Origin of the sequence: Vibrio amylolyticus (assembly GCF_023145695.1) — a bacterium.
Taxonomy (GTDB): Bacteria; Pseudomonadota; Gammaproteobacteria; order Enterobacterales; family Vibrionaceae; genus Vibrio; species Vibrio amylolyticus.
This window is the reverse complement of the sequence record NZ_JAJHVV010000009.1, coordinates 115,344-173,014: the sequence shown is the minus strand read 5'-3', so window position 1 is coordinate 173,014 and position 57,671 is coordinate 115,344. Positions and strand designations below refer to the sequence as shown.

Annotated in this window: 50 protein-coding genes and 2 pseudogenes (2 of these 52 cut by a window edge); 22 read left to right on the top strand and 30 right to left on the bottom strand. The window is 42.9% G+C overall.

Translation table 11 applies throughout. The features are described from left to right. Positions 1 to 84, top strand: partial view of an Lrp/AsnC family transcriptional regulator gene (locus KP803_RS15430; RefSeq protein WP_248009744.1) — the end only. The gene continues 399 nt to the left of window position 1, outside the view; 84 of the gene's 483 nt are visible here — the last part of the coding sequence; its start codon lies off the left edge, out of view; the stop codon is at positions 82 to 84. 108 nt (positions 85 to 192) lie between these two features. On the opposite strand, the gene KP803_RS15425 is transcribed toward KP803_RS15430, so the two are convergent. Then, a complete protein-coding gene (locus KP803_RS15425) occupies positions 193 to 2,769 on the bottom strand; it encodes a glycosyl hydrolase family 18 protein (protein ID WP_248009743.1) in 2,577 nt (858 codons plus the stop codon). A gap of 365 nt (positions 2,770 to 3,134) precedes the next feature. Further along, on the bottom strand, positions 3,135 to 4,034 hold the full coding sequence (locus tag KP803_RS15420) for a LysR family transcriptional regulator (RefSeq protein ID WP_248009742.1): 900 nt from the start codon (positions 4,032 to 4,034) through the stop codon (positions 3,135 to 3,137). A gap of 126 nt (positions 4,035 to 4,160) precedes the next feature. Here KP803_RS15420 and KP803_RS15415 point away from each other — a divergent pair, with 126 nt between their 5' ends. The 3 genes from KP803_RS15415 (at position 4,161) to KP803_RS15405 (ending at position 8,523) form a co-directional block, all read left to right on the top strand. Continuing rightward, on the top strand, positions 4,161 to 5,054 hold the full coding sequence (locus KP803_RS15415) for a pirin family protein (protein WP_248009741.1): 894 nt from the start codon (positions 4,161 to 4,163) through the stop codon (positions 5,052 to 5,054). A gap of 165 nt (positions 5,055 to 5,219) precedes the next feature. Continuing rightward, entirely contained in the window at positions 5,220 to 6,776 is a 1,557-nt protein-coding gene (locus KP803_RS15410; RefSeq protein WP_248009740.1) for a glutamate synthase-related protein, read from the top strand. A gap of 214 nt (positions 6,777 to 6,990) precedes the next feature. Then, entirely contained in the window at positions 6,991 to 8,523 is a 1,533-nt protein-coding gene (locus tag KP803_RS15405; RefSeq protein ID WP_248009739.1) for a sensor histidine kinase, read from the top strand. A gap of 101 nt (positions 8,524 to 8,624) precedes the next feature. Here the strand turns inward: KP803_RS15405 and KP803_RS15400 are convergent, their stop codons facing one another. The 8 genes and pseudogenes from KP803_RS15400 to KP803_RS15360 form a co-directional block, all read right to left on the bottom strand. Beyond that, positions 8,625 to 9,599: a TAXI family TRAP transporter solute-binding subunit gene (locus KP803_RS15400; protein WP_248009738.1), complete on the bottom strand. Its 975-nt coding sequence runs from the start codon at positions 9,597 to 9,599 to the stop codon at positions 8,625 to 8,627. A gap of 20 nt (positions 9,600 to 9,619) precedes the next feature. Continuing rightward, positions 9,620 to 10,465 (bottom strand): beta-keto acid cleavage family enzyme, encoded by an 846-nt coding sequence (locus KP803_RS15395; protein WP_248009737.1) that lies wholly within the window; start codon positions 10,463 to 10,465, stop codon positions 9,620 to 9,622. 5 nt (positions 10,466 to 10,470) lie between these two features. Further along, the gene (locus KP803_RS15390; protein WP_248009736.1) at positions 10,471 to 11,808 is read right to left on the bottom strand and encodes an aspartate aminotransferase family protein; all 1,338 of its coding nucleotides are present in this window, start codon (positions 11,806 to 11,808) and stop codon (positions 10,471 to 10,473) included. Between the two features lie 277 nt (positions 11,809 to 12,085). Next, positions 12,086 to 12,295, bottom strand: a complete 210-nt coding sequence (locus KP803_RS15385) for an ATP-binding protein (protein WP_248009735.1) — start codon at positions 12,293 to 12,295, stop codon at positions 12,086 to 12,088. Positions 12,296 to 12,324: 29 nt separating this feature from the next. After that, positions 12,325 to 13,593: a HAMP domain-containing protein gene (locus tag KP803_RS15380; protein WP_248009734.1), complete on the bottom strand. Its 1,269-nt coding sequence runs from the start codon at positions 13,591 to 13,593 to the stop codon at positions 12,325 to 12,327. After that, the gene (locus KP803_RS15375) at positions 13,587 to 13,769 is read right to left on the bottom strand and encodes a hypothetical protein (RefSeq protein WP_248009733.1); all 183 of its coding nucleotides are present in this window, start codon (positions 13,767 to 13,769) and stop codon (positions 13,587 to 13,589) included. Before KP803_RS15375 ends, KP803_RS15380 begins: the two co-directional genes overlap by 7 nt. Before the next feature lie 9 nt (positions 13,770 to 13,778). Beyond that, positions 13,779 to 14,515, bottom strand: a pseudogene (locus tag KP803_RS22035) (phosphate/phosphite/phosphonate ABC transporter substrate-binding protein). Between the two features lie 272 nt (positions 14,516 to 14,787). After that, a complete protein-coding gene (locus KP803_RS15360; RefSeq protein WP_248009730.1) occupies positions 14,788 to 15,942 on the bottom strand; it encodes a GGDEF domain-containing protein in 1,155 nt (384 codons plus the stop codon). Between the two features lie 274 nt (positions 15,943 to 16,216). Here KP803_RS15360 and KP803_RS15355 point away from each other — a divergent pair. Beyond that, positions 16,217 to 16,906: pseudogene (locus tag KP803_RS15355) on the top strand (hypothetical protein). Between the two features lie 154 nt (positions 16,907 to 17,060). On the opposite strand, the gene KP803_RS15350 reads toward KP803_RS15355, so the two are convergent. Both KP803_RS15350 and KP803_RS15345 read right to left on the bottom strand, forming a co-directional pair. Next, entirely contained in the window at positions 17,061 to 20,069 is a 3,009-nt protein-coding gene (locus KP803_RS15350; RefSeq protein WP_248009729.1) for an efflux RND transporter permease subunit, read from the bottom strand. 10 nt (positions 20,070 to 20,079) lie between these two features. Continuing rightward, positions 20,080 to 20,841: an efflux RND transporter periplasmic adaptor subunit gene (locus KP803_RS15345; protein WP_248009728.1), complete on the bottom strand. Its 762-nt coding sequence runs from the start codon at positions 20,839 to 20,841 to the stop codon at positions 20,080 to 20,082. Between the two features lie 189 nt (positions 20,842 to 21,030). Here KP803_RS15345 and KP803_RS15340 point away from each other — a divergent pair, with 189 nt between their 5' ends. The 5 genes from KP803_RS15340 to KP803_RS15320 all read left to right on the top strand — a co-directional run bounded on the left by KP803_RS15340 (position 21,031) and on the right by KP803_RS15320 (position 25,728). Continuing rightward, a complete protein-coding gene (locus KP803_RS15340) occupies positions 21,031 to 21,711 on the top strand; it encodes a response regulator transcription factor (RefSeq protein ID WP_248009727.1) in 681 nt (226 codons plus the stop codon). Continuing rightward, a complete protein-coding gene (locus KP803_RS15335) occupies positions 21,711 to 22,976 on the top strand; it encodes an ATP-binding protein (protein ID WP_248009726.1) in 1,266 nt (421 codons plus the stop codon). The genes KP803_RS15340 and KP803_RS15335 overlap by 1 nt, the downstream gene beginning before the upstream one ends. Before the next feature lie 155 nt (positions 22,977 to 23,131). Continuing rightward, a complete protein-coding gene (locus KP803_RS15330; protein ID WP_248009725.1) occupies positions 23,132 to 23,500 on the top strand; it encodes a c-type cytochrome in 369 nt (122 codons plus the stop codon). A 14-nt stretch (positions 23,501 to 23,514) separates the two neighbouring features. Then, positions 23,515 to 24,243 carry a glycosyltransferase family 2 protein gene (locus KP803_RS15325; protein WP_248009724.1) on the top strand — a complete coding sequence of 243 codons (729 nt, stop codon included), beginning with the start codon at positions 23,515 to 23,517 and terminating at the stop codon, positions 24,241 to 24,243. Positions 24,244 to 24,396: 153 nt separating this feature from the next. Then, positions 24,397 to 25,728: an LssY C-terminal domain-containing protein gene (locus tag KP803_RS15320; protein ID WP_248009723.1), complete on the top strand. Its 1,332-nt coding sequence runs from the start codon at positions 24,397 to 24,399 to the stop codon at positions 25,726 to 25,728. 38 nt (positions 25,729 to 25,766) lie between these two features. Here KP803_RS15320 and KP803_RS15315 read toward each other — a convergent pair whose 3' ends face one another. Next, positions 25,767 to 27,041 carry a sensor histidine kinase gene (locus tag KP803_RS15315; RefSeq protein ID WP_248009722.1) on the bottom strand — a complete coding sequence of 425 codons (1,275 nt, stop codon included), beginning with the start codon at positions 27,039 to 27,041 and terminating at the stop codon, positions 25,767 to 25,769. Continuing rightward, entirely contained in the window at positions 27,041 to 27,715 is a 675-nt protein-coding gene (locus tag KP803_RS15310; protein WP_248009721.1) for a response regulator transcription factor, read from the bottom strand. The genes KP803_RS15315 and KP803_RS15310 overlap by 1 nt, the downstream gene beginning before the upstream one ends. A 226-nt stretch (positions 27,716 to 27,941) precedes the next feature. Here KP803_RS15310 and KP803_RS15305 point away from each other — a divergent pair, with 226 nt between their 5' ends. The 4 genes from KP803_RS15305 to KP803_RS15290 all read left to right on the top strand — a co-directional run bounded on the left by KP803_RS15305 (position 27,942) and on the right by KP803_RS15290 (position 31,856). After that, positions 27,942 to 28,946, top strand: coding sequence for a glycosyltransferase family 2 protein (locus tag KP803_RS15305; protein WP_248009720.1), 1,005 nt, complete (start codon positions 27,942 to 27,944; stop codon positions 28,944 to 28,946). After that, positions 28,943 to 30,343 (top strand): ArnT family glycosyltransferase, encoded by a 1,401-nt coding sequence (locus KP803_RS15300; RefSeq protein WP_248009719.1) that lies wholly within the window; start codon positions 28,943 to 28,945, stop codon positions 30,341 to 30,343. The genes KP803_RS15305 and KP803_RS15300 overlap by 4 nt, the downstream gene beginning before the upstream one ends. Next, positions 30,340 to 30,744: a GtrA family protein gene (locus KP803_RS15295; RefSeq protein WP_248009718.1), complete on the top strand. Its 405-nt coding sequence runs from the start codon at positions 30,340 to 30,342 to the stop codon at positions 30,742 to 30,744. The genes KP803_RS15300 and KP803_RS15295 overlap by 4 nt, the downstream gene beginning before the upstream one ends. Before the next feature lie 128 nt (positions 30,745 to 30,872). Next, the gene (locus KP803_RS15290; RefSeq protein ID WP_427916960.1) at positions 30,873 to 31,856 is read left to right on the top strand and encodes a DUF2860 domain-containing protein; all 984 of its coding nucleotides are present in this window, start codon (positions 30,873 to 30,875) and stop codon (positions 31,854 to 31,856) included. 94 nt (positions 31,857 to 31,950) lie between these two features. Here KP803_RS15290 and KP803_RS15285 read toward each other — a convergent pair whose 3' ends face one another. From KP803_RS15285 to KP803_RS15250, 8 genes are all read right to left on the bottom strand, one after another. Further along, positions 31,951 to 34,728: a family 20 glycosylhydrolase gene (locus KP803_RS15285; protein ID WP_248009716.1), complete on the bottom strand. Its 2,778-nt coding sequence runs from the start codon at positions 34,726 to 34,728 to the stop codon at positions 31,951 to 31,953. 149 nt (positions 34,729 to 34,877) lie between these two features. Beyond that, positions 34,878 to 35,759, bottom strand: coding sequence for a DUF7916 family protein (locus KP803_RS15280; RefSeq protein WP_248009715.1), 882 nt, complete (start codon positions 35,757 to 35,759; stop codon positions 34,878 to 34,880). After that, positions 35,740 to 36,102, bottom strand: a complete 363-nt coding sequence (locus KP803_RS15275; protein ID WP_248009714.1) for a PTS lactose/cellobiose transporter subunit IIA — start codon at positions 36,100 to 36,102, stop codon at positions 35,740 to 35,742. Before KP803_RS15275 ends, KP803_RS15280 begins: the two co-directional genes overlap by 20 nt. Next, the gene (locus tag KP803_RS15270) at positions 36,086 to 37,432 is read right to left on the bottom strand and encodes a PTS sugar transporter subunit IIC (RefSeq protein WP_248009713.1); all 1,347 of its coding nucleotides are present in this window, start codon (positions 37,430 to 37,432) and stop codon (positions 36,086 to 36,088) included. The genes KP803_RS15275 and KP803_RS15270 overlap by 17 nt, the downstream gene beginning before the upstream one ends. Positions 37,433 to 37,436: 4 nt before the next feature. Further along, a complete protein-coding gene (locus KP803_RS15265) occupies positions 37,437 to 37,760 on the bottom strand; it encodes a PTS sugar transporter subunit IIB (protein ID WP_248009712.1) in 324 nt (107 codons plus the stop codon). 332 nt (positions 37,761 to 38,092) lie between these two features. Continuing rightward, the gene (locus tag KP803_RS15260) at positions 38,093 to 39,091 is read right to left on the bottom strand and encodes a LacI family DNA-binding transcriptional regulator (RefSeq protein WP_248009711.1); all 999 of its coding nucleotides are present in this window, start codon (positions 39,089 to 39,091) and stop codon (positions 38,093 to 38,095) included. A 187-nt stretch (positions 39,092 to 39,278) separates the two neighbouring features. Further along, entirely contained in the window at positions 39,279 to 39,944 is a 666-nt protein-coding gene (locus KP803_RS15255) for an alpha/beta hydrolase (protein ID WP_248009710.1), read from the bottom strand. A gap of 131 nt (positions 39,945 to 40,075) precedes the next feature. After that, positions 40,076 to 40,381, bottom strand: coding sequence for an isoamylase early set domain-containing protein (locus KP803_RS15250; protein ID WP_248009709.1), 306 nt, complete (start codon positions 40,379 to 40,381; stop codon positions 40,076 to 40,078). Positions 40,382 to 40,748: 367 nt separating this feature from the next. On the opposite strand from KP803_RS15250, the gene KP803_RS15245 reads away from it, so the two are divergent. The 3 genes from KP803_RS15245 (at position 40,749) to KP803_RS15235 (ending at position 43,815) form a co-directional block, all read left to right on the top strand. Next, entirely contained in the window at positions 40,749 to 42,635 is a 1,887-nt protein-coding gene (locus tag KP803_RS15245; RefSeq protein ID WP_248009708.1) for a tetratricopeptide repeat-containing diguanylate cyclase, read from the top strand. 160 nt (positions 42,636 to 42,795) lie between these two features. Next, positions 42,796 to 43,422 carry a D-Ala-D-Ala carboxypeptidase family metallohydrolase gene (locus tag KP803_RS15240; protein WP_248009707.1) on the top strand — a complete coding sequence of 209 codons (627 nt, stop codon included), beginning with the start codon at positions 42,796 to 42,798 and terminating at the stop codon, positions 43,420 to 43,422. Between the two features lie 156 nt (positions 43,423 to 43,578). Next, on the top strand, positions 43,579 to 43,815 hold the full coding sequence (locus tag KP803_RS15235) for a hypothetical protein (RefSeq protein WP_248009706.1): 237 nt from the start codon (positions 43,579 to 43,581) through the stop codon (positions 43,813 to 43,815). Positions 43,816 to 44,070: 255 nt separating this feature from the next. Here the strand turns inward: KP803_RS15235 and KP803_RS15230 are convergent, their stop codons facing one another. Then, on the bottom strand, positions 44,071 to 44,664 hold the full coding sequence (locus KP803_RS15230) for an HAD family hydrolase (protein ID WP_248009705.1): 594 nt from the start codon (positions 44,662 to 44,664) through the stop codon (positions 44,071 to 44,073). Between the two features lie 271 nt (positions 44,665 to 44,935). Here KP803_RS15230 and KP803_RS15225 point away from each other — a divergent pair, with 271 nt between their 5' ends. Further along, positions 44,936 to 45,112: a hypothetical protein gene (locus KP803_RS15225; RefSeq protein ID WP_248009704.1), complete on the top strand. Its 177-nt coding sequence runs from the start codon at positions 44,936 to 44,938 to the stop codon at positions 45,110 to 45,112. A 75-nt stretch (positions 45,113 to 45,187) separates the two neighbouring features. Here KP803_RS15225 and KP803_RS15220 read toward each other — a convergent pair whose 3' ends face one another. After that, positions 45,188 to 46,090 (bottom strand): PhzF family phenazine biosynthesis protein, encoded by a 903-nt coding sequence (locus tag KP803_RS15220; RefSeq protein ID WP_248009703.1) that lies wholly within the window; start codon positions 46,088 to 46,090, stop codon positions 45,188 to 45,190. Positions 46,091 to 46,196: 106 nt separating this feature from the next. On the opposite strand from KP803_RS15220, the gene KP803_RS15215 reads away from it, so the two are divergent. Next, the gene (locus tag KP803_RS15215) at positions 46,197 to 47,117 is read left to right on the top strand and encodes a LysR family transcriptional regulator (RefSeq protein ID WP_248009702.1); all 921 of its coding nucleotides are present in this window, start codon (positions 46,197 to 46,199) and stop codon (positions 47,115 to 47,117) included. 46 nt (positions 47,118 to 47,163) lie between these two features. Here the strand turns inward: KP803_RS15215 and KP803_RS15210 are convergent, their stop codons facing one another. From KP803_RS15210 to gcl, 4 genes are all read right to left on the bottom strand, one after another. After that, the gene (locus tag KP803_RS15210) at positions 47,164 to 47,781 is read right to left on the bottom strand and encodes a TetR/AcrR family transcriptional regulator (protein WP_248009701.1); all 618 of its coding nucleotides are present in this window, start codon (positions 47,779 to 47,781) and stop codon (positions 47,164 to 47,166) included. A 345-nt stretch (positions 47,782 to 48,126) separates the two neighbouring features. Beyond that, a complete protein-coding gene (locus KP803_RS15205; protein WP_248009700.1) occupies positions 48,127 to 49,023 on the bottom strand; it encodes a 2-hydroxy-3-oxopropionate reductase in 897 nt (298 codons plus the stop codon). Positions 49,024 to 49,091: 68 nt separating this feature from the next. Further along, entirely contained in the window at positions 49,092 to 49,868 is a 777-nt protein-coding gene (gene hyi / locus KP803_RS15200; protein WP_248009699.1) for a hydroxypyruvate isomerase, read from the bottom strand. A 129-nt stretch (positions 49,869 to 49,997) separates the two neighbouring features. Then, entirely contained in the window at positions 49,998 to 51,779 is a 1,782-nt protein-coding gene (gene gcl / locus KP803_RS15195; RefSeq protein ID WP_248009698.1) for a glyoxylate carboligase, read from the bottom strand. Between the two features lie 313 nt (positions 51,780 to 52,092). On the opposite strand from gcl, the gene aceB reads away from it, so the two are divergent. Further along, positions 52,093 to 53,733 carry a malate synthase A gene (gene aceB / locus KP803_RS15190; protein WP_248009697.1) on the top strand — a complete coding sequence of 547 codons (1,641 nt, stop codon included), beginning with the start codon at positions 52,093 to 52,095 and terminating at the stop codon, positions 53,731 to 53,733. Between the two features lie 220 nt (positions 53,734 to 53,953). Next, complete coding sequence (locus KP803_RS15185; RefSeq protein ID WP_248009696.1) at positions 53,954 to 54,391, top strand: GlcG/HbpS family heme-binding protein; 438 nt, start codon at positions 53,954 to 53,956, stop codon at positions 54,389 to 54,391. A 108-nt stretch (positions 54,392 to 54,499) separates the two neighbouring features. On the opposite strand, the gene KP803_RS21995 is transcribed toward KP803_RS15185, so the two are convergent. Further along, the gene (locus KP803_RS21995) at positions 54,500 to 55,813 is read right to left on the bottom strand and encodes a DUF4397 domain-containing protein (RefSeq protein WP_345791564.1); all 1,314 of its coding nucleotides are present in this window, start codon (positions 55,811 to 55,813) and stop codon (positions 54,500 to 54,502) included. A gap of 717 nt (positions 55,814 to 56,530) precedes the next feature. On the opposite strand from KP803_RS21995, the gene KP803_RS15175 reads away from it, so the two are divergent. Then, complete coding sequence (locus KP803_RS15175) at positions 56,531 to 56,869, top strand: cytosolic protein (RefSeq protein ID WP_248009695.1); 339 nt, start codon at positions 56,531 to 56,533, stop codon at positions 56,867 to 56,869. Positions 56,870 to 56,996: 127 nt separating this feature from the next. Here KP803_RS15175 and KP803_RS15170 read toward each other — a convergent pair whose 3' ends face one another. Further along, positions 56,997 to 57,671 carry the 3' portion of a serine hydrolase domain-containing protein gene (locus KP803_RS15170; RefSeq protein ID WP_248009806.1) on the bottom strand. 276 nt of this gene lie beyond the right edge of the window, so 675 of the gene's 951 nt are visible here — the last part of the coding sequence; its start codon lies off the right edge, out of view; its stop codon occupies positions 56,997 to 56,999.

The window sequence follows — 57,671 nt, the reverse complement described above, 5'->3', positions numbered from 1 at the left end:
CGACGCGTACCAGGCGTTAGTGCTATTCAATCGAATATTGCGATGAAAGAGATTAAAAATAGCGTCCAACTTCCACTCGATTAAACATCTTCAATGAAAAAGGTCTAGCGACTAGGCTAGACCTTTATTATTAAGTAACTCCCTAGTTATACATTAACACTTGTAGTAACTGGCTTTCCGTTTCACATCCGGTTATTTCAGTGCTGAATTCAATGCTTCACACTCAGCGACTGTGACATTCTGACCACAAACGGCGATTTGATATTGTGGTTTCGAATCTGCATTGTCGGAGACTAATGTATTACCTAAAACATGGTTTACAGCGTTGAGGTTATACCCATTGTCTTGCTCTGCCATCCAGAAGAACACGCCTGCTAACCCATTATCTTTAGCATACTGAGTTTTCAGTGCCGTCGTTCTTGGTGTTTCAAGAGTAATGAATGAACCAATACTCTCGTTAACCAGGTAGTCAGCGTTAGACACTTTATCGGTATACAAGGTATAACCATTTCGTGCTTTCAGATCTTTATCGAGATAGTTAGCGTAGAGATCATACCCCTCCAAGACCCCTGCTTCCCAACTGCCGACACCTGCAACGCCTAATATCATGCTCGCGCCCGTAGCATTCAAATCACCATAAGTTGAGCTACCATTAAGGCCATTAGTGTATTCACTGATGTCTCCAGGGTTCATTGCCCGTGAACGATGGTAGTTAGCCACACCAATCATCAACTTGTTCGCTGGGATACCCAAACTTTGCAAGTAACTAATGGTGAAATGAGCGGATGTATTGGCAGACGAACCTGTCGCATTTGGATTGGTATAAAGCGGTGTATGATGACTTAACTCACGCTCCCAAGCGCCTGTTATGTCATACGTCATGGCATACAGTCGATCCATATACGGATGAACCACCGACCAATCGATTTTCTCAAGGCGCCCTTCACCTGCAGGAATGGCTGAAGATAAACGATACGGCTTACCCGTTTTCTTCGTTAGCCAATCCATCCCCGCACGTAGCTCTTGAATCAATATTGCGTAGGTTTCAGCATCATCAGGTCGCGCCATCCCGGCAACTGCGCCATCCGATCCTGGGTACTCCCAGTCAATATCAATACCATCAAATTCAAAACGCTCTAGGAAATGAACGATGGAATCAACAAAGACTTTACGTCGAACAGGATCCGAAGCCATCCACGGGAAGCCTTCAGAGAGTGTCCAACCACCCACCGACAAATCCAGTTTCAACTGAGGATTTTGTTTACGTAACTCATAAAGAACACCAAATACACCACTCACGTTACCCACTTCAAGTTCGTACATGCTCTCAGTACCAATGACTGACCCTGTTGGCGCTCCCGGTATTTTACGAGAGAACGCCGCTTCGAAATCGGCAACGGCCATCGCACCGTCAGGGAGATTACTCTGAGTACACGTTCTCAACACAGCAGCAGGTGCTGTTGTTGGGAAACCGCCATCTTGTTCATTCTTGGCGTCAGGGAAACAGATTCCTGCAAAGCCATAGACAATACGATTGAGATTACTGGCAGACAGTTTGGAGAAGTCATATTGACGCCCATAAATCGCCCAGTCCCCAATGTATGTCACCACTTCTGTTCCTGAGTTCATCTCATAAACGTTGTGTTGGTTCGACACATCACCTGGTTTCACTTTAGAAACTCGTGCCCCATTATCACCAGACAATCCAGCGTGATCACCACCATTATCTGAGGCAGGATCAATACCACCGATTTTGCCTGTTTGGCTGGAAGGCTGGTCTGAGATCATGGCGTTAATCACCGCGCCTGTAGGGAATTGCGTCCCGACATTCGGGTTGCCCGCAACGGGTTGAGGGGTTCCATAATCGATGTTGTTTGGAATGCTAACAGGGCACATAAACTCATCAGGGTAGCCAACAATGACATATTGCTCACCATAGGTTGTGTTATCCGGTGCAATGCCATAAGTATCTTTGAGCGCTTGCCATGCGACACCATTATAATTCACCACCGACCCTTCACTGTAGATCTTTTGAGTGTCCCAGTCGGGTGCGCAGAACGGCACGTCTGGAACTTCCACCCCAGCACCTACATCAGTACACGCCTCTAAACTGGATGCTGACCATGCACTTTCCCAAGCCCAACCGACACCCGGCTCATACGAACTGGAACCTGATGAACACCATCCTGCAACATCACATTTATAATACCCACCAGTATGTTTGACGATGCTGCTTGTATCATAAGTTGCCGTACTATCAAACGCTGGACACGCATCGGCGACGACTTCACAGGCATCACCAACGCCATTATTGTCACTATCGGTCTGATCTGGGTTAGCGACATTAGGACAGTTGTCTAAGGCATCTTCGATCCCATCGCCATCGCTGTCTAACGGAGTATCAGTTTCACAGGCATCCCCAATGCCATTGTTATCACTGTCTATTTGATCTGGGTTGGCAACGTTAGGACAGTTATCAACGCTGTCTGTGATTCCATCACCATCTGAATCTGGGTCGACAACTGCAACACACGCACCTTCTTCTGACCACGCATCTTTATATGCCCAACCTGTTGGAGGAACATATGGCCCTCCGACGGTACACCAGCCACCCACTTTACAGACATAGGCATTGCCTTCAACCTGCACGGCATCCCCCGCGTTATAACTACTCGCTTCATCGTAAATCGGTACATTCGTACAGTCATAGGCTAATACCGTGGTTGGCATTAGGCCAAACGCTGCCAATGTTAAAATCGTTTTTTTCATCGCTTAATCCTTGTGATGAGTTAAATAAACCACAGGGTTCGCACAACAGCTTCTCTCGCAAACGTTGAGAAAAGTAACGTCTATATCTACAAGCAAAAATCAAAAATAGCCCATGGCGTCACAGCTCAATAAATGAGCAATGAAATAATAGGAAGGATTTGTCGCAATATTGAAACAGATTGACGTAGCAAAATTTCTATTCGAGTGACATCACACCAGAGGCATTGAAGAGAGAGATTTGTTCGAGTCACCTCTAGCTTCTATGCAACAGGTAACAATTAAATCTAATAACACGTAACTTGCTGTTACGTAAGATAGTTTCATAGAAATCAATACGAAGAGGGATTTTGTACTCCTTGAGTGGGTCACTCCCAATAAGGGGTATCGCCAAAGTAATCCGTCAAAAAATCGATAAAGACTCGGCTCTTTTTTGGTAAGTAGCGTGTCTCTGGGTACACAATGTAGGCATGTTGAGGAGCTGGAGTATATGGCTCTAGAATCGGTTGTAACGCTCCACTTTGTAACTCCTTCCAAACGATGAATTTTGGTAAATGGGTATAACCATGACCTGACAATGCCATCGCTTTTAAGAACTCACCATTATTTGCACTGTGAACGGCATCTGTCGCGACGGTATATTTCTGTTGGCCCTTACTTTCAAGCTGTAACCCTGACAGCGAAGATTGGCTATAGCGAAGAAACTTATGTGTTTTCAAGTCGTCAGGCGTTTTTGGTGTACCAAATTCTTTAAGATACGTAGGGCTTGCGCATAAAACATGGCTGACTAATGTAATGGCTTTCGCTTTCAACGTAGAATCCGCAAGATGGCCTATTCGAAGCGCGAGATCAAAGCCGTCTTGAACCAAATCCACCCTTCGGTCTGAAAAGTCGACATCCAGTTTTAACTCGGAGTGTTGTTTCGAGAACTCATCGAGAGCAGGTACTAAGTGTTCAATTCCAAAAGAGAGTGGCACGGCAATTTTAAGTGTCCCGACTAAATTCTTTTGTACAGAAGCAATCTCACAGTTCAATTCATCAAGCTCTTCGTATATCAATTTACTCTTTTGAAAGTAAAGCTGACCCGCTTCGGTAATACTCGATTTACGTGTGGTGCGGTTAATCAGCTTCACGCCTAGTTGCTGTTCGAGTTCACTCAACCGTTTACTGATGGCCGATTTTGCCAAACCCAACTGCTCAGAGGCCTTGGTAATACTCCCTGTCTCTACTACCTTGATAAATATGTGGATGCTCTCTAACTGACCCATACCAATGACCTCCCAAACAATAATATTAATCTCAAAATGAGAACAATCATTTCTCATTTTTGCTGTTTAATGCCTTTTTATCAACAACTACTATGGGTCTATCAAAAAAGAAACGAGGATTAACCGATGGATACAACCAAAAAGAAAGCGCAATACCGTACGCTTAGCAAAACCTTTAAGGGCGTGATCACCTCTGACGGCGATGGTGTGAAACTTACTCGTATCATTGGAACTCACGAACTCGATATGCTCGACCCATTTTTATTACTCGACTGTTTTGAAAGCGATGATGCGTCTGACTACATTGGTGGCTTCCCTACTCATCCGCATCGTGGTTTTGAAACCGTCACTTATTTGTTAAACGGGAAGATGCGACATAAAGATAGCGCTGGTAACGAAGGCGTTATTGAGCCGGGAGGCGTGCAATGGATGACGGCAGGTAAAGGCATTCTTCACTCTGAAATGCCAGAGCAAGAAGATGGGCTATTAAAAGGCTATCAATTGTGGGTCAACCTTCCTAAGGAGTCTAAGATGGTTGAGCCGGGATACCAAGAGTTCCCACCAGAAAGTACCCCCCTTGAAGAACGCGAAGATGGTATATCTGTACGCGTTATTTCAGGAACCACTAACCAAGGTACAAAAGGCCCTGTAAACAATCACTATACGACGCCGACTTATATGCACGTTTCAATGCCACAAAACGGCACATTTATTCAAGATATTCCGGCAGGACATAACGCTTTTGTCTATGTTATTGAGGGAACGATCGTTATTAATGAAAGCGACAACCACGAATTTAACAGTGTAAGTTCCTCACACGTGGCAGAGAAACACATCGGTATTCTCAGCAAAGGCGAAGAAGAACAAGTTTCCTTTACTGCAAGCGCAGATGTCCAGTTTTTGCTCCTTGCAGGTAAGCCACTCTATGAACCAGTGGTGAGAGGCGGCCCATTTGTCATGAATACCAAACAAGAATTGATGCAAGCGTTTCAAGATTACAGTAGCGGTCAATTCAATTAGTTTGTGCGCTAAATATCAATACAAACAACGTTTAATAAGGCGTTATATCTCCAGCTAGTGTCGTAGCATCAATACGCACTAGCTCAACTTTCAACACTTAGATCTGATAAAAATGTAAACCTATAATGATAAAAAAACCCATGGACATAGGGAGAGGGAAACAACATGAGCAATCCAATCATCGCTGACAACAAACCCATTAAAGTCGAACTCGTAAAAGATCAAACCTACTATTTCTGTTCCTGTGGCCGCTCTAAGAACCAACCCTATTGTGACGGATCACACGCAGGCACTGGCATGAAATCTAAGAGCTTTGTAGCAGAGGAAAGTGGAGACGCTTACCTTTGCAAATGTAAACACTCAGCCAACACTCCATTTTGCGACGGTTCCCATAAACAGTTCACGGCCGAGCAAGTTGGAGAAGAAGGTCCTGGTGTTCAAATTCAATCGGTAGACGCTGCTCCTTCAGCTACGGCAACGCAGGAAGAGCCCACCGTTGAATTTATTCATCAGCTAGCACGCGATGGCCTCTCCAAAGTAGGGCATCATGGCCCAATGACGTCTATGGGTGTTCCTAGGCACCTACTTCCTCACTGGGACGATATACAAATTATGGTCGCACAAATGGCGACGAAACCATTAATGGAAGATTCCGTTGTTTCGACAGAGTTGGTGATTGGCCCTCAAGCTAAAAAGCCGTTAACACTTAAAATACCCCTATTCGTTTCCGACATGAGTTTTGGCGCACTTTCAGAAGAAGCAAAAGTCTCCATGGCGAGAGGCGCGGAGCTAGCAGGAACGGGAATTTGCTCTGGTGAAGGTGGTATGCTCAGTGAAGAGCAAGCTGAAAACTCGCGTTACTTTTATGAGTTAGCGAGCGCTGGATTTGGCTACGATGAATCGAAACTAAAAAATGTTCAGGCGTTTCACTTTAAAGGTGGGCAAGGCGCTAAAACCGGCACAGGAGGCCATCTTCCAGGCAATAAAAATATTGGAAAGATATCGCAAGTGCGTGGTATTCCAGAAGGTGAGCCAGCTATCTCTCCACCAACTTTTGCTGACCTCCATACCGCTGAAGATTTTAAAAAGTTTGCCAACCGAGTAAGGGAAGTGACTGGCGGCATCCCTATTGGCTTTAAACTGAGTGCAAATCATATCGAGGAAGATATTCAGTTTGCCCTTGATGCGTCTGCCGATTACATCATCCTAGACGGTCGTGGAGGTGGTACGGGGGCTGCACCAGAGATGTTTCGTGACCACATCAGTGTTCCAACCATTCCCGCACTCGCACGAGCAAGACGCTACCTGGACAAGCAAGGCGTGAGTGGCCGCGTAACTTTAATTGTCACAGGTGGACTTCGAGTGCCAATGGACTTTGTCAAAGCTATGGCATTAGGCGCAGATGGCGTTGCGATTTCAAACAGTGCCATGCAATCCATTGGCTGTGTCGCAGCGCGCATGTGTAATACCAACAACTGCCCAGCAGGCATTGCTACTCAAAAGGCGGATTTACGCCAACGATTGAATGTTGATAAAGCGTCTAAGCAACTACAGAACTTCTTTGAAGCGTCGGTTGAGTTGATGCAGGTGATGTCTCGCGCGTGTGGACACGACGATCTTGGTAAGTTTAATCCGAATGATCTTGCTACATGGAATAAAGAGATGGCGATGTTATCGGGTGTTAAGTATGCCGGTGTAGGTAACCAAAACGTGGGTGACTAGTTTTTAATGAATCATATTTAGTGACTAAGTGGTAAAGGGAAAGGTCTATTTTCCTCATATCCTTAAGAATTAAGAATTAAGAGTAATTACATTAATTTAGTTAGCGGCTCTTTGGCTCCTCCATCGAGCTGCATTTTTATTTAAAATTTTGTTTCATAGAGCTTCTTCTAACCACTACACTTACTCTATAAGGAAGGCAAATCATGGAGGAACCATGAGTCGACTCATCACCTACTCAGACGATGCTTCAGATGAATTGGCAGCCGACAGTGAAAATGCCACACAGTTTTACCATCAATTGTTCCAGCTGCATGAGATATCAATAGAGCTGTCTAAAGCCGAATCATTAGATGACCTTTATCGTCTAGCCGTCACCGCTTGTCTTCATCATCTCGATATTGACCGTATGGGTATTTTGATGATTGATAAAAAGCGAGACTGGATGGTTGGAACATGGGGGACAGATGACGAAGGAAGAGTTCGTTCAGAAGCTGACTTTGCTACGCCTATGCTTGAAGAGGTGAAAGAGGTCGTCCGTGAAATGTCTTACAAAGGAAAAGTGTGCGTTTGGCATGACAAAGAGCTCTATGAGTTTAGTCGTGAAAAAGGAGAATTAGACACCGTCGGTTATGGCTGGAATGCGGCACTCGCTATATGGGACGATCAAGAAGTGATCGGGTGGATGGCGTGTGACAATCTGATAAATCATAAACCGTTCCAGACCTATCAAAGCCATACTCTGAGATTGTTTGGCTCCACTCTTGGCGAGTTTATAAAGCGACAAAAAGCCGAAGAAGCGGTTAAGGAACTGAACCGACATTTGGAAAGCCGTATCCTCAGTCGAACACTGGAACTATCAAAAGCCCAAAAAGAATTAGAGAACGCCAACCTAATTCTGGAACAAAAAGTGTTGGATAGAACTGCACAACTTAATGAAAGAACTCGAAACCTCGAATCTGTATTGGAAGACCTTCAAGAAACTCAAGCCCAATTAATAGAAGCAGAAAAACAAAACTCATTAACAAAATTAGTACTAGGAATGGCGCATGAGCTGAACACACCACTCGGTAATATTAACGTGGCGAATAGCCTACAACCCGACATCTTCCACAATTTAAAAAGTGACCTTGATAGCGGCAGTATATCCAAAACGTCTCTTTCTGAAAGCATAGCGCTGGGTTTGCAGTCTAGCGATATTATTACAACGAACGTGACACGAATGTCACAACTTGTTGCCCAATTTAAACGCCTCTCTATACATGAGACACAAAATGCACAACTAGAAAACATTGAACTGAACCAATGGCTGGAAGATACCGTTCACCTGGCACTACACCACTATAAAAAAGAACACTCAATAACCTTTGATATCCATGTTATTCCAAATGACAGTGTGGTTAAGCTTAATACGTGGCAGTTGAGCCAAATCATAGAAGACCTTATTTTAAACTCACTTGAACACGGTTTAACTCAATCTCCTTCAGATAATATTCTGGTTATTGCCAATGTGATGGATCAAGAGTTAGAAATCAGTGTTGAAGACAATGGTAGAGGCATCGAGCCAGACATTCTAAAGCATATCTTTGACCCTTTTGTCACAACCGCTCGAGGCAAGGGAAGTAAAGGGTTGGGGCTGAGTTTGGTTTATAACCTTGTCACTCAAGGAATGAAGGGGAATATTTCTTACTATCAACCGCTAACCGGAGGCTCCGGCTTCGCTATCACATTGCCACTTTCCAGTTCCTGATAATATGTCCGTTGGTAATTGGAAGTAACTAGGAGTATTTAGCATGACCTAGCTAAATACTCCTTACCGTACTTAGAACGATTTTATCTCGACTAAATAAACTACTTAATCAAACCAGCCTCACGATAGTATTTTTCCGCACCGGCGTGCAGTGGAGCAGAAAGACCATCTTTGATCATCTCTTCTTTTTTCAAGTTAGCAAAAGCTGGGTGGAGACGCTTAAAGTCATCAAAGTTCTCAAATACCGCTTTAACAATGTTATACACCACATCTTCGGGCACATCTGTTGAAGAGACAAACGTTGCACCAACACCAAATGTCGCCGTGTCATTGTCGTTGCCATTGTACATACCGCCAGGAACACTCGCGATTCGATAGAAGCTATTGTCTGATACAAGCTTATCCACTTTCATACCAGCAACACTAACGATGACGCTATCACACGACGTTGTCGCTTCTTTAATTGCGCCACTTGGGTGACCAACCGTGTAGATCATCGCATCAATTTTGTTGTCACACAGTGCTTTAGATTGCTCTGAGGCTTTTAGCTCTGAGACCAATTTAAAGTCACTGTTTGTCCAACCATACTCGCCCATCAAGACTTCCATGGTACCGCGTTGACCAGAGCCCGGGTTACCGATGTTAACGCGCTTGCCTTTCAGATCTTCAAAGGTTTTGATGCCTGAGTCTGCTCGTGCAACCACGGTGAACGGTTCTGGGTGAACAGAGAATACGGCGCGAAGATCTTTGAATGCACCCTTATCACCAAACTTACTACTGCCGTTGTACGCGTGGTACTGCCAATCAGATTGCGCAATACCCAAATCGAGCTCACCAGCACGAATCGTATTAATGTTGTAAATAGAACCGCCAGTACTTTCTACTGAACAACGAATATTGTGCTCACTGCGAGACTTATTAACCAGACGACAGATTGCACCGCCTGTTGGGTAGTACACCCCTGTCACTCCCCCTGTGCCAATTGTTACGAATCGGTCTTGAGCTACCGCTGTGCCTGCAGCACCAATTAAAAGAGTTGCGGTTGTCGCGGTGACTAATGACTTAAGTCGCTTCATGGTATTTCCTTATTTCTCGGTTAGTACAGTGACCCTTCACATGGCAGACTATTGAATAATTTTTCTCTGTATGTGCCGGCGTCATAGGTTTCAATGTTTAGCTGGATTAATAGATTTTTCAGTTGTTTTACTTGCTGTGCATTACTCAATGCGGGCTGTCCAAATAGATCTAAATGATTGTTTTCAAATCCTATTCGAACGTCTCCGCCCAAAAGTGCGGCAGCAGTTAAACAGTGTAACTCTTGAGTACCAAACGCGCATACCGCCCAACGACAAGAAAGCTGTTGCAAATATGGGAAATAGGGCAACAAGTCAGTTGGGTTGGACAATAATTGCTCGTTATATCTACCTAAGACTAGCAAAAGATGGTGATTTTGCTTTGGAAGTATCTGATTCTCTATGAGATCTAGGTAACGTTTAAGCTCATTAATTGAGTAAACAATATACTGTGGGATAATGGATTGTTCTGCTACCCAATGAAAAAACGCCTTTGCTGTTCCATTATAATTTTCGTTAGGAATAAGCTCTTTAATGGCAAAAGAAGCCGCTTCAGGTTTTACCGCTTTTATTAATGCCATCTGGTGCTCTGGTGAATATTGACCAACAGCTTCCGTCGTCAGTTGGACTAGAATATCACTCCCAACACGCTCTTTAACCAACTGATAAGTCAATAAGTTATCGCTAATTTCTAGCGAGTGCCTCCCGTGTGCATCTCGGGAGTGAAGATGCACCATTGCCGCGCCTTCACAAAGGCATGCCTCTACCGTGTCGGCTATCTCTTTGGGAGTAATCGGTAACGCTGAGTGATTACCTTGAGTTTTTGTTGCCCCATTTGGAGCGACAATGATGCCAATCGAATCAGACATTGCGGCTAACCCTCCCCTATGTGGCGCATTACCTTTTGTAAGGTCACATTGAGTTTATCGACGATTTCATCACTCTGGGCGTCATCAATAATAAACGGTGGCGCGAGAAGAATATGATTCCCCTGAGTACCATCAATCGTCCCTCCCATTGGGTAAATCATTAACCCTTCATCCATAGCGGTCGCTTTTAACTTTTTGGCCAGTTGATGGCTTGGTTTGTGGGGCTGTTTTGATTCTTTGTCTTCCACCAATTCAATACCAATAAATAGACCGCGCCCTCGAATCTCACCGATGTAATCACGATGACCAAAGGTGTCTTGCAGTTTTGAGCGTAAATCTTCTCCCAGTTTGGTTACTCTACTGGTTAAATCGTGCTGCTGAATATAGTTGATGGTTGCAAGACTCGCTGCACAAGCCATTGGGTGGCCCATAAACGTATGGCCATGTTGGAAAAACCCAGACCCTTGGGCAATAGCATTGTGAATCTTACTGCTCACTAGCGTGGCACCAATTGGCTGATAGCCAGCGCCAAGCCCTTTTGCAACGGTGACAATGTCGGGGGTAATATCTTCGTACTCAAACGCAAAGAAGCGTCCGCTTCGCCCAACTCCGCACATCACTTCATCTAAGATCAGTAACACATCATATTTATCGCAAATTTTACGTATATGGGAAAAGTATCCAGCGCTTGGAACTACTGCGCCAGAGGTCGCCCCTACTATCGGCTCGGCGACAAACGCCATCACATTTTCGGGGCCGATTTTCAATATAGACGTTTCGAGTTCGCTAGCCGATCTTAGCGCGTAGGCTTCATTGGTTTCATCTTGCTCTTGAAAACGATATGGGTAACAAGGATTGATATGGTGTGAGGGAGACATAATGGCTTTAAAAGGGTCTCTACGCCAATGATTTCCTCCAACCGATAACGCGCCAAGTGTGTTGCCATGGTAACTCTGATGACGAGCAATAAACTGAGTTTTCTCACTCTTTCCTTGCTCTAGAAAATACTGTCTAGCCACTTTCAAGGCCGCTTCAACCGCTTCTGAGCCGCCACTAGTAAAGTAAACATAATTAAGTGGTTCAGGGGCTAATGAAGACAACTTATGAGCAAGATCTTCGGCAACTTGGCTAGTAAAAAAACCAGTATGTGCATAAGGGATATTATCCATCTGGTTTTGTATCGCGTGTTTTATCTGAGCATTATTGTGCCCCAAGTTCGACACAGCAGCACCGCCACACGCATCGAGGTATTTTTTACCACGAGTATCATAAAGATACGCCCCGCGGCCATGAGAGATTGTAGGCAATAACGACTGACAATGACGATGAAAAACATGAGACATAACAGTAACCTTTGAACCGCTGACTATTGGAGAATAGTTGAGGATTTGAGGCTTTCCAGTAGCACGGAACAATTGTTTATAAGTTGATAGATAGGTCACGAATAGCCGCATAGCCAATCAACCCAGCAGCATGAACACAACATTGATTTTCAAATGAGTTTAGCGGTTATATCAGTAGCCTACACTATGTAACTGAATCGATAATTAGCCTAATTAATCGATGGTTAATCCTACAAACGATTCAAACTATGCGTTTAACTTTCACTCTCCTTTACCTTCATTCTTCATCACGTTTGTCATCCTCAACAAGATCTAAAAGAATCGTAAGCGTAACGCCCTCTCCTAATTCAGAGTGGCATGAAATCTCACCATTTAGACTGTGCGTGACAATATTATAAACAACACTCATGCCTAACCCACTACTGCCTATGCCCAGTTTGCTGGTATAAAATGGGTTAAAGATCTGCTCAACCTGCTCTTGCTTCATTCCATTACCATTATCTTGGTAGACAAGTTCTACTTTGCTTTGCTTTGCTTTTGTTTTGCAGTGATCGAGATTTGTCGGTCCTCAATTCCATCAAATGCATGAAGAGTCGAGTTTTCAAAAAGATGATAAAGAAGCTGTTCGAACTGTTTTGCATTACCTAGTACATTTATATCATCGGCAATATCGAGGCTAACCATTAACTTCGGTTCCATTTCATCCAAGTTTTGATTAGCAAGTGCAGCTGAGACGTGTTCTCGGATATTTATAGGATCGTTACTATCTATATATTGCTGCGCATCGAGTTCCTTAAATCGCTCAACAAGAAGTGTTGCTCGTTCAATATTCGTTGAAACGAACTCGCTCGCTTCTTCGGTATCTTGTAAGTACTCTAATAGTCGCTCTTTTGTTATGTTTGTTCCTGATAAATACGCTTTAATTTCACGAACCTTATCACTCACACAAGAATTGCCGGTAATGGCAATACCAAGTGGTGTATTCATCTCGTGGGCAACGCCGCGAACCAAATAAGCCAATGCCGACATTTTCTCTGTTTCTACTAGTTTTTTCTGCATATCTTTTAACTTGATATACGACGCTTCAATCTGAATATTATGTTCTGAGATCACCTCATTAGCGCGTAACAGTTCACTATTACTCTCCTCAAGCTCGATGGTTCGCTCTTTAACTATTTTCTCCAAACCCTGTTGGTATCGTTTCAATTCTGCTTCATTTTCTGCAAGGGTTTTCACTGTATCATTTAGATCGCTACTCAAAGTGCCGAGCTCATCAATGCGATCGACGTCAAAACTCACATCTCGAGCACCTTCCCGTACATCATGGGCAGCCGTTGTCATAACTCGTATTGCCTTGGTTAACCCTTTTGCCAATAAAATCGCGAAAAGACTCCCAACAACAACGGCAAGAAGCATGTAGAAATAACCATTTCGATTGATCACTTCTAGGTTATTGACGATGTGGCCCCTATTTAAACTAACCCGCGCCCAACCTATTTTCTCTCCATTGACGTAAACACCTGTTGCAATGTCAATTTGCTGGCCATTTTCGAAAAGAATCAAAGTACCAACCGAATCATCCAACATTCGTAAGCTCACCGTGTCATCCAAGAACAAGCCGACATACTCTCTGTTACTATGAGCTAACACCTTATTATCGTTATCGGTAAAGAGAGCAAAATTCAAATCAGGAAAAAGAGACTGAGAGTTAATCACTTCTTCCATCCCGATATAATCGTCCGACAGTATCCACGATGTACCGTTTGCCGCTAACGTTTTTACCAAAGCGATCGATTGCTGTTTACTTTGCTGATATAAAATTCTTGCTGCTTTTCGACAAGATCAATAACAAAAATAGTCATGAGTAAAGCATGTGTTAAGGCTACTCCCCAAAACAGCTGACGAGAGACGGTCTTGGTAAAAATGGCTTGCCACCACGTTACTTGCGGTTGTTTATCCAAGGTATAGTCCTATTCGTTGTTCTGATTTTTAACCTGATCGTTATACGTTTTAATGAAGTCACGGATCACTTGGTAGGTATCATCGTTTGCTAATTCAAATTGAGATAACTCTATTCGCTGTAATATCTTTTGCCCTTCTTCATGTTCATGTAAGTGTGTTAATAGCGTTGCGATATTCTCAACTACATTTTCAGGTACGTCATTTCTTACCACTAAACTATTGTTAATCAGGGCTCTGTTTCCCACTTAACCATCAATTGCTCAGCGAGTTCTGGGCGTTCTTTACTTAATGCTCTCCAAGGAGGAGGCCAGGTTGAGGCAGCAACGGTGGTTCCAAGATATACATTCATTATTGAAGACTCTTGCGAGCCCACGTAGTTATTATCGAGCTCTGTCATTACATCCACTCCATTTTGCTGCATGTAAAGTTGCGGCATCATGGTTGCAGCCAACGCGGTCGGAGCGGGGTAACTCACCGCTTTCCCAATTAAGTCACTCGGTTTCGTTATTCCACTGTCTTTACGTATTAATATAATTCCACGGAAGTTGTCATCATCGCCCATTTTGGCAAAGACACGGTAGCCATCGTCAATGGCATTGATGGTTTGGAAGGGATTAGGCAGAGAGAAGTGGAATTTTTTAGCTGCCAATTTTTCATCAAACGATGCGTAATTTCGAGACGCTTCAAGCCGGTAGATTACTCCATCACTATTATCATTTAGATATTTTATTAACGGTGAGAACACCTCATGTAAGCGTTGAGGGTTATGGAGAGGGTGAACCCCTACAATGTAGACAATGTCAGTTCGAACAGAGTGTTCAGTATATGAAGGTTGATAACCAACAGGGTCAGGAGTGCAAGCACTGATAAATAAGCAGACAAAAAGTAAATGTAACCCTTTCACTAGTATACCAACGTCTTATTTTATTATGCATTGAGTATAGACCAAATATTTCATGACCAAAGGACATTATGTGGACCCAAAAAAAGGCACTAAATAAGACGGAAATTCAACACCTAAGCCACAATACTTACAGTATTACGACCATTTCTTTTTGATTGATAGAGTGCTTTATCTGCCTTTTCGACACTTTCTTGCCAATTTTTCGTTGGAGATAACAAAGCAATCCCAAAGCTAACGGTCAGCTGTAATTCAGGTTGCGTCGCGAGCGTCACACCAGAGAGCGTTTGTCGTAATTGATTTGCCCATACTTCTGCTTCAATGAGCGTGCAGCTCGGTATCAGGATCATAATTTCATCCCCGCCTAATCGAAAAGCCGCGGCTGAATCACTCAGTTTATGTTGCGTGGTGTTTGCGACGATTTGAATCACATCATCCCCGACCAGGTGACCATATTGGTCGTTTATCGACTTAAAGTTATCGACATCAGACATGATGATACTCACCGGAGCATATTGGGCTTTATGTTGAAAATGCCAAATAGTGTCGTTTAAAGCTCTACGATTTTGAAGCTTTGTCAGCGGATCTTGATGTAAGAGGTGCTCATTTGCACGCAGCAGTCTTGCGTTAATCAGCCACAGCATAGAGAAACTCATTGCAACTATAAGAACGATACTAAAAAGAAAGGTCAGCTGATGTACTAACTTAGCTTGCATAAAATCGGCTATTTCCGCCTCATTAATCGCCAATACCGCCCTTACTGCCATAAATACACTGTAAGCAACAAAGGGTAATGCCATCATCCTAACGGCTAAAGGTAAGTCTTCATTTTTTCCTTTTATGGTAACGAATGCTGTACTAAGAGTGACAAAGGCAAGAAAGAGGCTGATGGTAACAATTCGGATTCTTATTGAAGGATCGTAATAAGTAAAATAGATAAAGCAGGCAAGTACGACCAACAAAAGAATACTACTCAATTGAGAGAACCGTGTAGAGTAGCCTCTAAATATTGACAGACTATACAAGGTCAGATGGAAACCTAAAACAATAAGCATATTGCTGGAAACAATACTCAGATAGTCTGGAATGATACCTCGGAAACTCAATAAAAACGGGCCACTTCCAATAAGGAAAATGGAGAATGAAAAGAGTGTGAGCCCTTCTATCGGCTTTTGAGCAATTTGAAAAAGTAACAATCCTATACAGTAAATAACTGAAAATAAGATCATAATAAAATTAAGTGTTCTCATGTCTAACGAAAAGTCTTCCATGCCTTTTCTACTTCCTTGTAATACTTTACCGTACTACTATACCAAATATTTATGACATTAACTGCGTTTACTCAACAACCAACTGTTCAGTAATGCGGCTCTCGTTGCAATAGCACTCGCTATCCGTCCTGTTTTCTATAAAACACGACTCCGTTTCAAGCATTAAAAGTGCACTATCTACCCTAAAAAACTCTCATTTTTACAACAAGTCACGATCAAAAAGGCATTAGGGTATATACCTAATAAAGGTGCAGCCCAAAGTGACGATAAATTCATGACGCTTAGAGGTATATTGAAAATAGCTAATGTCCGCTACTTTTTGATGTTTGAAGCAGTTACTTTGCTCGTTTTTATTACCTGTATTCACCCTACTCTATTTAGACTACGGCTTAACCCTATCTCAATTTGCCATGCTTAACGTCGTTTGGGCTGCCACCATTGTTCTTGCTGAAGTGCCATCAGGCGAGTTTGCCGATACCTTAGAGCGGAAAAAGCTCGTCGTGTTGCCTTCCATTGTCATGTTTGTTGAAATCGCCATGATTGCCGTTGTGCCAACGGGTGACCCCAACAGAGTAAGTTGGCAACAACCATGGAAAGTCTTAAAGTAACAACGAGTACGGCTAAATGGGTGGTCCATCTACGGGCTAATACCTGCACTGGTGCTGATTTTTATCATCATTACAATGAACATTTTCATTAGTTATCACCTTAATAAAAAGACCGAGTCACACAATAGAGCCACAGCTCTCGGCTATAAGGGGCTGATGTTTAATCTAGGCTACGGCTCAATTGGTATTTTATATGTTCACTACTATAAATTGGTGTCTCAAAACTACACCGCACAAGAGATAGAACAAAACTTCGATTGCTTGGCCTCTCTATCTTCCTTTTTCATTATTTCACATTGTTGTTCATTTCAATCAGCGCGCTGTTCTACTTCAAAAATAGAAAGAGGGCTATTTAGGAAAAGACTTAATCGCGTCGAATAGTAAGATCACAATTAGTCACTCCCTTACTGTAAGTTGCCTTTGAGTTAAAATAAGTAACAAAACCCTCAAGCTAATCGAGGGTATTGGATTAGTTTACCTAACTAAAAGCACTTTCCTAACTTACCACCCTCACTTTGTAGTTTTGTGGCCAAAGCAAAGGGTAAACAGGCAAGGAATGACGATTAGCACGACAGGCAGTGAGAACAATAACCCGTAACCTAATGTTAGAGACATTGGGCCCATGTAAACGTCAGTACCCCCGATTCCATAGGCAAGTGGTAACAACCCAACAACCGTGGTGATTGACGTTAATAGTATTGGTCTAAGTCGGCTGGCGGCGGCTTTAATAACAGCATCCATCACCTCTAAACCTTCAGCTCTAAGCTCGTTAATTCGATTTATCAATACCAAGGAATTATTGACTACTACCCCTGTCATACCAAGTACGCCAATTAGTGCGAACAATGACAATGGCTGCATGTGAACGAACAGTGACATCAACGCTGCGACCACTGCAAACGGGATTACCGCCATGATGAGCAGTGGCTGTAATAAAGAGCTAAACATAATCGCGAGCACAAAATAGATACCGACCATAGCCGCGGGGAAAGCAACAAGAAAGCCAGACATAGTGTCACTGGTGTTCTCGGCTTCACCACCAATATCTAGTTGCACACTTTTTCCAACCTGCTGTGCTAATGCATCTGAAAGTTGCTGGCTTAGCTCACCTGACCCTAAATCTTCGTCAACTATTTGAGCACTCACTAAAACCTGACGATCACCGTTGTAGTGTAAGAGTTCACGTGGAGCCTGTACCTCTTGAACTTTTGCAAGACGGTTCAGTGGTACTTTTACTCCATTTGGTGTTGTGATTTTCGTCGTTTTCAGGCGTTCAATATTGCGATATTCCTCATCTAATAAAACTCGTAAATTCACTTCTTGATCGCCAATCCAAGTTGAAGAGACACTCTCACCATCGAAAGCGATTCGCAGCGTTGTCGCAAGGTCTTGAACCGTTAAATTGTAACGAGCTAGCCATTCATATTGTGGCAAGATTTGCAGTTGTGGATCAGTAAGCTGTTCGTTATTCGTCACTTTATCTAAGCTTGTTTGCTCTTTCATCCAAGTCATGACGAGACCAACTGCATGATTGCGCTCTATTTCGTTATTGCTGATCACACGAATCTCAATAGGCTCACCCGGAGGGGGACCACCAGCGTCGACCGTAAATTTCACAAAATTAATCGCGGGAATGTCTTTCAATTTCTCGTTTAAACTGTCGGCTATCTGATTGGCGGTTCTATCACGCTGCTCAAAGTTGGTAAGCGTCAGTAAGCCGTTACTTGCCGGGCTGCCATAAGTCATACTGTAGGAAACCAGTTCACTCTCACCAAGCTGCGCAATCGTCTCTTCAAACACTGAATGCGCTTTGCGAACCTGTTTTAGCGATGCCCCCAGTGCAACCTCTGTGTATATTTCAATGTATTTCGCCGTTTCGCTTGGGAAAATATCCAGCTTAAGTGTCGTCAATAGTGCACCACTCCCCGCAAGTGCGAACACAGCGACTATCAGTACAGACTTTTTCCACTCTAAACAACGAGCTAATAGAGACTGATATTGTTTGATCACACCGTTGAAACGGTCTTCTTTTTGTTTCTTCTTCTCCTCTTTCTTTAACGAATTCGCAAGGTGAGCAGGTAACGTAAAGGTACATTCAATTAAAGAGAACAGAAGCGCTGCGATAACCGTAATTGGAATCACCATGATTGCCTTCCCCATTGTTCCAGGAATAAAGAACATTGGGATGAACACAAGTGCCGTGGTGGTTAAGCTCGCAATAATAGGTCGAATAACATTCTGTACCCCCGATTTTGCAGCGTCTAACGGCGTTTTTCCGTTTTCACGCTCTTGGTAAATACTCTCGGCGACAATGACCGAATCATCGACAATAATACCGATCACCAATAGCATTGCCGCAAGTGTAATGCTGTCTAAATTCATACCAAGCGCAGGCAGGACCGCCATGACGCCCAGTACACAAAATGGGATAGAAACAGCCACCCAAAAAGCGACTGCTCGTTTTAAAATCATGCTTAGTACGATAAGAACCAGAACAAGACCGACACCGCCGTTGGTCGTGACGATAGAGAACTTATCACTCATATCATCCGCAAGGTTCAATGAGATAGGAAAAGAGAATTGGCCGTTAAGGCGCTGGTTTTCTTTTTCAAGCAACGCTTTTACTCTGTCGATGGTTGCGATGATATCAGCGTTAGCACTCTTCGCCACGGTAAACACAACCGCTCTTTCTCCATTCACCATGCCTAACTCTGTCGCTTTTTCAAACGAGTCAGAAACGTACGCCACATCCCCTAAACGAACGGTTTCCCCAGTAGGTAGCACCTTAATGATCGTGTTTGATAACTCTTCAACAGAATGAATTTGAGTGAGCGTTACAATGCGTTGTTCGCTGTTCCAAGACTCGACCACACCGCCAGAGAGTGAAAGATTACGTGTATTGATCGCTGATGTAACATCGGCCAAAGCCAGTTGATAGCGAGATAGTTTGGACGGGTCAACTTCAATCCAAAATTCACGCTCGGTGAAACCAGACATTGAAACCGTGCCAACGCCTGCAACACTGCGAACTTTCTTCTCTAAGTCACGTACGTAATTTTGCAGCTCAGAATTATCAAGCGCTGTTGTTACACCAAACGTCATCACTTCAAACGAAGAGGTGCTTTTCTGCGCCACTAGCGGAGGGTTTGATATGTCTTTAGGTAACCCTTGCACCCTATCAACGGCCTGTTGTATATCTCGGACGGTTTGCTGAATATCGTACCCTTCGTCCAATTCAATATTGATGTAAGATTGACCGTCGAACGATTGAGAGTTGTACTTTGTCAGCCCTTGTACCGACTTCAGTTCTTTTTCAATTCGATTGGTAATGTTCAACTCAATATCCTGCGCCGATGCACCAGGATATTGAGTTGTAATTTCGACTTCAGCAAAGGCAATATCAGGCAGTTCTTGAAGCTTTAGAATACTCATCGAACCAACACCAATCAGCAGTACCATGATGGTGATAATGCGAGCCAAAAAGCTACGTTCTGCGAAGTAAGCAAGAAAGTTATTCATAGTTTATGCCCTATTTATCTGTCGTTGCGTGAATGGACATACCCGGTTTGAAAAGGTGTTGCTCATTGCTGATTTCAACATCAACAAAATAAGCAAACGTTGTAGGGTCTAGTTCGACAGCAATACGGTTAATTTTTGCTTGAATACGCTGTGCTGGCTGAGCCTCTGACCAAACTTGAATCGATTGACCCACGGAAAGGTCTTGAAGATCAAACTCGCTTGCGAGTAAGCGAACGTTCAGTTGATCAATATTAGTGAGTTTGTACAGTAAGTCCCCTTGATTAACCCAAGCGCCATCCTCAACTGAACGCTCTACTACATACCCATTTATCGCCACGTCCACTTGAGTATTAGCAAGATCTAACTGCGCTTTTTCCAACTCTATTTGAGCCAATGACAAGTTCGCTTTTGCAGCTGAGAAGTCAGCTTTTGCTATATCAAGCTCGTTCTGTGACAGACTTTTTTTCGAGCGTAGCTCTTGATAGCGAGCGTAAACCGACTGTTTAATATCCAAATCAGCTTTTACTAAAGCAAGGTTGGCTTTTTGTTTACGCACCTCTAGTTTGAAATCTTGATCTTTAATCGTGGCGAGCTTTTCACCTTGAGTGACTATATCTCCGGTTTGCCAATTAACGTGTTCGATGACACCACTAACTTCAGATACAACATTTAAAGGGGCTTTACTGGTTGTTTTACCAATAAGGTCAACGGCATTGCTATAAGGTGCAAATACCATAGCGCTAATCAGATAGGGTAATAATTGTTTGTTCATTATGGCGTTCTCAATATGTAGTTCCCAAAATGTAATAGGGGTACCCTAAAGTCATGAATGTCGAGTTTTTGTGAAAGTGGGTTTTACTTAGCTAGCCAAACGCGCGCGATTTCACATAATTTCGACATAAAATAGATATGATGATAACCCTATATTTAGACACATAATTTAGTAGCGAGAGAACACGCCATGCTTGAGAACAGTCGAATTCTAGTTGTCGAAGACAATGAAGAGCTACAAGGGATCTTAGCCGACTTCTTAGAAGTAAAAGGCGCAGAGACTGATTTCGCTGACAACGGAGAGCTTGGACTAAAACTGGCCTTAGAAAGTGAATTTGACGCCATCATTCTCGATGTCATGATGCCTAAAAAAGATGGTATGCAGGTTGCGAAGGAACTAAGAGAAAATGGATGTACGACGCCCATCCTTATGCTGACAGCGTTAAATGGTCAGGAAGACCTAATTAATGGCTTCGATAATGGTGTCGATGACTTTGTGAGTAAACCTTTCCAGTTTCCCGAACTAGAAGTTCGTTTGTCTGCCTTGATTAAACGTTTTCGAGGTCAGGTTGCTTCTGCGACTCTATTGTTTGGTTCATTAGAAATTGATGAGAAAACGAAGATTATTAAACGTGAAGGACACAATTTAGCGACCACTCCAGTTATGTACCAAATACTGGTTGAGCTCGTCAAAGCACAAGGTGAGCTTGTAACTCGAGAGGCTCTAATCCATCAACTTTGGGGCGATGATGTTCCAGATAAAGATGTCCTTCGCAGCCATATTTATTTGCTGCGTAACACACTTGATAAGCCGTTTAAAAAAGCGATGCTAAAAACCGTGCCTAAATTTGGCTTTCGTTTGGAGAAGTGATGTTTTTTACAAAGTCGAAAACCGCTGAAAACAATATTGAGAACGTAAAAAAGCGTCTGATCCGTCGGTTTGCCATCATCGCTATTTCAACGTCTTTTGTTGTTTTCTTAACCTTTTCATTAAAACTAGTTAAGGAAGAAGACAACCAAATCGCACTCTATTTAAACTCCTTTCAGGGGTTCGCCCAACAATATTATCAACGGGCTCCCAATAGTAGTATCGCTGTTAGCCCTAATATTACTGCGTATTACGACTCCGCTTTTTTACCCGACAATATCAAATTAGAGATGCCATACGCCAAGGATGAAGTCACAAGAGTTCGTTCTTACTCTGAGGATGGCTTCATGGTTTATCACACTACCTTTTTGTCGAATGGAAACGAGATACCGCTGTATCTCACAATAGACACTAGAACACTCGATTTTGGCGATGATAATTGGGATATATTATTGAGCATATCCACTTTATTGATGCTATTTCTTGTTGGGATATTAAGCGTGTCGACCAAGCGAATGTTTGATGAACTCATGTCACCGGTTGTCGAGTTGAGCCAACAGCTAAGAGACGAGGAGAGATCGAAGTTTACTGTATCAGAAAATACGATTGATGAAATAAAGCAGCTGACCAATCATCTCAATAGCTATACACAAATGAAAGAAAGAGTAGTGAAACAAGAAATGATGTTCGCAAAATACGCGAGCCATGAATTGAAGACGCCAATAGCGATTATTTCAGGCGCGGCAAACTTACAAGCCATGAAAGAAGAAGACGTAGAATTTCAGGCTAAGCAGCGCCATAGAATTATTGATGCGGCTGATAATATGCAATCGACCGTTGAAATTTTGCTTAATATTGTGAAACAAGAAAATGCAGCGACCAGCGATCAAGTATGGGCCGTCAATGAACAAGCTATTCCTATTTCGGAGCTCAGTAAAAAGGCAAAACTCGGTGTTGAAGTCGAGCTCGTTATTGCACCGAATACAACGCTGAGTTTCCCATTGCCAGTACTTAAAATGATTCTGAAAAACATCGTCAACAATTCAATTCGATTTACAGAACAAGGTTCAATTACCATTCACGTTGCCACTGACCATATTTCCGTTCAAGACTCGGGTACAGGGTTGTCTGATAAAAATCAAACCGATCATGGCTTGGGGCTTCTAATCGTAAGACGCTTATGTAATGTACATGGTTGGTCCTTCGAGTTGAAAGACAATATAAATACCAACGGGTGCATTGCGAGTTTGATTAAGAAAAGCAGATAGCTAAACCTCATGGTGCCCATACTCAGTTCTGAAATGTTCTAAAGCATTTCAGGGCACGCAACCTAACCATTCACACGAATAAACGCCTCACCTTCCCTATATACATTTTTTCCACAGTCCCTAATTTATAATTCCACCATCTTAAAGGGGGAATTATGAATAAAACGATCTACATACTTTCTTTCACTGCATTACTTGTATTGGGATTTTTAACAATAAAATTTTATACCGACAATATGTATGGTGAACCAAATTTAACTAACGGCAAAGAGAAGTACACGAATAACTGTGCCGTATGTCATGGAGAACGAGGTCACGGTGACGGAGTTGTAGCAGCAACCTTAAAAGTTAGCCCTGACAACATCTACCAAGAAATAACCAACCCTTTTGGGTTTTCTTATGAATTAATAAACTCCGTATTAGACGGTGATAACGGTCAAGAAGGACTAATGCCAGCGTTTAAAGGGGTGTTAAGTAAAAAAGATGTGAATGATATTTTCGGCCACATTAAGTCAGTAAACTAATTGGGGAAGGCACCATGAGCAAATTAAGTATTGTTGTTATCACACTAAATGAAGAAAAGCGTATTGCTCGTTTAATGGACGACCTAAGCCGCCAATACTTCCGTGATTTCGAAGTTATCCTCGTCGATTCAAACAGTGACGATGCCACCTGCGACGTAGCTCAAACGTTTGAATCGAGACTACCGAATTTGATCGTTCACAAAATGAAGGATCGAGGCGTTAGCTTAGGCCGTAATAAAGGGGCCTCACTGGCAAATAATAAACGCCTATTATTCTTAGATGCCGATGTCAGGCTTAGAGCTAATTTTCTAAGTGACACTTTGACCCAATTAGAAAATAAAAAGCTAGAAGTTGCTGGTGTATATATGGGTTCTCAAGCACTTCCCTTGGTCCATAAGTTGGGCTATATGCTGTTTAACATCGGCCTATTCACCACACAGTTTTTTTACCCTACCGCTGTTGGCGCCTGCATTTTTTCCACCCAGCGAGCACACAAAGAGCTGAATGGTTTTGATGAAGAAATAGTGCTGTGCGAAGACTGTGATTACGTTAAAAGAGCAAGTAAAACGTGGCGCTTTCGTTTCCTAAATTCGACCTTTGGTTTTGACCCAAGACGATTAGATCAAGATGGCATTGTGACAACAGGTCTCACCTATTTAAAAGCCAACCTTCGCCGTTTCTTCTTAGGAGAAATGAAAAAGAATGAGATGGAATACAAATTTGGCCACTATAACGAACAGTAATAGAGCTAACGAACATTAATATAGCTTACGAACAATAGTAGCGCCTGCTATTAACACATCATTTTTTATTTAACACGGTCAAATAGCAAACAAGTAAAAGACTATTTCTGTGGAAAGTTATTTATAAAAACGAATATATAGGAATTAATTTAGATGACTTTTGATGCATCGAGCTTAGGCGCGATAAGCCTATTTATGGGCGCTATGTTGGATGCACTGATTGGTCCAAACCTTTTCGTTCCTGGTGAGCCATTTTTGATTGCTGCTGGCTATCAATTACACCAAGGAACATGGCTCGGCGTCATTCTTGTATTAACTGGAGCTTGGATTGGTGATCAGACTAGCTATTGGATAGGAAGAACGATCGGAAAAGATGCTCAACGGAAGTTAACTCGGTGGCAACCGAAATCTCGGAAACCCTTTGCTAGAGCTCGATTATTAATGCTTAAAAAAGAGCGTTCCGTCTTAATATTTTCACGCCTTCTAGGGCCTGTCGCTTGGGTTGTACCGTTTTTGGCAGGAGTAAACCGAATACCTTATCGTCGCTTTACTCTTCTATCTAGCATTGGGCTTATTCTCGGCGTAGGGCAGTTTATCATTTGGGGCTACTTACTGAGTTACGGTGTTGAATCCATCCCTTTTATTAGTGACATTCTCCTGTTTGCTAACGAGCACTTGTATAGTCTATTAGTCATTTCTTCGACGCTTATATTTGTCATCATCGGCCTTTATAAAAAGTGGCGTTGGTTGAGCTTAAAAGCCGGCCTTCTCTTTACCATTGCCGCACTACTCGCAAACTACAGTCATTTTTTCTTACGTGCTGATGATCTTGTTGCTGAACTTGATCTTACTTCGCCTCAAACCTCAATTTCTTCGGTACAGGGGCTTTCACTCAAAGCATTCCCCGGTCGTTCTGCCGTTTATGATGCTCAGGCGATCAACGTGATATACATTGGCGAAACGCCTCGTCCCACCATGCTAAATTTAGGTTGGATAGAAAATAAAACCTTTTCACGAAATAATATTGAATGGAACGATTACCTGAATCTATTACGCAGTAAAACACCACCTGTATCGGATCTTTTTTGGAATGGGAAGCCACAAAACATGGCCTTTCAGTTACCCGGCGATTTGATGAAACGCAGCCATATTAGGTGGTGGAGTGTCGGTACGTGGCAAGGTGACGGAAATGTCCCGTCAGCTGGAAAGAAGGTATGGGTCGGTGCACTGAGTTATGACAATGGCCTCCAGCTAACGCCATATTCAGGGATTGTCACTGTTTTACATAGCATTGAGCCCAACGTTGATTACGAACGCGATCTCTTCGCTCAACAGATACAACAACTGCCAGATCATTCAATTCGTTTTAAGCTCGCCACCCCACCAATAAAGCATGATGAGGAGCATGATTACTTCACAGATGGTCATATACTTGTGATCGAACGAGACTTAAATACCGATACTTATCAGACTAACCCTACTTAACAAGTAAAGTCTGGTTAGGATCATCAATCTAACGTTTGTTAGGTAAGACGTTCAAACCGTATTTCAGCTCTGCATCCACGTTGTTCTCTATTGGCTAGATTAAATTGCCAACCGTAACGCTGACAAAAATCGTCCACGATGAGTAAACCTAGCCCGTGTCCGTCACGGTTAGGCGTTTCAATCATCCCCTCTCCTTCATCTTCCACCAACAATATTGAATCAGATAACGTGACGGTGACAGAACCGTTATTCGTCGCTGCAATGGCATTGCGAACCAAATTACCCAAAATCATATTAACCACGGCGCTAGAGGCTTTTATCATCGGCTCTGAATCAACAACTAACTTAAGCTCCAAATTTTTACTCGACGCTTGAACTGAATTTTGCTCAATGACCATTTTAAGTTCTCGCTCAGTTAAAGATCGTGTATCCGTCTCATCCTGATCCTTTTCATACCGAACTAAACTTAATAGGGCGTCAATCATTGTCCCCATCTGGTAGCTAGCACTGCCTATTCGTTCAATCTGCTTATGTTGAAAATCACTTGGTTGGCTTTTTGTTAGCAGCCCATTAGCGCCTCTAATAATCGTTAAAGGCGTTCTGAGCTCGTGGCTTGCATAGCGTGAAAAGGCTTGTTCTCGTTTAATCAAAGAATGAATATCAGTGCGGTACTTGTTAAGTCTATTCGTTAATGTTTGGAATTCAATGGCTGCGTTCCCGCCAATTTCAAACGGTTGCTGAGCATCAACAGAAAGCTCATCCAATTGATTCGCAAGGCTATTAACCGGCTCTATCAAACGTTGAGAAAGACGATACAGTAACGCGCCAAACATAAACATAAGTGCAGCAACGAAACCAATAACAATGCTGGTTGAATAAATCAGTTCATCAAGCCCAAACTCCACTCTGTCGATCTGTGTTAACAAAACAACCGGAATTTTTTTACCTTCAACCCAGTAATGCCCAATAAAAAGCATCTGTGATAGGGGGTCTAACGTGTCACCAATTTCCCCAACAAAACTCTTTTTTCCTTTAGCGAACTCTCGATAAGGCTCCGGAAGCAAACTTAAGTCGTTATATGCTGTAGTAAGCGAGTCAATGCGTAGTTCACCGCTCTCCCCTGCAATGTAGCGTTGAACAGCTTCATCACGGTCAATCAAAATACGTCGCTCACCGACTCTGTCTTCTGACCACTGAAGTGCAGCAATAAAAACGAGGAACGTAACAACACCCACAACGATGGAAACAAAGGTAAAAAAAAGCGCTAATCGGCTCGTCAGTGACTTGGTATTGGTAAAAAATCGATCGACCATTACAGCTCCTCTAGGCGAAAGCCTATTTTGGGTACGGTAATGAGCATTGGCGTTGGAAAAGGCTTATCAAGCTGGTTACGCAATTGGTAAATATGGCTTCTTAATACATCGTTATTTGGCTCATTTTCTTGCCATAGCTTCTCTGCTATTTCTTCACGGCTTACCACGTCGGGAGCCTTATTACACAGTAATTCCAGAATGGTATAAGTCGTGGGATTTAGCGCTAGTGGCTTATCTTGTCGGTACGCTTGCCTCTTCTTTTGATCAATTCTTATTTGGCCGAATTGTACGGTAGCACTGGCGACTTCTCCCTTATAACGCCTCACTAAGGCCTTCATTCTGGCTTCTAGAATTTCAAGATCAAATGGCTTAGTCAAGTAGTCATCCGCACCATGCTGAAAGCCATTCAGCATATCTTCCCTGTTATCTAATGCGGTGAGCATTAACACTGGCGTATTATTACCCGCTTCTCTCAGCTTATTACAAACCGTTAATCCGTCCATTCTTGGTAGCATCAGATCAAGTAATATCACGTCAAAGCGACCTTCCAATGCCAGTTGTAATCCAAGCTCACCGTTGTCCGCATAATCAAGTTCCATTCCAAGATACTCAAAATAATCAAACAAAATACCCGCCACCTCGCGGTTATCTTCCACCAGTAGAATTTTTTTCATGGTTATTTTGCCCTATCGTTCGTCGTCACTATGAATACCCAAATTACCTTGAGTCTGAATACGTTTTGAAGCGGTACTCTCTATATAACGGATAAGCATCCAGATCGGATGTGAAAAAAATGTGGATGACATAGTTTTCACATGTCTATTGATATAACACTCATACATTGCCAGAGCCGATTTGATAGACGCTACTGGCTCCCTTAACCCAAACAAGGCAAATCGTATGAGCCCGATATCACTCGTTACTCACCAGCCGAAACCACCCGTTACCGTGTCTATCATTGTACCTTATTATAATGAACGAGAAGTATTAGGTGAATTCCACGCTCGTTTAAATAAGGTCTTAGACTCGATAGAAGAGTCTTGCGAAATCGTTTATATCGACGATGGCAGTACCGACGACAGTAATTGCCTCGTTGATACACTACCGATTACTTCTAGCAACGTTGTGAACATCTGTTTAAGCCGAAACTTTGGAAAGGAGTACGCAGTAACTGCGGGGCTCGAGCACAGTAAAGGCCTCGCGGTTATCTTGCTTGATGCAGACTTGCAAGACCCACCTGAATTGATTCCAAGTATGCTAAAAGAGTGGCGTAAGGGGTTCGACGTTGTCAACATGCAGCGTAGAAATCGATACGGTGAAAGTTGGTTTAAACAATTCTCAGCGTCGACATTTTATAGGCTATTAAATCTGTTAGTTAAGAGTGACATTCCCGAAAACGTTGGTGACTTTCGTCTATTAAGCCGTGAAGTCGTCGATCATATTTGTAGCCTGACCGAATCCAGTCGTTATATGAAAGGCATCTTCGCATGGCCGGGATATCGTCAAACAACCCTACCGTTTGATCGTGATGCACGCTATTGCGGCGAGACAAAGTGGAACTACCTCAAGCTGCTTGGTTTGGCCGTCGACGGTATCACCTCCTTCTCTATTCGCCCACTTCGCTTAGCGACTATCGTCGGTGGGCTTATTGCATTCGCTGCCTTTGTATTCGGTTTAATCATTATTTCAAAAACCTTGCTGTTTGGTGAGTTGGTGTCCGGCTACCCATCCATGATGGTCGTTCAATTGGCTCTGGGGGGGATTCAACTATTAAGTATTGGCGTATTAGGTGAATACATCGGTCGAATATTCATTGAAGTTAAAAACCGACCGCTTTATCTCATTCAATCTGTGGTCGAACGATCTGGACAAAACAAGACCCGTTCGATGGAGAAAAGAGCATGAGGCTTAATCACGTCTACCTATGGGCCATATTAATCTCGGTTCTTCTAATTCGCTTACTCTCCCTCGGTGCCTACCCATTAATGGATACCACCGAAGCGCGTTACGGAGAAATGGCAAGACTAATGGTCGAAACAGGCAATTGGCTTACTCCACAGTTTGATTACGGTGTTCCCTTTTGGGGCAAGCCTCCCCTATTTACTTGGATAAGCGCCACGGGTATTGAGCTGTTTGGTTTAAATGAATTCGCAGTTCGTGCTCCACACTGGTTCGCGGGTCTCGTAGTGGTTGGTTTAATGGCTTTTCTCGCGAGAAAGTCTGGATACAGTGCACTCGTCACAGCCTTGGTTATTTCAACATGCGCTGTATTTGCCGTTTCTGCTGGCGCAGTAATGACCGATATGGCACTGACCTTGGGTATGACCATTGCGATGCTTGGTGTCTACTTCTGCTGGCGTGGTAACAAAGCATGGGGTTATGTCGGCTTTATTGGCCTAGCCATTGGCTTGCTCGCTAAAGGGCCTTTGATCCTCGTGCTAGTCGGACTAGCAGTTGTTCCTTGGCTCATGTTTCAGCATGGTTTTTTGGGCGCATTGAAAGCGCTTTGGTCTCGCTTTCCTATCATTACCGGCTCACTACTTATGCTTGTTATCTCTGCTCCTTGGTATCTGTTAGCAGAGCAAGCGACACCAGGTTTCTTAAACTATTTTCTTGTTGGCGAGCACTTTAATCGTTTTGTCGTCAGCGGTTGGGAAGGCGATCTGTACGGCAGCGCTCACGATGAACCAAGAGGCATGATTTGGCTATTTTTCCTCAATGCAGCTCTTCCTTGGTCAATCGTCTTACCTATTCTTGTGTGGAAAAAAAGACATCAAATCAAATCTCTTTCGACGGAAAGCCATGGGCTGCTGAGTTTTCTCACGTTGTGGATGTCATCTCCGTTGCTGCTTTTCACATTATCGGGAAACATATTACCTGCGTATGTCCTACCTGGCATTCCCGCGTTGGGTTTATTAATCACCATGTTGGCGAAAGGTACTGACCATCACAAAAAATGGTTTCGACTCTCTGCTGCGGCTATGCCGTTGATATTGATTGCTGCCGTTGCTTATATCCATCTATTTGTTGCCGATAAACGCAGCGACAAAGGTATTTTCACTCACGCCGATCACACACTACCCACATTCTATTTGGGCAAGCGTCCTTTTTCTGGGCAATTTTACAGCCAAGGCCAAGCAAAGCCTCTGAAAGATGGCCACGAGCTCAAGACTGACGCTCCATTTCAATTAGTTGGAGAGAAATCGGCTATTGAAGCTCTTGTCGAAGAGAAGCAACTTACCTGCGTCGTCAATTATACCGCGCAAAGCAAACGAACCTTATATACGTGCAAAGCAAAATGAACCAGCACAGAGCATTGTTCAAATTTGCATTGGTAGGCAGCATCGGCTTTATTGCCGATGCTTCACTCTTTTCAACGGCGCTTTACGTGTGCGATCTCGATGTCCTTTTATCTCGCGTAATCGCCTTTTTCGGCGCTGCTTGTGTTACTTGGCTGGGTAACCGTTGGTATACCTTTGCTCATTCAGGCAACGTGTCTAAATTTCATCAATGGGCTAAGTTCATGATCTCTGCTTCAATCTCAGCCATTCCTAACTTCATTGCATTTAAATTGGTCATATCGACGCTAGGTGAAAACACGATGACTGTTTACATCGCATTAGCTTTTGGCGTGCTTGTAGGGATGCTGAGCAACTTTATTCTTAGCTCTCGATGGGTCTTTCGATCCAAACTGACCTCTTAGGAATGGGTTAATAAAAAGGTTCGATTCGCCTTCTCACAAAGATTAATTCACAATCTCATTTCAAATAGACATTTCTTCGACATCGAACCTCGTAAAGTCTGAGCTCTAATCAATCAGAGATGTTAATCATGAATAAAACCATTCTTTCGCTTTCCATTCTAACTTGTTTTGTGAGTTCTTCTTCCGTTGCTGAGCTAGCACCAGAGGCCGGATTTGGTGGTGAAATCTCTCTTAATACTGGCTATATGTCTCAATCATCTAACTTCAATACCGATGTCAAAGATCCATTATCTGACCTCAACTCTGAAGGTGAATCCAATGGGGAAATGCTTGTCGCGCCATTGGGACAAATCAACTATACGTTCGGACAACAGTTAGATAAGCAGGTATACATCGGTACTTCCCGTGAAGATATCGCCGTTGGTGATTTCGCTTTTGAAATTGGCTATAAACAAGAATTAGAATCGGGAATGGTGATTGACGCGTCATTTCTTCCAACCGTGGTATCAGGAGAAACATGGAGCGATCCATACGCGATTAATTCCTCACGCGAAGTCACTGATGAAACAGGTAACGCATACCGATTAAAGCTTGAATCGATTGCTGGTAGCGATTTCACACTGGACATGGCCTACGCCAACATTGATGTTAAAGATGAAACATCAGGCTCCGAATTGAGTGCATCAGAACAAGATAAGCTTCAACGTGATGGCAGTGTTATCTTCGTTAAGGGCGAATATACATACATGCTCAATCAGACGTCAGGTCTTATTCCATCATTAAGCTACAAGGTACGTTCTGCTGATGGCGAAGCGATGGCTTACAATGCCTACGGAACAGACATTACCTACTTTAAAGTATTAGACCGTCATCAATTTGCACTAACGGCTGGCTACGAAACTCGCAGCTATGATGGAACAAACCCTATGTTTAACGAGACTCGCAGCGATAACGAAATGAGCCTGTTCGCCGCGTATGAGTATGACCAATTAATGGGTTGGGAAGACGTTTCGTTTATTTCGTTCGCAGGTTATGGCAGCAGTTCGTCAAATATTGATTTCTACAATGAGTCTGAATACCTGTTTTCAGCGGGTGTGAATTATAAGTTTTAATTCCAACAGTGGGCCTGAGTTCGTTTCAGGACAAGACATTCACATAAAAAAAGCCAGCCATAGGGGGCGGCTGGCTTATTCCTACTATGGAAGGTTATTGCTGAACACTTTCCACACGGCTACTACGGCCTGAGTGGGTAACACTTCGAGTTTTTACATTCGCCGTATGACTAACGTCAACTGACCCATAGTATGGAATCCAAGTTTTCCCCTCATCGAGAGAGTACTGATTCTGTAATCCTGGGAATCGTGTATTAATCGTAAGTTTACCCGATTCAATCACGGCACCAGGAAGCGGTATACGGTAGTTAACGCCCACTTCTTCGCCAATTTGATTATAAGTATCAACGGGCTGGATATATTCCAGTTTTGCTAAAGCATGCTTGCCCAGTGTATTTGAGAACACATCCCACGCACGATCCATCGCTGTTTTGCCATTTACATCAGGTTGATCCTCTACAGGCATATCGGTCACCCAAGCACGCTCCGCAACACCAAGTAATTTTGGAAACACTAAGTATTCCATGATCTCTGGAGACTTCGCATTTTCTGCAAATAACTGCCCCTGCAATCCAGATACATTGCTCTTGCCTTCTTCAGACAAGTGCACCCATACTGGATTCCAAGGAACCGCATTGCCTAGCTTATCGGTTTTGCCATTCGCGTAAATATTGAAAGGGCGGTATTCAAAGGTTTTCTTAGTGTCAGTGTAACCCGCCCAGTGATAACCAATTTCGTCTGGGTGTTTATTATAGGCGAGGTCAAAATACAAATTTGTCGCATGGGACAGAACCACTTTATAGCCTTGGTTTGCAAACACGTATGACTGGTGTTCATTTCCCCACCCCCATACGTTGTTCCAAAATATTGGGAAGATTTCGCCATAATCCGCATTGCCTGTTCCGTTATGTGTGAGTACGTCACCCCAACTCGCCATTTGGAAACCATTTTGTCGAATGATATTCGCCCACTTCACGAAAAAGTAATCAAATAGTTCTGCGTCTGTTTTTCCTGCTGTCTCTGGGTTAGCTTGGATGGCTGGGGATTTTGCCCACCACTCATTAGGCCCTAAGTGAGGTAACTCATCACCACCACCATGAAGACGCGTCACTTCCGCATCCGGAACCGCATCGTACATAGCTTTGGTTTCACTGATCACCTTGTTTAGGAACTCATACGTTCCAGGTAATGACGGGTTAACCAGATTATCCGTATAGAACTGAGGTGTGTAGAACTGTGATTCATCCTGTGGATCGATTAATCGATATCGATTTGCTTCAACAAGATCGCTGTCTTTGTACTTGTTGTAACGGTACTCCATCGCCTTGATCGCTGCACGCGCGTGAGCAGGAAAATCGTATTCCAAAATAACATCTATGTGACGGTCTGCTGCGTATTTAAGGATCTCCTTAAAATCTTCAACCGTATAGTACCCCCAGCCTTTTCCTAGGTAATTCTGTTGTGCAATTTCAAAGCCTTGGAATTCAGGCACGACACCGTTGTTCGCTTCGACAACATTACTTGGTTTGCCTTCAATACCATCACCCGACTGAAACTCATTACTCGACCCCATAAACGTATGCAACATGGTCGTTTCTTCCGTGTCGAAACCTCGTTTAGAGCCGAACTCCGTCAGCTCTGGAATTCCAGGGATCTCGATACGCCAGCCTTCATCGTTAGCAATATTGATTTCAAATTTATTGATCTTGTAATAAGCCAACAAATCAATCAGCTTCAATACCGTTTCTTTGCTTTGGAAGTTACGCGCAACATCTAGCATCATTCCGCGATATTCAAAACGAGGAGCATCCAGTGCACTCATTGCAGGTAGAACGGCATGCTGCATTTTGTTTCCAACCACAGACGCTTTATACACATCTTGTGGGATCAACTGCCTTAACGTTTGAATACCATAAAATACGCCACTTGCATCTTTACCTTCTATGACAATGCCATCAAATGGGTCAATCTCAATCCGATACCCTTCGTTATCTGGTGTGCCATCTGAGTCAGTGTCTAAACTCGGGTTCAATTTAAGCGTAATCAAATTAGCCGTATCTGCTTGCCCAGAATTAATCGGGAATTCGCCGACGATGAGATCTTGTAACGCACTTTGCAAATACAACGCTTCTTTATTAAGGCTATCAGGGGCATTAATCGCTCCCATCCAACCAAGCAAAGTTAGAAACGCACCGTCTTTATCTTGAGCCGATTGCAATTGAGGAACAACTCGATTTTCCAGTGCTAGATCCATCGTTGCCGTTGTATTTTCATCAAATCGAAGCAAGGGGGTTTGTACTGGCATAGTGTCATGTATGCTCTGCCTCGTTTGCTTTAGATCCGATGGGTCCATTTTTACATCAACAGAAACGGCTCGTGGCACGTCACCATTAAAAGAAATATGGAAACCTGAAGGCGAGTCATTTTTCAGCATTTGCCAATACTGAGCCGTAATAAAGATCTCGCGTGATTCTCCCGGGTGAATTGGTTCAAACCCAGCAACAGGCTCTAGCACAAAGTAATCGCCACTTTTTGATACGTCGGCATTTTTTAAGACCAGGTTTTGCGCTGCGATTTCTTCACGCGCAAGGTTTCCGTCTTCACTGTCTAATGGTAATACAGATGCGGGCGGACGCACTGAGCTGTAATACAGTGACCATCCACTTTCGCCAAGCGCTTCTGAACCATTATTCGTAATGGTCAAACTGCCAAGGAACTTATTTTCACCTATATTATGATCGATAACTTTCCATAATAAATCCAACTGCTCGGCTTGCGGGTGATAGGTATCAGCAAGCGCCATCGTAGGCATAGCCATACTTGAAGCCAATGCGATCGTTAGAAGTTTTAATGGTAACTTTACCTTGTTCATTCTAAATTCACTCCATGATTAAATCACATGAGCAATTTGCTCATGTGTATACAAATGATTGGGGGTTGTAATCGGGCACAATAGCGAAGGCCCATTCATCAATTGGATGAACCTTGCTATTTGATATCAGCCTTTTTGGCCGATAAATGTTATCTGCGGTTGATCATCCGCTTATATTGGTGTCGACGGCCACGAAGGGTGAGGCCAAGCCGCATAATATTTTCTGGGGGAGCAATACCACTGTATCCACCATCACCGATATGCACGATATCCGCACCAGCGGCTTTCGAAGCCATCGCTACTTTCTCAATATAAGACTCTGTCGCCCCTTCTTGAGAGGTACCAATGGCTAACATGCCTAACATGCCACTTTTGTGTACAGCAGAGATCATCTCTTTTGCCTGGTCTGCACAAACACCAGGGGTGGTGTACGGTGCAGGGAACATCATGATATCCGCACCAGCTTCTGCGAACCCAGGAACGATGTTTAGGTTGTAATCGTTTCCTACGCCTCCTGCGTGCATTTTGCCTGCGACAATAATGATCTCTTTCGAGACGTTACGTACTAAACCAATGGCTTCCATAATGGTTTCTTGAGTTACGCAATTGCCTGGGTTTCCCGTTAACATCACATAATCAAGACCTAGCTCAACCGCTCGCTCAACCGTTTCTTTCGTTACCGTTCGGCCCACATCTACATGGCTGACATCAGCTGGTATTGGCTCTAAGTTGCAGCCCACTAAACGGCCAGTTAACGCTTTCACTTGCTCGATGGTCATGAACTCGTCAGCCACCTCAGACAGTACTTTGACTTTCGGATCCATGACATCCAAACAATTCAGCGTGATCATATCAGCACCGAATGCCGCAGCAATTTCAGGCCCTGACACTAAATCGATTGGCGGGGTAATTGACACTACATTCTCCACCATAATGGTGCGGCCTTCTGAGTTTCTAATGCTGTTTACAATTTGTTCGCGCGAGGCACTTCGAACATCTTCAGCCGTGTAATCAAATATGCGCTTTTTCACGAGTATTACTCCTTTGTAGCTGATAATGAATGGCAACAATTTCTTCCGCTAACTCGCGGCACAACATCGTTGTCATGATATGGTCTTGGATATGCGTCAAGATCAACGTCATAGTGACCTTCCCTGCGCCCTCATCAAACCCAATCAAAGACGTTTGAGATTTGTGTACACTCACTAACGCTTCATCTCCAGATTTAAGAAAAGTTTCCGCCTTCTTAAATTGCCCTTTTCTCGCAACACGCATCGCTTCCATAAAAGAAGAGCGAGCTTCCCCCACCTGACAAAGTAGAGTCATCAAAAACTCTTCTGTGATTTCAGATTCACTATTAATTTCGAACTGCATCTAAGCCACCTCCTGCTACCGTTGTAGTCGCCGATTTCTTCTTTGTTTCCATCGCTTTTTCTTCCGCGAGTAATTGGCGTTCATGAACCTTAAGGAATGGATAGAAAACAATGGCGCTCACTACGATACTGCTTAATACAACTAGAGCTGCGGTTCCTGAATTTGTTGCAATAATGGCTCCGATCGGTGCTGGCATCGTCCACGGTGGAATCGCAATGATTTTAGCTAAGAATCCCGTTTTAAACGCCATCCAAACGATTGCAGTGTTCAGTGTTGGAGCAAGCATCCAGGGAATAAAATAGATTGGATTCATCACGATTGGAGTACCGAAGATTACTGGCTCGTTAATGTTAAAGGTGCCCGGAATAATTGACATTTTACCGATAGTTTTCAGTTGAGTAGCTTTAGAACGCATCATCAATACGACTAGGCCCCACGTACCACCAGCACCGCCTACAAAGATGAAAAAGTCCATCACTGGGTTAATGAAAATAGCAGGAAGTGGTTCACCGGCTGCTAAGGCGTCTTGGTTTAACCCTAAGTTGATCAGCAACATCGGCCCAATAATACCGCCTACAACCGATCCACCATGAATACCACTGAACCACAGCATTTGAACGAGTAATACAGCAAGTAAACACGCGATGAAGCTGTCTGAAGCCAGTACAAGCGGCTGGAAAAGCTCCATAATCGCCGATGGGATTTTCATACCGTACTGATTCAAATATACGTTTACAGACATAACGATGATTGAGATAAATACGATTGGAATTAACAAATCAAATGATGCAGAGATCTTTGGTGGCACCGCCGCAGGCATTTTAATTCGAATATTGTACTTAATAAGCAAACGCTGCATCTCAGGGACAAAAAGACCACAAATGATGGCAGTAAACGCCCCTGTACCACCAAGGAATGCGCCTGGTAACACACCACCAATATCAACGCTAACCATAGGTGCAGCTGCGAGCAAAAAAGCAAACATAGACAACATACCCGTGTTCATTGGGCGTAATTTATAAGCTTCAGCCAGGCTGAACCCGATGCCAAATGATGCATATATCGCAAAGATCCCCATGCTCAATTGGAATGGGGCCATGATATTGTCGAAACCGATGACTTCAATTAAGCCATGCCATGCATCAAAAAAGGCATTCCCCTCAGATGGAGGAAACGCTAATACCAACAACATAGAGCCTACAATTAGAAATGGCATCGTCGAAACAAAACCATCTTTGATGGCATTAACGTGCTTTTGCGCTGAGATTTTACCTGCCACTGGGGCGACAACGTTTTCTACAAAACTTAATACCTTATCGAAAATTGCCATTGTACTAACTCTCCATTGTCGCGTGCGTTTGATACAAACCCAGTGCTTGTTCTAACACCGCTTCTCCATTCAACATGCCATAATCCATCATGTTGATTAGCCCGCAACCTTTGCCCAAGTTGGTCGCACTGGTTTTAAATTCTTCGTATTTAAACTTCACCTGTGGGGCAACTAAACAAACATCACTCCATTGAATACACTCATCAAATTCAGAAATAGAGTGAGCTGAAATTTCACAATCCACCCCTTTTTCTTTCGCAGTACTTTCCATTTTCGCAACAAGCATGCTTGTTGACATGCCAGCAGCACAGCATAAAAATATTTTCATCTATCCTCTCCTTAGGTATGTTCCCAGTCTGAGAACCAAATGTAACCGGTTTCAGTAACCGGTTACATTTATAACTCAGTTACATTCGCAGCGTTTATGAATTAGATTGATATGCAACATTGATCAATAGTTTTTAAGAGGATTAAGGGTAAAATTGAGACACACATCTCTGTTGATAGATTGAATTGTAAGCGATTATCGAAGTATTCCTCTATGGGAAACTGTGCTTTTAACTGGAGGGGAGCATATTACAGTGATGCTATTTCTAAGAAATAACATCACTAGATAGGGAGAGAAACAAATGTGTTAGTTAAGGGTCTAGAGCATGAATATTAGTGTTGTCGAGTAGAATCCCGAGAAACCAAGTAGCCTCTCATTGTTTCTGATTCAAAGTCTATTTCTCCTTGAGCCAATTTCTGAGCCACTTCCATTGCTCGAGCCATGATTGCTTGAATGGGGAGATCAACGGTTGTTAAAGCAGGAGTAACAAAGGCACTGTATGGATCATTATCGATACTGACTACCGATACCTCGTCAGGTACAGAGATACCCTTCTCCGTAAAGGCCTTAATACAACCAACAGCGATATCATCAGAAGCGGCAAGGAGTGCACTACCATACTCCCCACTTTCCAATAAGGTTTTTCCTGCCGCATAACCTTCAATATAACCAAATGAGCAGTGGCAAAGGCGAGATATAATAGTGAGGTTTTGATGTTTATTCTTAGCTAATGTAAACCCTTCGCTTCGAGATATTGACGTAGGTGTCGTCGGCGCAGGGCCAATATAAGTAATATCTCGATGCCCTAACTCAATTAAGTGATCGAAAGCGAGTTCTACTGCATTTTTTTGATCAAATGCAATAGAGTAACCAGCTTCATCAGGCAATATTCGACCCACATTTACCAATGGAATATCTATCGATTTATTTAATGCTATCACTTGCTCAGCAGACAACATTCGGCTGTAAAGAACAATGACATCACACTTTTTCTCAACCAAAGAATGAACGGCCTCTAGCTCGCTTTCCGCTTGATTGTGTCCATCTGCAATAAGTAACTGCTTACCCATTTGGTCTGCACTGACTGATGCTTGCTTAAGTAGGATACCAAAGTAACTGCCCGTATAATCAGACAACACAAGGCCAACGCTGTTTCCACTTCGAGTCGCTAATGCTCGCGCCACAGAGCTAGGTTTATAATTCAACTCTTTCATTACTGAGTTAACTATCTTTTTTGTGCTTTCTTTGACTTGTCCTGTCCCGTTAATCACTCTTGATACAGTGGCTTTCGAAACACCAGCCATACGGGATACATCAGAAATTGTCGTCATTCATGCCTCTTAAGACCATAAAGCTCATTAAAATTAAGATAACAGAAAATAGAGTCACTTGAGGAGCTATTATCTTTAATACGAGAATGTGAACTTAGAAAAAGATCGACTTGATCATTGTTCTCAGACAATAGGACTACCTTTCTATATGAAAGAAAAAGTAAGTCTGTCGATTATTGATTGAGCCCTATAGCTCAATCAACCTTTCCTGTATCCAAGCTGAAATATCAGCAATTTGCTCTTCGCATACACAATGTTCCATCGCGTATTGCTGAAAGCTCGGCGTAAAGCCTTTTTTCTCTAGCGCTTCCACAGCTTGAACCCCTAATTGAGGAACAACAACAGGATCTAAAGAGCCGTGCATAATCGCAATATTCATGCTCTTATTGCTATCGTGTATTTGGATACTATCTTTAGTGGCAAAGTAGGTCGACATTGCCAATAAGCCTGCGAGTGGTTGACGATAAGATAATGCCGCTTGGTAAGCTACTGCACCGCCTTGAGAGAACCCAGCAAGGATAATACGACTTGGTTCTATACCACGCTCAACTTCTCGGTCTATTAGCGCCTGAATAGCATTGGCTGACTCATTGAGCTGTTGCACATCAACCTTTCGTTCGATGCTCATATCTAAAATATCGTACCAGGCGGGCATCACCATACCGCCATTGATCGTGACAGGTATCGAGGGAGAGTGTGGAAAGATAAAACGAACTGCCAAACTTTTAGGGAGATTCAACGCCCTTGCGATAGGCTCAAAATCATGGCCATCAGCTCCTAAACCGTGTAACCAAATAACTGAAGCTGTAGCATTAGAGGTTGGTCCGATATCAACGCTCGGTAAATATTCCATAGTGGTTTTCTTATATCCATCAAAAAGGAATGTTAGTTTACACCTGAGCCCGATACGCAAACACAAGAATTTCAATTAAAGAAGCCCAAGTGATTCACTTGGGCTTCATATCTTAAAATCTTATTTAGCTCTTATGCCGTTTGATAAGTCAACAAGACACTGTTGTCACTGCCATAAGAGTTGCCAGTATAGCCGTCAGCAGCAGGATCATTTTCCCATTCAGATTCGTTAATCAAATAACGAAATTCAAAGTTGCTCTCTTTAGGCAGACGAATTTTTGTTGTGAAGACTTTTTGACGATTTAGCTTCAATACTGTCGGTTGCCACTGGTTAAAATCACCACAGACAGCAACACTAGTTATTTCTGGATCTTGCTTTGGCCACTGAAAAGTCACTTCAACTTCATCTTTTGTCTTAAAGTAACGCTTTGTAAACATATCTCTTCCTTTTGAAAGTTAACCAACTGAAATAATGCAAATAAAATGCCACCCAATACTGAGTGAATTCCTTTATTTATTCTCAATAATCACCTCTAACGAGTACGATTATAGTGCAACTTATTGCATTTTGGTGCAACCCTTGCGATACGGTTCACTGAATTGATTATCCATGACATATCATCAAAAACCCAAAATCTATCTTTAATAGACGACCCATTAGTTTGAATTATTGATTCACGCTATACTTAGGCGACCACCACGCAAACTGTGGGTAGGCAAACATAATCGTGCTAGAGAAAAGACATTGATAAGCAAAGACACACTTTTAAAAAGAGTTGGGATCATTATTGTAGCGTCACTATTTATGATGCTTACTATCATCACCATCGAAGTTTTTTTGTTTAGTACCAAACATCTATCCTCTCCACAAACCGCTATTACAGTAGGTCCTGAAACTCAATTACCTGATACGCCGGTAGGAAGAGAACTTATTCGTATTGGAAAGCTCCTCCATCAAGATTTAGACAAAGCCCATCTAAGCTTATTGGCGTTAGAAGCTGATGAAGCGGCGTCTTGGAGCACAATCGAAAGCATCGTTAACCTACTTCTGAAGCGTCAAATGGCCAAACAGCGAGAGCAGACATCCGTTGTTGTAAGCCTTGATCAGCAACTGTCTCAACTGGCTAACGAGCAGGATATTGATTGGCTAAAGGCGCAGTTACTGATTGAACAGGCGGAAAGCTCCGTTAAAAGCGGAGAGGTCGAGCAAGGTATTGAAAAAATCGTAAAAGCCATTGAGATTGCAGAACGTATTCGAGCCGAGTTTCTATTACTACGGGCCTACAATACTGCTGGCGCACTTTATAATGCCTCAAACAAACTCAAAGCGTCACAGTTCTATTTTTACAAAGGTCTAGAGCTTGGGAAAAAATACCCCACCAATGAATATAATGGACGTTTTTACAATAACCTAGGGCTACTCTACGTTCATCTAGAACAATGGGAACCCGCACTAGAATACCTCAAACAGGCTTACGTTATTTTCAAAGCCAGTGACAATGCACCTAATGAACGGTTATTGGTTGTTCTGTTTAACCAATCTTTTATTTATAACAAACTAAACGATCCCATTAATGCCAGACAAGCGTTTCACCTTGCATTGTCTTACCTTCACGATGACTCTAGTGATTATTACCACATTCTAAAATTAAAGGTCGAGGCTCGCCTGCTTATACTTGAAAATCAGTACCAAGCAGCACTAGACACATCTGTGCAATGTCAAAACCACCCAAGTATCAGCCGCTACCCTAAACAAAATGGTATCTGTCAATTTATCTCTGCCAAAGCGCTCATGTCACTTGAATCGTATTCAGAAGCCTTAGACTCTTTGGAGCAAGGCATTACCACGTTTACTCAAATTAGCTATGAGCGCTGGTTAATTCGAAGCTATCAGGCCAAAGCTGAAATCTATGAACAGCTTAATCGGCCAGCAGAAGCATTAAAGATTTATAAAAAATATAACGCGAAAGAGCGCGAGCAATTTGTAAACGAGATTTATGCTTTGGAATTTGCTTTTGACACTCAAGAAGTTCAGAAAGAACGAGATTTGCTCAATGTACAAAATAAACTCAATGCGCTCCAACTTGGAAAAGAGAAATTACGATTTCGTATTCTTTCTATCTGGGGAGCGATTGGCCTACTTGTCCTTGTATTCGTGATTCGTAGTACACTTAAAGTCAGCAACCGAAATATAGAGTTACAGCAGCTTTCCTATCAAGACCCACTCACCGGCGTCAATAACCGCCGTTATTACCAAAACCAAATTGAATCAGGGTCCAAACTGGAAAAGGGAACACAATATCGAGTCGTCCTTATCGATCTCGATTGGTTTAAAAGTATTAATGACACCTATGGCCATGATATTGGTGACAAGGTTTTGATCACAACAGCTAAAAGGTTAAAACAAAAGATCAATGGTGATGAACTACTGATTCGCTGGGGTGGTGAAGAGTTCTTGTGTTTGCTCAAAGAGAGCGAGGATATTGAGTCTCGAGTTCGATCTTTATTGGAATTAATCAGTGGCGAAGCCTATGTCACTAAAGCTGGAGAGCTGACTATTACCATTTCAGTCGGCAGCAGTAAGCCTAATACTATTGATACACTTCGACACGACACCTCTCCGTTCGTTGAAGCCGATACTTTCTTATATCAATCAAAACAAAACGGACGAAACCAAGCGACGTTTCCATAAATGGCTGAGACACTAGCTCAGCCACTTTGTCCTATGCTCTTGATCCTATTCCTGCTCCTTACCCGCTATTAGAGGTATGAGGTATCTATCGACTCTTCCTTCACCCACCCATTAGAAACCACCGTCTATACTCAATGAACCTCTATCATTGGAGTTCACTATGTTTTCCCATCTTTTTATTGCTCTACTTCTCTCAACGACTCAGATCAATTCTGAAGAATTGCAAAAGCTCTATACGGAAGACACCGAAATTGACTACAGCGATCTTGTTGTTGATGTTCACGGTTACAAAGTCCCTACCCGAACGGCATTTCGTGGTTGGATGCTGCTCAACCATGCCGAAGACAAAGTCATGAAGATAGGAAAACAGCTAAGAGATGCAGGGATTACGCGTAGCATGCCGCTTCATTTGATTCTATTGCAAGGAACGGATTGGGTAATGAGCAATACAACGTTATTTACGCTTCCAAACGCCAAACACCTGCCCAACATGATACGTACTCTCACCTTTATTCAAACCCATATTGAACCTGAGATCGGGGTTGTGATTCCTGTTTCAGGTGAACGAACAGACCTATACAACCAACAAGCTGGAGGGGCGCTACGTAGCAAACATTTGGAGTTTTGCGCACTGGATCTTGTACCGGCCTCAGACATTTCTCGCCCAGATTTACATAAGAAGCTAAAAACAATTCACGCTAAAGTCGGGCCGAAACATAATGTAGGATTAGGGCTCTATTCTGGTGTGCGTTTTCACATTGACACCTGTGGATATCGAAGCTGGTAGAAAAACACACATAGGTCATTATGACCAACTTTAATCTATGTCATTATTACATAATTTAAATCAAAGAAATTTATATGCCCATGATAATTAAGAACTTTAAAGGTTGGCATGGATATCGCAATGTAAATAGTAACTATTATTACTTAGGTGATTACTATGACAAATACGACTCAGCGATTCCAAACTCTACTTACTGCTTCTAACATTGTTTTGGCGCTTACATTTATCGCAATGATCGCCAGTATAATCATTGCCTACCCGCTGGCTGAGCAGTTTAGCTTGCCTGTACAAATTGCGGCTCACTTAGGCACTATTGTTATCGCTGCGTTTTTGAAAATCAGCTACGTCACTCGCTGCTTAGCTCAGTATAATTTGGGCCTTGAAGTTCGTTAGAGCACTTGCTAAAGGGATGTTTACAGATTAACACTACTCATTAAGCGACCAACCCAAGTGATCTCTCCAGACTCAATAAGATCAAAAATAGTGAAAAACAGCGCACAAATGATCGTGAGTTTAAAAAGACGAATAAAGATAAACATACCGAGCCTAGTAAGTGGATAGTTGAAAGTTCCAGTAGCTTACTGGCTGCAATAGAAAAGGCAAGAACTCTACTCTATTACCTCAATAGAATGAGTAATGCCTTATCAATTAAGCATCTGTCCTTAGCATATCCAAGAGTTGTTCAAAGTTATTAATCACGATATCTGCTTGGTGCTTAAACTCACTGTCGCCGTCTCTGTCAAAAAGACACGCGAGCATATTGGCATTTCGGGCTGCTTCTAAATCAAACTTGTAGTCACCCACGTAAACCAGTTCGCTGACATCTAACTTTAGCTTGTTAGCAAGAATATATAGCCCTTCAGGGCTGGGTTTAGGTGAACAATCTTCTCGTGTGAGCATCAAATCAATCGGCAAGGACAAGTTCGTAAGCATCATTTGGCTTGCTTGCCTTATGTTTCGAGTCAGAATAGCCGTTGGGTAACCATCTTTATGCAATGTACTAATAAGCTCTAACGCTCCAGGCATTAAACTCGCTGTTTTGGCCGCTTTCATTTCAAAATCGAAAACCATTTGATTGGCTGCGACTCTTTCCGTTTCGCTCTCTATTTGATCGATGAATTCAAGAATCGGCTCTCCAGTAGGAAAGCCAAGTTGTTGGCGTAGTTGATGAAAGTCGAGCTTAGAGTCCACCAGCGTGCCATCAAGATCGAAGAGTACTGCTTTAATATGAGAAAGGTTCATCGTGACTCCAGAGCAAACTCGTCAAAGACATCTGTTCGCTTCATTAGCTATAACATTAACGAAAACAATATCGTACTTCCACTCTACGCGGATTAGAAACGTTCGCAACACGATATAAACCATTATTAGCCATCTTTCATAAAAGTGTAAGCAAAGGTTAATAGGTGTTAGTTAGCATTGTTTGTTCATACCGATAGTAGACTTGTTGACTAGAGTTTAATCACTAAGCCAATTAAGACTAGGGCAATCATTAGCTAAACTGGAGGTTACAATGGAAAAGTACTGCCCAAACTGCCATACAGAATTAATCAGTAGAGCCGATGTTCATGTCTGTCCAAGGCATGCTATCGGAGACTGCACTTATGATGCCTACCAACTTAATCTCAATACGCACGCTGAAGCACCTCACATTGAGGGGCACAGATCTTCAGAAACAGCGGTTAACTAGCGCACAGTTCAAATAATTAGAGAAGAAGTCTAGAAGGTAGATCTCTTCTCTGTTAAGCCGGCTGACCACTCATGTCTAAATATAAATATCCAAGTCACGCATAACCTGACCATATCCGCCAGCCATTAAACCGATAATCTTTCCACTTTCGACTTCAAGTTCGACCGAAATTAAACTCGTAGAAGCAGGCTCCATATAGGTGCCCTGTTCGATATGAAATGTGTTTTGTTGAGCACCGAGATAATCATGTAAATAGCATGCCAGTGGCCCTGCAGCCATACCCGTTGCTGACTCTTCTTCTATAGCAAATCTCGGTGCAAACATACGAGTTGTTGCGTCTTTATCCGTTACAGTTTCATCGACTGTGTAAACATAATATCCAATCAAATCCAGCTTTTCGCTAATCTCTGTAATCAGTTCAAACTTAGGGGTTATATTTTTTAGATCTTCACCACTTCGAACCCCAATAATCATGAAACTATTCCCAGTATTGACCAGTGTAATCGGTACGCTCAAATTCAAGCTCTGTTTGGATATGTTTAAAGATGCAAGAACATCGGCAATAGTGACACCCTTCGATATCCAATCATTTTCTTGGTAGTAACTCGGCGCTAATTGCTCCATGTAAGCCGCACCATTTTTAATGAGTATCTTTCGCGGCCCATCCACTGTTTCTTTACTTGAGCCACCTTCTTTGAGCACACCACTTTCAGCCAAATACGAGAACGTCGCGATGGTCGCATGCCCACAGTGGGCGATTCGACGATTTGGAGTGAAAAAGTCCAACTTAAATGCTTCGCTTTGCGATTCAGACACAAAAGCCGTTTCTGATAATCCAATTCTCTGAGCGATATTCAACATATCCGATTCAGAATAATTATCAGCATTTAGCACCACCCCCGCGGGGTTACCACCTCGCCCGTTAGTTACGAAGCCATTCACGATGTGCGCTTTTATATGACGTTGTTCAGTATTCATGCTATTCCCCTATAAAGATTTCATCTTATTGCTCGAAATAATTGTTGTTAGGAATAATAGATAGGTTCGACTACTATAAATACTCATATAAACATGAGTTGAATTCATGAATAATAATGAAGAGAAATTGCTCATTCGCCTGAGCCAAGCAGCACCTATGCTGGCCGCTATTGGCGAGGAACTGAGTTTCACCAAAGCCGCAGATACACTCAATATTCAGCAATCAGCCGTGAGTCATCGAGTTCGCTCGCTAGAGCAAGCCCTAGGCATTACTCTCTTTGAACGCACGACAAGAAAGCTCGTTCCAACGGAGGCAGGACTCGTATTATGTCGCGCAGCGAAAGAATCACAATCGATATGGCCTAAAGCACTAGATAATCTACGTGACCTTCAGTCTAACGCGCAGATAAAGCTCTCACTCTCTTCCTCGCTCGCCATGAAATGGATGATTCCGATACTGCGTCATTCATACTCACATGACCTTAATATATCTCTCAATGTGAGTGACAAGCCTGTGAACTTTGATCATGAACCTATCGATGTTGCCATTAGGTTTGGAATCGGTCCCTACCCTGGTTTGCACTCTACACGCCTGAGCCGTTGTACGTTGCAACCCGTCGCAAGCCCTAAGTTGATTAGAACCTTTGAGCAAGATGTTAAATCGGTGGTTGTTAGTCACGAAACCATGCTATTAGGCGATCGCCTAGGAGAAAAAGACCAAACTCAATTCGATTGGACTAATTATTTTGAAGGAAGCACCTATGATGTTGAGGTATCAGATCTCTCTGTGCATCGATTTGATCGTGCTGATTTAATGCTGCAAGCTGCCGTCAATGGCATTGGGGTTGCGTTGGGTCGAACCCTGCTCATTGAACAAGATATAAAATCAGGTTTCTTAGAGAAAGTGGGGCCAGCGGTTACTATCCAATCCGGTTATTGGCTCGTATGTAAACCAAGCTTTGCTGAGAGTCAGCGATATGAATCTCTTTGCCATTGGCTCAAGGAAGAGATTAAACAAACCATTTGATGAGTCATGCAGCACCTGTACGTACAAAGGCGCGATTAAGTTAGAGCTATTCCGTCGCGCTTTTTACTCCACAACCTTTAATTACAAGTTGTGTTAAGAACTCTGCTGCATCTGCATAATCTTCAGTATCTAACGTTTCTTTTTCCATCACATTACAGATTTGCCAACTAAAATCAGCGTAGGTTTGTGTCGCCGCCCATATGGTAAACATCAAATGCTGAGGAGGAACAGGGTCCATTAGTCCCTTCTCTGACCATGACGTAAACTTATCAATAATCATCTGTGATTGCTTAAACAGCTCCTCGCCAACTTCAAGGGGCAATACTTTTGCACCCGACATCACTTCATTAGCAAATACTTTTGAAGCGTATGGGTAATCTCGAGAAATACGGAGTTTAGTTTGAATATATTGAGTCAGTGCTTCGACAGGGTTGTCTAGATGCTCAATTGGGCGTGATGCCTCTAACAATGGCTGAGTCACCATTTCTAATACAGCATAGTAGAGCTTATCTTTGCTACTGAAATAGTAAAAAACATTGGGCTTCGGAATGTTGGCAGCTTTGGCAATGTCGACCATTTTCGTTGCCGCGTAGCCATTAATGGCGAACTGCTCACTGGCAACTTCAATAATCAGCTGTTGATTTTTCTCTCTAATCCGAGACATGCGTTTACCTATCCATAGGGTCTTCTTTGCCATAGTAATTAATTTGTTTGATAAGTCCAATAGATATAAAGAGTTAAAACTATTTATGGGATAAAGCAGGATGAAAAAATCCCGACCTTGAATCAAAAGCGCCTGCTAAGAAAGAATAGGTGAAGCGCCTATTCACTTCTGCTTCAAGGGACGGGAACGCGCATAAAAGGAGACGAAACTACGCGATTTGCGAGGAAAAATACGAGTGATCGCCTGCCCAAGTAATCACTCTATAGGGGTATCTCGGCTGCGACTATCGATACAGCCAAGATACTAGCCTTCGTTGCTGTCTTTTACTTCAATGATTAATCGACTCTATTTATTACGAATCGAGTGGTCAGAACGATTTTCTATAGCTTTAATCAGTGCTGAGTGGTCCCAGTTTTCACCGCCTAGCGCTGCACACTCACCAAATAGCTCTTGTGCATTCGCCGTATTTGGCAGCGCAACTTTGAGCTCTTCAGCGCCCGTTAACGCTAAGTTAAGGTCTTTCTGGTGAAGGGCGATCTTAAAGCCCGGATCAAACGTCCCTTCAATCATACGCTCGCCGTGCACTTCTAAAATCTTTGAGCTTGCAAAGCCGCCTAATAGAGCCTGACGAACGCGCGCCGGATCAGCACCCGCTTTCGAAGCAAAGACTAATGCTTCAGAAACCGCTTCAATGTTAAGTGCAACAATGATTTGGTTTGCGACTTTCGTTGTTTGACCCGCACCATTATCACCAACAAGCGTAATGTTTTTACCCATCACTTCAAATAATGGTTTAGCAACATCAAATGCGCTTTGGTCACCACCAACCATGATGCTTAGCGTACCACCAACGGCACCGACTTCACCGCCAGATACGGGGGCATCAAGGTATTGAGCGCCACTCTCTTTAACACGTTTAGCAATGGCTTGCGTCGCCATTGGAGAGATCGAACTCATGTCGATAACCAGCTTGCTTGCTGCATTATCACCCAGACCCTGCTCTACACCATTGTCACCAAATAGAACGTCTTCGACTTGCGGGGTATTGGGTACCATCAGGATAATTACGTCAGCCACTTGGGTCGCTTCTTTTGGCGAATGCGTAACGATAGCGCCCGCTTCAACTAGATCTTGCGGCGCTGGGTTAAAGTGGTCAGTAAATACCAACTGATGACCTGCTTTTTGCAGATTTTCAGCCATTGGCTTACCCATGATGCCTGTTCCGATAAATGCAATTTTCATATTCTGTTCTCCATAACTCGACATTGAAATGTTCTATTTAATTCGTCAGTTCAATTATCTGTCTTTGTTTAGTTATACTGATTAAGCCAATCTAAGCCGTCTGTCGTTGTTGTCTTTGGTTTGTATTCACACCCAACCCAACCTGTATAGCCAAGGCTGTCTAGGTGAGCTAATACGAATGGATAGTTGATTTCACCCGTTCCCGGTTCATGACGACCAGGGTTATCCGCCAGTTGAACGTGACCGATTTGAGCGATGTTATTGGTCATGGTTGGCGCCAAATCGCCTTCCATGATCTGCATATGGTAGATGTCATATTGAAGAGACAAATTATCGCTGCCTACTTCTTTGATGATGCCTTTCGCTTGTTCTGTGTTGTTGATGAAAAAGCCAGGAATATCACGAGTATTGATTGCCTCGATAACCATCGAAATACCTTCCGCTTTTAGTGCTTCAGCGGCATATCTTAGGTTAATCACGAGTACTGAATACGCGTCTTGTTCAGTCACACCTTCTGGTGCAATACCGGCTAAGCAGTTGATTTGAGTACAACCCAATACTTTGGCGTATTCAATTGCTTGAGCAACTCCAGACTGAAACTCTGCAACGCGGTTAGGATCCACAGCGATTCCACGGTCACCCGCAGCCCAATCACCCGCAGGTAGATTGAATAGAACCTGCTCTAGCTTGTAAGTATCTAGGTTCTGTTTGATTTCCTGTGCACTAAAATCGTAAGGGAATAGGTACTCAACCCCTTGAAAGCCTGCGTCTGAGGCCGCTTTAAAACGGTCTAGAAAATCAACTTCGTTGAAAAGCATCGATAAGTTGGCAGCAAATTTTGGCATAATCTTCTCCTTGGCTATCGCATATAACACCGCAGTGTTAACCACATTGGTGGAGCCTTATATGCGATAGGTTGTTACTTTTTCTTAATCAGGCTCTCCGCCTAAATAAGAGCTTTACTCGTCGAATGACTACTTGCTTAAGTTATTACGTACCGCTGTTGGTGCGTCTTCCAGTGTTTCAGCAAGAGACTCAAATTCGTTGATGGCATTGATTTCAACACCCATAGCGATATTTGTTACGCGCTCTAGGATGACCTCAACAACAACTGGTACTTTGTGTTTGTTCATTAGCGCTTTTGCGTCTTCAAATGCTTGAGGCAGAAGATCGGGATCTCGAACTCGAATAGCTTTACAGCCTAAACCTTCAACAACGGCGATATGGTCAACACCGTAACCTTCTAGCTCAGGTGCGTTTTGATTTTCAAACGCCAATTGAACACAGTAATCAATATCAAACTGTCGTTGCGCTTGACGGATTAGACCAAGGTAAGAGTTGTTCACTACCACGTGGATGTACGGCAAGTTAAATTGCGCACCCACTGCTAGCTCTTCAATCATGAATTGGAAATCGTAGTCACCCGAGATAGCAACAATAGGACGGCTTGGATCAGCAGCGCGAACACCTAGCGCAGCAGGGATCGTCCAGCCTAATGGGCCAGCTTGACCACAGTTGATCCAGTGGCGCGGCTTATAAACGTGAAGCATTTGTGCAGCAGCAATCTGTGACAAGCCAATCGTACTTACATAACAAGTTTCGCGATCAAACGCTTTGTTCATCTCTTCGTAAACACGCATTGGTTTCACTGGTATTTCTGTGTAGTGCGTTTTACGCAGCATCGTTGCTTTACGTTGCTGACACTCATTCACCCACTGACTGCGATTTGGCAGAATGCCTTTATCACGCCACTCTTTTGCGACTTCAATTAACTCTTCCAAAGCTGATTTTGCATCAGAAACGATACCTAAATCAGGACAGAAAACTCGACCAATTTGCGTTGGTTCAATGTCTACATGCACGAACGTACGATCTTTAGTGTAAACATCCAGTGAACCAGTGTGACGGTTTGCAAAACGGTTACCAATACCAAATACGAAATCTGATTGAAGCATGGTTTCATTACCGTAACGGTGAGCCGTTTGCAGACCAACCATACCGACCATTAGCTCATGATCATCTGGGATTGTTCCCCAACCCATTAGTGTTGGTACAACTGGAACACCCGTAATTTCAGCAAATTGTTGTAGCAATTCAGACGCACCAGCATTGATAACACCGCCGCCCGATACGATAAGTGGATTCTCAGAATCACACATCATCGACATCGCTTTCTCTGCTTGTTCTCTTGTTGCTTTTGGCTTGTAAGCTTCTAGAGGTTGATACGTTTCAATATCAAATTCGATTTCAGCCAATTGAACATCGATTGGTAAATCAATAAGAACTGGGCCTGGACGGCCAGAGCGCATAATGTGAAACGCTTTTTGGAAAGCGCGTGGTACTTGAGCTGGCTCTAGTACGGTTGTTGCCCACTTTGTTACTGGCTTAGCAATAGTTTCAATATCGACAGCTTGGAAGTCTTCTTTATGCAGTCTTGCTCTTGGTGCTTGACCAGTAATACACAAAATTGGAATCGAATCTGCAGATGCAGAGTAAAGACCAGTAATCATATCCGTGCCTGCAGGGCCAGATGTACCGATACAAACACCAATGTTGTCTTGATTTGTACGTGTATACCCTTCCGCCATATGGGAAGCGCCTTCTACATGGCGTGCCAGCACATGATCAATACCTTCTAACTTCTTCATTGCGGCATACATTGGATTAATCGCTGCGCCCGGTACACCAAAGGCAATATCAACGCCTTCTAGTTTTAGTACCTCTACCGCAGCTTCTATTGCTTTCATTCTAGCCATGTGAATCTCCCTTTCGGATTGTATACAATTTAAAACGACTTTGTACACTATGAACCTAAATGAGATTTTGGCAAGAAATAATTTAACATCAAGATAACATCCAATAGCTTTACTAAGTGGTTACTAACCTCGCAAGTGCTGCACAACATAGCTTTATATAAACTATCTTCACGTTAAATTAATTTCACAGAAAATTCGATGATAATAATTTGTTAAAATTACTTTGATTGTTGACTAAAATTACCATATAAGTAGACATGTAAATTTGATTTTGTATACAAAATTCAATCGGTATTGTTTAAGGAGACGAACAATGAATTCACATGACATCGCGGATCGTGCCGAGCTTTCTAGAGAAGAGAGCTCTACGCTGGAAATATTAGAAAAACATAGTAACCCAGAATACAAAGCGATCCTTTCTAAGCCTGCTATCGAGTTTTTACATCAGTTAGTAAAAAACTTCCAAGAACGACGAAACACTTTGTTGAATACTCGCGACTTTGCCCAAGCCGAGTATGACAAAGGTGCTTTGCCAGACTTTCGCCAAGACACTCAGCATATTCGCGAAGATAAAGAGTGGCGAGTAGCCGATATTCCAGCCCAGCTACTTGATCGAAGAGTAGAAATTACCGGACCGATTGATCGCAAAATGGTGATCAACGCGATGAACTCTGGTGCCAAAGTATTCATGTGCTGTTTCGAAGATGCCTCTGCGCCTACATGGGAAAACATGATAGACGGGCAAGTAAACCTTCGAGATGCCAACCGTGGAACCATTAGCTATACCGATACCGCTAAGAACAAGCATTATCAACTCAATGCACAGCATACTCAGTTAATTGCACGTCCACGTGGTATACACCTACCGGAAAAAGGAATTGCCTATAAAGGAGAAGCGATTGCTGGCTGCCTTATGGATTTCGCATTGTACTTTTTCCATAACTACCAAAGCCGATCGGAAAAAGGGCTTGGTGTTTATTATTACATTCCAAAGCTAGAGAGTATGGAAGAAGCGCAATGGTGGGATGATATTTTCCGTTTCACTGAAGACTACTTCAATACAGAACGAGGAACGATTCGTGCCACCGTATTAATCGAGACGCTCCCTGCCGTGTTCCAGATGGAAGAAATTTTATACGCGATGAAAGATCATATCGTGGCAATGAACTGTGGCCGCTGGGACTATATCTTTAGTTATATTAAAACGCTAAAAAATCACTCTGATCGCATCTTACCAGATCGCCATGGCATTGGTATGAACCAGGACTTTTTGAATGCATACAGCCAACTGTTGGTTCGCACGTGTCATACGCGTGGCGCTCTCGCTATGGGAGGGATGTCTGCCTTTATACCAAACAAAGATCCCCAAAAAATGGCGGGGGTGACGGCTAAGGTGATCGAAGATAAACAACGTGAAGTAACCAACGGGCATGACGGTACTTGGGTTGCACATCCTGCTTTAGTTGACCTTGCTATGTCGACTTTTAATAAGTATCTAGGCGGAAAGATAAATCAGCTCGATTTTGAAGGACCAACACACACCATTGACGCTGACTTACTGCTTAAGCCATGCACTGGACGACGTGATGAGCAAGGTGTTCGTAAAAACATTCGTATTGCTCTTTATTATATTGAGTCATGGATTCAAGGTTTAGGTTGTGTCCCTATCTATGGAATGATGGAAGATGCCGCAACCGCTGAAATCTCGCGTGCCAACATTTGGCAATGGATCCATCACGGGATCACATTAGATGATGGTCAACCGTTTACCAAAGAACGTCTACACAAATGGCTCTATCAAGAGCTAGACACTATTTCACAAGAAGTCGGAGAAGCTCGTTATGCTGCTGGTCGATTCAAAGAGACCGCGGATCTTTTCTATGATCTTTCAACAGCAAAACAGTTCGCCAACTTCCTAACTTTACCAAGCTATCCGCTTCTTAAAAGGAGCTAATACCAATCATACTAAGTGAGTGATCAAAAATAGCGCGGGAAAAATGCTAGAGAACAAGGCGGAATTTTTCGACAAGTAGTGTATCTACAATCAAAAATTCTAACGCAGTTATCGAGCTTTTTAACCCGCTAAAATGACCAGTTATTTAGTACGATTGGCATAAAACTCTCTACGTTTCATTGCGTACAGCGTGGATGGCAATCACAGACTAGGAGATAACATGGGAAGTTTAACTCTTCAACAAGCCTTGACCATTATTGATGGTACGTTAAAAGCTGGGCAACAAACCGATAGCGCCCCACTCACAGTTGCTGTACTCGACAGTGGTGGAAAGCTCATCTCACTCCAGCGTCAAGATGGTTCTAGTATGATGCGTCCTGACATAGCAGTAGCTAAAGCTTGGGGAGCACTCGCACTTGGTTGCTCATCTAGAAAGCTCGCTCAAGACGCTGATGCACGACCTGCGTTTATCTCCGCTGTGAATGTCCTTGCCCACGGTAATATGGTGCCCGTACCGGGAGGATTACTGATTCGCGATGCTAATAACACGGTTTTAGGTGCGATTGGAGTAAGTGGCGACCTTTCCGATGTTGATGAAAGCTGCGCATTAAACGGAATTGACCACGCAAAGCTCTTCTGCGATGAGATGGTGGCTTAGAAAGTCTTTCTATAAAGCCAACCAAATCTTACTACCTAAATAAAAAGAGCCAATTCAAATGATTGGCTCTTTTTATTTCAATCTCACGTTTTCAAAACATTCCTCGCACTAATCAGTAATGTCATTAACTAGTAGATCGAATCCAGCACCGTCATCAATTGCTGTCGCTTGATACACTTTCGCGTTTTCCAACGTGACTGCTGCTGGACCAATTGCAGGTATTTTAGAATCAGCAGCCGTTACGGTAACGAAATAGTCTCCCGCAGCCACGTAGACACCTTGAAGGTTATCTTTAAAATCAAAATCATTAATAGCAGGGTCAGCAGTAGAGATATCTGTCGACGCAGTAAGATAAACATCGACGACTGAAGCTGAAGGTGCTGCATGGATAACATTAAGCTTTGCACTGGTTGCCACAAGTCTTCTGTCCACCTCTATAAGTAAGGCTTCTATCGTGGCAAGCTCACCGACAGCAAATACGCCGTAATCTTTCCCCCCATTTAAAGCAACACCCTCTTCCTCAATTACTGGGGAGCCTGGAGTGTTGTCTTGATAGACAACAATATCGTACGTATCTGCAGTTACTGCTGTGTAATTAGTCACGTCTTTAAAGTCCAAATCAGATACTGCTTCACTGCCGTTTAGCGATACGTCCACCCTTGGCGCATCATCAACAAGATGACCAACCTGAATTTCCGCTTTTTCAGTCACATTATAGATTAGCGAAGAACCAGTCCCGTCCATTACTAGTAGCTTCACAGGTGAGCTACCATCGCTATCTTGATTTGGAATCGCTGCTATCGTTAGTTCACTGTTTGCAGAAAGTGGTACCGAACTTGAATCGAAAGCAACGGTTTTGGTTCCGGCTAATGTCAGTCTAATTTGATAGGTCGCCGACGCGATGTTTAGCACACCGGTATCATCTTTAAAGGCAAGCGTATCAAGGGCTGCAGCCGAATTAATATCAGCACCCGGCGCTGTTACGTACAAGTCCACATCAGGGACACCAGCAGAAGCATGGACAACTTGAACGTCAAGAGTACTGTTGTCTGCCATCCCTTTTGATGGCCGAGTAATAACCAAAGCATCAACAGGGTAGTTACTTGAACCATCTGCGTCACCCACGACCATCACCGTGTAGTCTGTTGCGGCATTTAAAAACAGAGTGGTCTCTGGAATAACCGTCGTGGTTGCTCCACCGGGAAGCTGTACTTCAACAGATACGGTATTCTTACCGGAATTTACATTGCTATACCCCGAAGCAATACCATAATCCACACCTTCCCATTGTGCTGCACCATTTAACCAAACATTTGCAAGCGGAGCATCGACTGAAGAGTGTACGGCTTGTAGAGAACTTGTAGTTGTTCCATCACTATTGCAACCAGCAACAACGCTGACTAAAACTGCGATTGGTAAAATTTTTTAAACATCATTGCCCTTTCCTCATTTTTTTAGACAAAGTAGTAGCGTAATTGAAGACGGTTCTTCAAAAATATTGACTGCTACTTCATGGTTAGGTAGGCCGACAGTTCGCTATTTGAATGGCATTTAAGCAATGAAATCGAGATGCATATTAATACCAACCACAACGACCATTTAATACTGTTGTGCTACCAGAGATATGTACGGCTTGTAAGTTAGGAAAGATCAAAAATAATCTAGATTTATTTCATTCGTTCGTGTTCAAACATCACGTAACCAATGGCTATATAAATAATTGACGATGCTTAATGGATGTATTGAAAAGGATCTTATCCTCTTTGATACTAAAATTGACTTAGAACTATTGCAGTAAAAAAAGCATTCATGTCCAATTAGTCTTAGCTCTATATACGGTATAGAACTTCAATAACATGTTCATAGCAATATCTTCTTAATACGCCAAGCTGGCAACCAATTTTACGCACTTTTAAGTTACGACGAGATTGATAACGTGTTATAGAGCCACTAAATTGGCTCTTAACTTTTATGACTTCTGACTTATTAAGTTAGCAAACAATGAGGCATTTTCGTGCTTCAAGTTAGCCAATTGAATATCCTGAACTAGCACAGAATTACCACCTTTAAAACTAAATCTCTACTACGTTCTTCCCTGATAGTGATAGAATCCCCGCATCAGAATTATTGAGAAACTCTATGTTTATCCATCACGTTAACGGCATCGACTGGCTAGTGATTACAGCTTTTGAAGAACTGAAAACTATGTTTATCGAAGAAGCCAGTGCGATTCCATCTTGCTTCTCTACCGATAGCGAATTAAGCCTGATTGATCAAGCCAAGCGCACTTACGGGCATTTGCCCACATTCAGCGGCGTCATCACCGATACCGGCACCTATCAAAGCAACGATAACAAAGAAGATTTGAACCCACAGCTTGCCTGCCTAGTTGAGGGGCGTGGCCGAGTGTTTATCTACCACGACGGTTTTGTGGCTTTTGTGGATGACGAGAAAACCTTTATAACCCGAATGGACTGAAAATCATCCATTAAGTTGGAATCGGTGAATTGACATCCTTATCCGTTCATCCGCATCGTTTCGTTTGTTAATAGAGGGCAAAGATGAGCTAGCACCGCTTTAGCTAGCTCGAAGATACAAAGAAGCATCAAGGGTAGTGCTTAGCATTAGTGATATTAAGAGAAGGAAGAAGATAGTTTGCGATTAGGTCTAGAGGATAGTTTTCGTCTTGTTGTTGGTAGCTACCTGATGTAATCAGAAAAATAAGCTGTAATTCAGGCATTATGAACATATCTTGCCCACCTGCGCCCCTCATACCTGCTATCAATAATCGTTCATCTCCGACTTTAATTAATGGAAACCACCAATTACGCCCATATTGAATCGTTCTATCTTCCCAAAAGCGCCCTTTCGGTACTAGGCTCTCGCTCGCCCACTTTTTAGAAAAAATACGATGACCATTCCAAAGCCCCTTATTCAAATAGAGTTGACCTAACTTAGCAAAGTCTCTAGACGTTAAATACAATCCGGAAGAGCCTAAGTAATCCCCAGTGACCTCATGAGGAAACCAATGGTAATTTACAATATTTAGAGGAGTAAATAGAGTTTCGCTTGTATAGGTTTTCAAGCTTTGTCCTGTAACCTTCTCAATCAATCCACCCAATAGCACACTCATCGCTCCTTGATAGACGTATTTTTCTCCTGGGGTATGAAGTACGACTTTATCAAAAATGTATTCATATGGATCGTTAGATAACCACATATTCATCGCATCACTATTTCTGGTATTCCATTCCGTCCAATCAAGACCACTGTTAAAATC

Excerpts from the sequence above, each read along its gene's own strand:
- KP803_RS15265 (WP_248009712.1), bottom strand. The coding sequence starts at position 37,760 with ATGAAAATATTTTTATGCTGTGCTGCTGGCATGTCAACAAGCATGCTT.
- KP803_RS15405 (WP_248009739.1), top strand. The coding sequence starts at position 6,991 with ATGAGTCGACTCATCACCTACTCAGACGATGCTTCAGATGAATTGGCA.
- KP803_RS15360 (WP_248009730.1), bottom strand. The coding sequence starts at position 15,942 with ATGGAAGACTTTTCGTTAGACATGAGAACACTTAATTTTATTATGATC.
- hyi (WP_248009699.1), bottom strand. The coding sequence starts at position 49,868 with ATGCCAAAATTTGCTGCCAACTTATCGATGCTTTTCAACGAAGTTGAT.
- KP803_RS15250 (WP_248009709.1), bottom strand. The coding sequence starts at position 40,381 with ATGTTTACAAAGCGTTACTTTAAGACAAAAGATGAAGTTGAAGTGACT.
- KP803_RS15425 (WP_248009743.1), bottom strand. The coding sequence starts at position 2,769 with ATGAAAAAAACGATTTTAACATTGGCAGCGTTTGGCCTAATGCCAACC.
- KP803_RS15345 (WP_248009728.1), bottom strand. The coding sequence starts at position 20,841 with ATGAACAAACAATTATTACCCTATCTGATTAGCGCTATGGTATTTGCA.
- KP803_RS15310 (WP_248009721.1), bottom strand. The coding sequence starts at position 27,715 with ATGAAAAAAATTCTACTGGTGGAAGATAACCGCGAGGTGGCGGGTATT.
- KP803_RS15420 (WP_248009742.1), bottom strand. The coding sequence starts at position 4,034 with ATGGGTCAGTTAGAGAGCATCCACATATTTATCAAGGTAGTAGAGACA.
- KP803_RS15315 (WP_248009722.1), bottom strand. The coding sequence starts at position 27,041 with ATGGTCGATCGATTTTTTACCAATACCAAGTCACTGACGAGCCGATTA.
- KP803_RS15295 (WP_248009718.1), top strand. The coding sequence starts at position 30,340 with ATGAACCAGCACAGAGCATTGTTCAAATTTGCATTGGTAGGCAGCATC.
- KP803_RS15225 (WP_248009704.1), top strand. The coding sequence starts at position 44,936 with ATGGAAAAGTACTGCCCAAACTGCCATACAGAATTAATCAGTAGAGCC.
- KP803_RS15410 (WP_248009740.1), top strand. The coding sequence starts at position 5,220 with ATGAGCAATCCAATCATCGCTGACAACAAACCCATTAAAGTCGAACTC.
- KP803_RS15400 (WP_248009738.1), bottom strand. The coding sequence starts at position 9,599 with ATGAAGCGACTTAAGTCATTAGTCACCGCGACAACCGCAACTCTTTTA.
- KP803_RS15220 (WP_248009703.1), bottom strand. The coding sequence starts at position 46,090 with ATGAATACTGAACAACGTCATATAAAAGCGCACATCGTGAATGGCTTC.
- KP803_RS15175 (WP_248009695.1), top strand. The coding sequence starts at position 56,531 with ATGTTTATCCATCACGTTAACGGCATCGACTGGCTAGTGATTACAGCT.
- KP803_RS15285 (WP_248009716.1), bottom strand. The coding sequence starts at position 34,728 with ATGAACAAGGTAAAGTTACCATTAAAACTTCTAACGATCGCATTGGCT.
- KP803_RS15290 (WP_427916960.1), top strand. The coding sequence starts at position 30,873 with ATGAATAAAACCATTCTTTCGCTTTCCATTCTAACTTGTTTTGTGAGT.
- KP803_RS15350 (WP_248009729.1), bottom strand. The coding sequence starts at position 20,069 with ATGAATAACTTTCTTGCTTACTTCGCAGAACGTAGCTTTTTGGCTCGC.
- KP803_RS15390 (WP_248009736.1), bottom strand. The coding sequence starts at position 11,808 with ATGTCTCATGTTTTTCATCGTCATTGTCAGTCGTTATTGCCTACAATC.
- KP803_RS15210 (WP_248009701.1), bottom strand. The coding sequence starts at position 47,781 with ATGTCTCGGATTAGAGAGAAAAATCAACAGCTGATTATTGAAGTTGCC.
- KP803_RS15270 (WP_248009713.1), bottom strand. The coding sequence starts at position 37,432 with ATGGCAATTTTCGATAAGGTATTAAGTTTTGTAGAAAACGTTGTCGCC.
- KP803_RS15245 (WP_248009708.1), top strand. The coding sequence starts at position 40,749 with ATGATGCTTACTATCATCACCATCGAAGTTTTTTTGTTTAGTACCAAA.
- KP803_RS15205 (WP_248009700.1), bottom strand. The coding sequence starts at position 49,023 with ATGAAAATTGCATTTATCGGAACAGGCATCATGGGTAAGCCAATGGCT.
- KP803_RS15415 (WP_248009741.1), top strand. The coding sequence starts at position 4,161 with ATGGATACAACCAAAAAGAAAGCGCAATACCGTACGCTTAGCAAAACC.
- KP803_RS15325 (WP_248009724.1), top strand. The coding sequence starts at position 23,515 with ATGAGCAAATTAAGTATTGTTGTTATCACACTAAATGAAGAAAAGCGT.
- aceB (WP_248009697.1), top strand. The coding sequence starts at position 52,093 with ATGAATTCACATGACATCGCGGATCGTGCCGAGCTTTCTAGAGAAGAG.
- KP803_RS15300 (WP_248009719.1), top strand. The coding sequence starts at position 28,943 with ATGAGGCTTAATCACGTCTACCTATGGGCCATATTAATCTCGGTTCTT.
- KP803_RS15255 (WP_248009710.1), bottom strand. The coding sequence starts at position 39,944 with ATGGAATATTTACCGAGCGTTGATATCGGACCAACCTCTAATGCTACA.
- KP803_RS15320 (WP_248009723.1), top strand. The coding sequence starts at position 24,397 with ATGACTTTTGATGCATCGAGCTTAGGCGCGATAAGCCTATTTATGGGC.
- KP803_RS15185 (WP_248009696.1), top strand. The coding sequence starts at position 53,954 with ATGGGAAGTTTAACTCTTCAACAAGCCTTGACCATTATTGATGGTACG.
- KP803_RS15230 (WP_248009705.1), bottom strand. The coding sequence starts at position 44,664 with ATGAACCTTTCTCATATTAAAGCAGTACTCTTCGATCTTGATGGCACG.
- KP803_RS15240 (WP_248009707.1), top strand. The coding sequence starts at position 42,796 with ATGTTTTCCCATCTTTTTATTGCTCTACTTCTCTCAACGACTCAGATC.
- KP803_RS15235 (WP_248009706.1), top strand. The coding sequence starts at position 43,579 with ATGACAAATACGACTCAGCGATTCCAAACTCTACTTACTGCTTCTAAC.
- KP803_RS15330 (WP_248009725.1), top strand. The coding sequence starts at position 23,132 with ATGAATAAAACGATCTACATACTTTCTTTCACTGCATTACTTGTATTG.
- gcl (WP_248009698.1), bottom strand. The coding sequence starts at position 51,779 with ATGGCTAGAATGAAAGCAATAGAAGCTGCGGTAGAGGTACTAAAACTA.
- KP803_RS15395 (WP_248009737.1), bottom strand. The coding sequence starts at position 10,465 with ATGTCTGATTCGATTGGCATCATTGTCGCTCCAAATGGGGCAACAAAA.
- KP803_RS15385 (WP_248009735.1), bottom strand. The coding sequence starts at position 12,295 with ATGAAGCAAGAGCAGGTTGAGCAGATCTTTAACCCATTTTATACCAGC.
- KP803_RS15305 (WP_248009720.1), top strand. The coding sequence starts at position 27,942 with ATGAGCCCGATATCACTCGTTACTCACCAGCCGAAACCACCCGTTACC.
- KP803_RS15340 (WP_248009727.1), top strand. The coding sequence starts at position 21,031 with ATGCTTGAGAACAGTCGAATTCTAGTTGTCGAAGACAATGAAGAGCTA.
- KP803_RS15260 (WP_248009711.1), bottom strand. The coding sequence starts at position 39,091 with ATGACGACAATTTCTGATGTATCCCGTATGGCTGGTGTTTCGAAAGCC.
- KP803_RS15215 (WP_248009702.1), top strand. The coding sequence starts at position 46,197 with ATGAATAATAATGAAGAGAAATTGCTCATTCGCCTGAGCCAAGCAGCA.
- KP803_RS15335 (WP_248009726.1), top strand. The coding sequence starts at position 21,711 with ATGTTTTTTACAAAGTCGAAAACCGCTGAAAACAATATTGAGAACGTA.
- KP803_RS15275 (WP_248009714.1), bottom strand. The coding sequence starts at position 36,102 with ATGCAGTTCGAAATTAATAGTGAATCTGAAATCACAGAAGAGTTTTTG.